Annotated in this window: 52 protein-coding genes and 2 tRNA genes (2 of these 54 cut by a window edge); 28 read left to right on the top strand and 26 right to left on the bottom strand. The window is 44.1% G+C overall.

The window, feature by feature from the left end:
- A protein-coding gene (gene ygfZ, locus RT064_RS04060; protein WP_313061751.1) for a CAF17-like 4Fe-4S cluster assembly/insertion protein YgfZ crosses the window boundary here: on the bottom strand, positions 1-608 show its 5' portion. 121 nt of this gene lie to the left of the window's left edge; only the first 608 of its 729 coding nucleotides appear in the window; its start codon is at positions 606-608; the stop codon falls past the left edge of the window.
- Between the two features lie 226 nt (positions 609-834).
- On the opposite strand from ygfZ, the gene RT064_RS04065 reads away from it, so the two are divergent.
- The 8 genes from RT064_RS04065 to pdxJ all read left to right on the top strand — a co-directional run bounded on the left by RT064_RS04065 (position 835) and on the right by pdxJ (position 8,230).
- Positions 835-1,200, top strand: coding sequence for a zinc ribbon domain-containing protein YjdM (locus RT064_RS04065; protein WP_313061753.1), 366 nt, complete (start codon positions 835-837; stop codon positions 1,198-1,200).
- Positions 1,201-1,389: 189 nt separating this feature from the next.
- Positions 1,390-3,195 carry a translation elongation factor 4 gene (gene lepA / locus RT064_RS04070; RefSeq protein WP_065253830.1) on the top strand — a complete coding sequence of 602 codons (1,806 nt, stop codon included), beginning with the start codon at positions 1,390-1,392 and terminating at the stop codon, positions 3,193-3,195.
- An 8-nt stretch (positions 3,196-3,203) separates the two neighbouring features.
- The gene (gene lepB / locus RT064_RS04075) at positions 3,204-4,109 is read left to right on the top strand and encodes a signal peptidase I (protein WP_313061759.1); all 906 of its coding nucleotides are present in this window, start codon (positions 3,204-3,206) and stop codon (positions 4,107-4,109) included.
- Between the two features lie 107 nt (positions 4,110-4,216).
- The gene (locus RT064_RS04080; RefSeq protein WP_313061761.1) at positions 4,217-4,609 is read left to right on the top strand and encodes a DUF4845 domain-containing protein; all 393 of its coding nucleotides are present in this window, start codon (positions 4,217-4,219) and stop codon (positions 4,607-4,609) included.
- Between the two features lie 112 nt (positions 4,610-4,721).
- Entirely contained in the window at positions 4,722-5,507 is a 786-nt protein-coding gene (gene rnc, locus RT064_RS04085; RefSeq protein ID WP_135887551.1) for a ribonuclease III, read from the top strand.
- 115 nt (positions 5,508-5,622) lie between these two features.
- Positions 5,623-6,672 carry a GTPase Era gene (gene era / locus RT064_RS04090; RefSeq protein WP_313061771.1) on the top strand — a complete coding sequence of 350 codons (1,050 nt, stop codon included), beginning with the start codon at positions 5,623-5,625 and terminating at the stop codon, positions 6,670-6,672.
- 13 nt (positions 6,673-6,685) lie between these two features.
- Positions 6,686-7,441, top strand: a complete 756-nt coding sequence (gene recO / locus RT064_RS04095) for a DNA repair protein RecO (protein WP_313061774.1) — start codon at positions 6,686-6,688, stop codon at positions 7,439-7,441.
- A 39-nt stretch (positions 7,442-7,480) separates the two neighbouring features.
- The gene (gene pdxJ, locus RT064_RS04100) at positions 7,481-8,230 is read left to right on the top strand and encodes a pyridoxine 5'-phosphate synthase (RefSeq protein WP_313061776.1); all 750 of its coding nucleotides are present in this window, start codon (positions 7,481-7,483) and stop codon (positions 8,228-8,230) included.
- Between the two features lie 3 nt (positions 8,231-8,233).
- Here pdxJ and RT064_RS04105 read toward each other — a convergent pair whose 3' ends face one another.
- Positions 8,234-8,797 carry a pilus assembly FimT family protein gene (locus RT064_RS04105; protein ID WP_313061779.1) on the bottom strand — a complete coding sequence of 188 codons (564 nt, stop codon included), beginning with the start codon at positions 8,795-8,797 and terminating at the stop codon, positions 8,234-8,236.
- A 672-nt stretch (positions 8,798-9,469) separates the two neighbouring features.
- Between RT064_RS04105 and RT064_RS04110 the strand changes: the two genes are divergently transcribed.
- From RT064_RS04110 to RT064_RS04125, 4 genes are all read left to right on the top strand, one after another.
- On the top strand, positions 9,470-10,627 hold the full coding sequence (locus RT064_RS04110) for an OmpA family protein (RefSeq protein WP_313061781.1): 1,158 nt from the start codon (positions 9,470-9,472) through the stop codon (positions 10,625-10,627).
- A gap of 166 nt (positions 10,628-10,793) precedes the next feature.
- The gene (gene typA, locus RT064_RS04115) at positions 10,794-12,632 is read left to right on the top strand and encodes a translational GTPase TypA (protein WP_036595294.1); all 1,839 of its coding nucleotides are present in this window, start codon (positions 10,794-10,796) and stop codon (positions 12,630-12,632) included.
- A gap of 194 nt (positions 12,633-12,826) precedes the next feature.
- The gene (gene mscL / locus RT064_RS04120; protein WP_036595296.1) at positions 12,827-13,258 is read left to right on the top strand and encodes a large conductance mechanosensitive channel protein MscL; all 432 of its coding nucleotides are present in this window, start codon (positions 12,827-12,829) and stop codon (positions 13,256-13,258) included.
- Positions 13,259-13,350: 92 nt separating this feature from the next.
- Positions 13,351-14,763 (top strand): D-amino acid dehydrogenase, encoded by a 1,413-nt coding sequence (locus RT064_RS04125; protein WP_409519525.1) that lies wholly within the window; start codon positions 13,351-13,353, stop codon positions 14,761-14,763.
- Here RT064_RS04125 and phoR read toward each other — a convergent pair.
- The 3 genes from phoR to dtd form a co-directional block, all read right to left on the bottom strand.
- The gene (gene phoR / locus RT064_RS04130) at positions 14,738-16,066 is read right to left on the bottom strand and encodes a phosphate regulon sensor histidine kinase PhoR (protein WP_313061787.1); all 1,329 of its coding nucleotides are present in this window, start codon (positions 16,064-16,066) and stop codon (positions 14,738-14,740) included. The genes RT064_RS04125 and phoR overlap by 26 nt on opposite strands.
- A gap of 69 nt (positions 16,067-16,135) precedes the next feature.
- Positions 16,136-16,834, bottom strand: coding sequence for a phosphate regulon transcriptional regulator PhoB (phoB, locus tag RT064_RS04135; RefSeq protein WP_007115106.1), 699 nt, complete (start codon positions 16,832-16,834; stop codon positions 16,136-16,138).
- Between the two features lie 190 nt (positions 16,835-17,024).
- Positions 17,025-17,477, bottom strand: coding sequence for a D-aminoacyl-tRNA deacylase (dtd, locus tag RT064_RS04140; protein ID WP_159375418.1), 453 nt, complete (start codon positions 17,475-17,477; stop codon positions 17,025-17,027).
- 127 nt (positions 17,478-17,604) lie between these two features.
- Between dtd and asd the strand changes: the two genes are divergently transcribed.
- Together asd and RT064_RS04150 are read left to right on the top strand one after the other, a co-directional pair.
- Entirely contained in the window at positions 17,605-18,438 is an 834-nt protein-coding gene (asd, locus tag RT064_RS04145; RefSeq protein ID WP_313061793.1) for an archaetidylserine decarboxylase, read from the top strand.
- Between the two features lie 198 nt (positions 18,439-18,636).
- Positions 18,637-19,878 (top strand): multidrug effflux MFS transporter, encoded by a 1,242-nt coding sequence (locus tag RT064_RS04150; RefSeq protein ID WP_313061795.1) that lies wholly within the window; start codon positions 18,637-18,639, stop codon positions 19,876-19,878.
- 3 nt (positions 19,879-19,881) lie between these two features.
- Here the strand turns inward: RT064_RS04150 and RT064_RS04155 are convergent, their stop codons facing one another.
- Both RT064_RS04155 and rlmH read right to left on the bottom strand, forming a co-directional pair.
- Positions 19,882-20,706, bottom strand: a complete 825-nt coding sequence (locus RT064_RS04155) for a DODA-type extradiol aromatic ring-opening family dioxygenase (RefSeq protein ID WP_313061798.1) — start codon at positions 20,704-20,706, stop codon at positions 19,882-19,884.
- Positions 20,707-20,863: 157 nt separating this feature from the next.
- A complete protein-coding gene (rlmH, locus tag RT064_RS04160; RefSeq protein ID WP_159375414.1) occupies positions 20,864-21,370 on the bottom strand; it encodes a 23S rRNA (pseudouridine(1915)-N(3))-methyltransferase RlmH in 507 nt (168 codons plus the stop codon).
- 387 nt (positions 21,371-21,757) lie between these two features.
- Here rlmH and rnr point away from each other — a divergent pair, with 387 nt between their 5' ends.
- Positions 21,758-24,130, top strand: coding sequence for a ribonuclease R (gene rnr, locus RT064_RS04165; RefSeq protein WP_313061977.1), 2,373 nt, complete (start codon positions 21,758-21,760; stop codon positions 24,128-24,130).
- 177 nt (positions 24,131-24,307) lie between these two features.
- On the opposite strand, the gene RT064_RS04170 is transcribed toward rnr, so the two are convergent.
- Positions 24,308-24,580 (bottom strand): hypothetical protein, encoded by a 273-nt coding sequence (locus RT064_RS04170; protein WP_313061800.1) that lies wholly within the window; start codon positions 24,578-24,580, stop codon positions 24,308-24,310.
- Positions 24,581-24,762: 182 nt separating this feature from the next.
- On the bottom strand, positions 24,763-25,551 hold the full coding sequence (locus tag RT064_RS04175; RefSeq protein ID WP_313061803.1) for an endonuclease/exonuclease/phosphatase family protein: 789 nt from the start codon (positions 25,549-25,551) through the stop codon (positions 24,763-24,765).
- Between the two features lie 297 nt (positions 25,552-25,848).
- Between RT064_RS04175 and RT064_RS04180 the strand changes: the two genes are divergently transcribed.
- From RT064_RS04180 to RT064_RS04195, 4 genes are all read left to right on the top strand, one after another.
- Positions 25,849-28,068: a M3 family metallopeptidase gene (locus RT064_RS04180; protein WP_313061807.1), complete on the top strand. Its 2,220-nt coding sequence runs from the start codon at positions 25,849-25,851 to the stop codon at positions 28,066-28,068.
- Between the two features lie 39 nt (positions 28,069-28,107).
- Positions 28,108-28,359, top strand: a complete 252-nt coding sequence (locus RT064_RS04185; protein ID WP_313061809.1) for a YheV family putative metal-binding protein — start codon at positions 28,108-28,110, stop codon at positions 28,357-28,359.
- 256 nt (positions 28,360-28,615) lie between these two features.
- Entirely contained in the window at positions 28,616-29,866 is a 1,251-nt protein-coding gene (locus RT064_RS04190; protein WP_313061812.1) for a hypothetical protein, read from the top strand.
- 43 nt (positions 29,867-29,909) lie between these two features.
- The gene (locus RT064_RS04195; RefSeq protein ID WP_313061815.1) at positions 29,910-30,410 is read left to right on the top strand and encodes a hypothetical protein; all 501 of its coding nucleotides are present in this window, start codon (positions 29,910-29,912) and stop codon (positions 30,408-30,410) included.
- 245 nt (positions 30,411-30,655) lie between these two features.
- On the opposite strand, the gene pnp is transcribed toward RT064_RS04195, so the two are convergent.
- The 14 genes from pnp to tpiA form a co-directional block, all read right to left on the bottom strand.
- The gene (gene pnp / locus RT064_RS04200) at positions 30,656-32,797 is read right to left on the bottom strand and encodes a polyribonucleotide nucleotidyltransferase (RefSeq protein ID WP_313061816.1); all 2,142 of its coding nucleotides are present in this window, start codon (positions 32,795-32,797) and stop codon (positions 30,656-30,658) included.
- 395 nt (positions 32,798-33,192) lie between these two features.
- Positions 33,193-33,462: a 30S ribosomal protein S15 gene (gene rpsO, locus RT064_RS04205; protein ID WP_159772411.1), complete on the bottom strand. Its 270-nt coding sequence runs from the start codon at positions 33,460-33,462 to the stop codon at positions 33,193-33,195.
- A gap of 208 nt (positions 33,463-33,670) precedes the next feature.
- The gene (locus RT064_RS04210) at positions 33,671-33,856 is read right to left on the bottom strand and encodes a hypothetical protein (RefSeq protein ID WP_159768273.1); all 186 of its coding nucleotides are present in this window, start codon (positions 33,854-33,856) and stop codon (positions 33,671-33,673) included.
- Between the two features lie 31 nt (positions 33,857-33,887).
- Positions 33,888-34,412, bottom strand: coding sequence for a type 1 glutamine amidotransferase domain-containing protein (locus RT064_RS04215; RefSeq protein WP_313061820.1), 525 nt, complete (start codon positions 34,410-34,412; stop codon positions 33,888-33,890).
- Positions 34,413-34,782: 370 nt separating this feature from the next.
- Complete coding sequence (gene truB, locus RT064_RS04220; protein ID WP_472796502.1) at positions 34,783-35,736, bottom strand: tRNA pseudouridine(55) synthase TruB; 954 nt, start codon at positions 35,734-35,736, stop codon at positions 34,783-34,785.
- Between the two features lie 23 nt (positions 35,737-35,759).
- Positions 35,760-36,776: an Lnb N-terminal periplasmic domain-containing protein gene (locus RT064_RS04225; protein WP_313061824.1), complete on the bottom strand. Its 1,017-nt coding sequence runs from the start codon at positions 36,774-36,776 to the stop codon at positions 35,760-35,762.
- A 68-nt stretch (positions 36,777-36,844) separates the two neighbouring features.
- A complete protein-coding gene (locus tag RT064_RS04230; RefSeq protein ID WP_007115084.1) occupies positions 36,845-37,234 on the bottom strand; it encodes a ribosome-binding factor A in 390 nt (129 codons plus the stop codon).
- Between the two features lie 105 nt (positions 37,235-37,339).
- Positions 37,340-40,069 carry a translation initiation factor IF-2 gene (gene infB, locus RT064_RS04235; protein ID WP_313061826.1) on the bottom strand — a complete coding sequence of 910 codons (2,730 nt, stop codon included), beginning with the start codon at positions 40,067-40,069 and terminating at the stop codon, positions 37,340-37,342.
- 13 nt (positions 40,070-40,082) lie between these two features.
- Positions 40,083-41,564, bottom strand: coding sequence for a transcription termination factor NusA (gene nusA / locus RT064_RS04240; RefSeq protein WP_062332403.1), 1,482 nt, complete (start codon positions 41,562-41,564; stop codon positions 40,083-40,085).
- 117 nt (positions 41,565-41,681) lie between these two features.
- Entirely contained in the window at positions 41,682-42,191 is a 510-nt protein-coding gene (rimP, locus tag RT064_RS04245; RefSeq protein ID WP_313061828.1) for a ribosome maturation factor RimP, read from the bottom strand.
- 225 nt (positions 42,192-42,416) lie between these two features.
- Positions 42,417-42,493: transfer RNA gene (locus RT064_RS04250), tRNA-Met, on the bottom strand.
- 68 nt (positions 42,494-42,561) lie between these two features.
- Positions 42,562-42,646 (bottom strand) — tRNA-Leu (locus tag RT064_RS04255).
- A 108-nt stretch (positions 42,647-42,754) separates the two neighbouring features.
- On the bottom strand, positions 42,755-43,075 hold the full coding sequence (gene secG / locus RT064_RS04260; RefSeq protein WP_036594931.1) for a preprotein translocase subunit SecG: 321 nt from the start codon (positions 43,073-43,075) through the stop codon (positions 42,755-42,757).
- Between the two features lie 91 nt (positions 43,076-43,166).
- Complete coding sequence (tpiA, locus tag RT064_RS04265; protein ID WP_313061831.1) at positions 43,167-44,006, bottom strand: triose-phosphate isomerase; 840 nt, start codon at positions 44,004-44,006, stop codon at positions 43,167-43,169.
- Between the two features lie 422 nt (positions 44,007-44,428).
- Between tpiA and pilB the strand changes: the two genes are divergently transcribed.
- From pilB to coaE, 4 genes are read left to right on the top strand one after another with little or no spacing between them, the layout of a single operon-like run.
- Entirely contained in the window at positions 44,429-46,135 is a 1,707-nt protein-coding gene (pilB, locus tag RT064_RS04270) for a type IV-A pilus assembly ATPase PilB (protein WP_313061832.1), read from the top strand.
- A gap of 56 nt (positions 46,136-46,191) precedes the next feature.
- Positions 46,192-47,415, top strand: a complete 1,224-nt coding sequence (locus tag RT064_RS04275; protein ID WP_313061836.1) for a type II secretion system F family protein — start codon at positions 46,192-46,194, stop codon at positions 47,413-47,415.
- A 5-nt stretch (positions 47,416-47,420) separates the two neighbouring features.
- Entirely contained in the window at positions 47,421-48,296 is an 876-nt protein-coding gene (locus RT064_RS04280) for a prepilin peptidase (protein WP_313061840.1), read from the top strand.
- Positions 48,293-48,949 (top strand): dephospho-CoA kinase, encoded by a 657-nt coding sequence (gene coaE, locus RT064_RS04285; protein WP_313061845.1) that lies wholly within the window; start codon positions 48,293-48,295, stop codon positions 48,947-48,949. Before RT064_RS04280 ends, coaE begins: the two co-directional genes overlap by 4 nt.
- A 57-nt stretch (positions 48,950-49,006) precedes the next feature.
- On the opposite strand, the gene RT064_RS04290 is transcribed toward coaE, so the two are convergent.
- Positions 49,007-50,413 (bottom strand): nicotinate phosphoribosyltransferase, encoded by a 1,407-nt coding sequence (locus RT064_RS04290; RefSeq protein ID WP_313061848.1) that lies wholly within the window; start codon positions 50,411-50,413, stop codon positions 49,007-49,009.
- Positions 50,414-50,482: 69 nt separating this feature from the next.
- Entirely contained in the window at positions 50,483-51,586 is a 1,104-nt protein-coding gene (locus RT064_RS04295) for a bifunctional nicotinamide-nucleotide adenylyltransferase/Nudix hydroxylase (RefSeq protein ID WP_313061850.1), read from the bottom strand.
- A gap of 298 nt (positions 51,587-51,884) precedes the next feature.
- On the opposite strand from RT064_RS04295, the gene nfuA reads away from it, so the two are divergent.
- Positions 51,885-52,502, top strand: a complete 618-nt coding sequence (nfuA, locus tag RT064_RS04300; RefSeq protein WP_007115071.1) for a Fe-S biogenesis protein NfuA — start codon at positions 51,885-51,887, stop codon at positions 52,500-52,502.
- A 133-nt stretch (positions 52,503-52,635) separates the two neighbouring features.
- Here nfuA and gltA read toward each other — a convergent pair whose 3' ends face one another.
- Entirely contained in the window at positions 52,636-53,922 is a 1,287-nt protein-coding gene (gltA, locus tag RT064_RS04305; RefSeq protein WP_062332382.1) for a citrate synthase, read from the bottom strand.
- Positions 53,923-54,701: 779 nt separating this feature from the next.
- Between gltA and sdhC the strand changes: the two genes are divergently transcribed.
- The 4 genes from sdhC to RT064_RS04325 all read left to right on the top strand — a co-directional run.
- Positions 54,702-55,091 (top strand): succinate dehydrogenase, cytochrome b556 subunit, encoded by a 390-nt coding sequence (sdhC, locus tag RT064_RS04310; RefSeq protein WP_071586266.1) that lies wholly within the window; start codon positions 54,702-54,704, stop codon positions 55,089-55,091.
- On the top strand, positions 55,091-55,426 hold the full coding sequence (gene sdhD, locus RT064_RS04315; RefSeq protein WP_036594948.1) for a succinate dehydrogenase, hydrophobic membrane anchor protein: 336 nt from the start codon (positions 55,091-55,093) through the stop codon (positions 55,424-55,426). The genes sdhC and sdhD overlap by 1 nt, the downstream gene beginning before the upstream one ends.
- A 98-nt stretch (positions 55,427-55,524) precedes the next feature.
- A complete protein-coding gene (gene sdhA, locus RT064_RS04320) occupies positions 55,525-57,387 on the top strand; it encodes a succinate dehydrogenase flavoprotein subunit (RefSeq protein WP_179286586.1) in 1,863 nt (620 codons plus the stop codon).
- Between the two features lie 76 nt (positions 57,388-57,463).
- Positions 57,464-57,671: the start of a succinate dehydrogenase iron-sulfur subunit gene (locus RT064_RS04325; protein ID WP_007115066.1), read on the top strand. The gene runs 503 nt beyond the window's last position; only the first 208 of its 711 coding nucleotides appear in the window; its start codon is at positions 57,464-57,466; its stop codon lies off the right edge, out of view.

The following is a 57,671-nucleotide window of genomic DNA, read 5'->3' on the forward strand; positions in this document are numbered from 1 at the left end:
ATGCTATTAACCACATCCACGTTGCCAATTTTTTCACCTGCGTTAGGTACATCACCGGTACCTGCTACGCGGTGGAGCCAAGCTTTTGGGCTGGCTTTAAAATATAACCGTGCAATGATTTCTTGACCTAAATAACAGCCTTTATCGTAGTCAACCCCGCCTTGTTGGTGTAGACGTAACTCTTGGGGTTGCCACAAGCCTGCGGTGGCTTTGACAATCCAGTAATTGCCTGTAGCAATACTCGCTTTTTGCCATGCTTTGCGGTGAACGTCGATGTCAGTGCCATTCTCTGATTCGCTAAAACTAGGTACCCCATTGTCAACAACCGTAAAAATATCACGTGGGGCTGATAAGGTGAGTTTTGAGAACGCCGCATATTTTTTGATATGCTTGGCAAACTCATCGGCACAGTCTTGGCTGATGACGATTTGGTAAGCTTCATCCGCTATTTTTCTAATCCAAATACCAAACGCAACGCGCCCTTTGAGGTTACTAATCGCTGTCGCTTGGTATTGGTCGCTGAGTTTGGTGACGTTGCAGGTTACTTGTCCTTGCAAGAATTTTTGGGCATCGGCACCGGTTATATCAAAGACGACGAAATCTGTCATGGTGGCTCTCTTTTTATTGGCTAAAAAAATTATCATCAAAGTTTTGCACAATTGGGCTCAGACTGCAATCATGCTTTATTAGGTTCTGCTTGACTAAGTGCTGTTACTAGGTCATTTGTCAGAGGGTTTTGTATGCTAGCTGATTACTATTATTGGGGCGACTTATCGCGTACAATACACTACCTTAAGACTATTAAAATTTTTCTCAGCTGATTGAGCGTGTGCTATGAGTTTACCTGCCTGTCCCCCATGCCCCAAGTGTAAAGAAAACTATACCTACCAAGATGGCGATTTATTGATTTGCCCGATGTGTGGCTTTGAAGCAGAACAGCAGGCATGGCAAGCGGGCGAAGCCGAAGCAGCCAGCGAACAAGTTATTAAAGATGCCGTCGGCAATGTGTTACAAGATGGGGATAGTGTGACGGTTATTAAAGACTTAAAAGTCAAAGGCGCAAGCACGCCCATTAAAGTTGGCACTAAAGTCAAATCCATTCGTCTGCTCCATGATGCGCCCGATGATCATGATATTGATTGTAAAATTGACGGTTTTGGCGCGATGAAACTCAAATCCAGCGTCGTCAAAAAAGCCTAATTTGGGGAGGGTTTGGCCTTTGTTTGGGGCTTTGTGTTTGCAACAGACATTGGCACCCAAAGCTTATCTTTTTTTATGATCTCCCAAAAGCTGTCACAATAAATTCAGTAGGTGATTGTAGAAAAATACGTTACAATAAGGCTATTTTTCTACAAATTTAATCATATACTTTTTTGTTAGTAGGTAATTGTGACCGCCTTATCTCATATTCGTAATTTTTCTATTATTGCCCATATTGACCACGGTAAATCCACGCTTGCCGACCGCATTATCCAAATGTGTGGGGGGCTACAAGCACGTGAAATGCAGGCGCAAGTACTTGACTCGATGGATATTGAGCGCGAGCGCGGTATTACCATTAAAGCCCAATCTGTCACGCTGTATTATAACCACCCAAACGGTGACAAATACCAATTTAACTTTATTGATACCCCAGGGCACGTCGATTTTTCGTATGAAGTGTCGCGTTCACTGGCGGCTTGTGAAGGCGCTTTGCTGGTGGTTGATGCCGCGCAAGGCGTAGAAGCGCAGTCGGTTGCCAACTGTTATACCGCGATCGAGCAAGGTCTTGAAGTATTACCGGTACTCAACAAAATTGACTTGCCGCAAGTGGATCCCGAGCGCGTGATTCAAGAAATCGAAGATATTATCGGGATTGAAGCGATGGATGCACCGCGCGTGTCTGCCAAGACAGGCGTGGGCGTGGATGATTTGCTACAAGCGATTGTTGAACGTATTCCCGCGCCTGAAGGCGACCGTGATGCGCCTTTGCAAGCGTTAATTATTGACTCATGGTTTGACAATTATCTTGGGGTTGTGTCACTGGTACGTGTGCGCCAAGGCACGCTCAAAAAAGACGATAAAATCCATATCAAATCGACCAAAGGCACGCATATTGTGACATCGATTGGGGTATTTACCCCAAAATCGTTTGAAACCAATATCTTAGAAGCCGGTGAAGTGGGTTTTGTGATTGCCGGTATCAAAGACATTGGCGGCGCGCCTGTGGGCGATACCATTACCCTTGCCAAAACCCCAGATGTAGATAGCATACCAGGGTTTAAAAAGGTCAAGCCGCAAGTTTATGCCGGTATGTTCCCTGTCGACTCGAGTGACTTTGAGGCGTTTCGTGAAGCGCTACAAAAGCTGCAAGTCAATGACGCTGCGTTGTTTTTTGAGCCTGATACCTCTGATGCCCTTGGGTTTGGTTTTCGCTGTGGCTTCTTGGGGATGCTCCATATGGAAATCATCCAAGAACGTCTTGAGCGTGAATACGATTTAGATTTGATTACCACCGCCCCGACCGTTATCTACGAAATCAAAAAACGCAATGGTGAGATTATCCAAATCGATAACCCATCAAAAATGCCTGACCCAGGTCTGATTGATGAGTTTCGTGAGCCGATTGCGCGCTGTCACATTTTGGTGCCACCCGATTATCTGGGTAACGTGATGACATTATGTATCGAGCGTCGTGGTATCCAAGTTGATATGAAGTTTATGGGACAGCAAGTGCAGTTGACCTTTGATATTCCGATGGGCGAAGTGGTCATGGACTTTTTTGACCGTCTAAAATCGGTGTCACGTGGCTTTGCGTCACTTGATTACGGTTTTGAGCGCTTTGAAACAGATAAACTGGTGCGGGTAGATGTACTCATTAATGGCGAAAAAGTTGATGCTTTGGCGATGATTTGTCATGCTGAGCAAGCGCGCTATCGCGGTAATCAGCTGGTTGAAAAAATGAAAGAATTGATTCCGCGTCAAATGTTTGACGTGGCAATTCAAGCGGCGATTGGTAGCCAAATCATTGCCCGTAGTACCGTCAAAGCCATGCGTAAAGACGTACTTGCCAAATGTTATGGCGGTGACGTGTCACGTAAGAAAAAACTACTGTCAAAGCAAAAAGAAGGTAAAAAACGCATGAAGCAAGTGGGACGTGTTGAGATTCCACAAGAAGCATTTTTGGCGGTGTTAAAAGTGGATAACCAGTCGTAGAGGCAAGTATGGATTTTGATTTTAATTTGATTCTTGTCCCTGCGACCTTGATTTTGGGCGCTATTTGGCTACTGGATAAATTGGTACTAAAGCAAAAGCAAAGCAAAGGATTGGAGAAATCGACTGCGCCGGTGCGATGGGCGTATGATTTTTTTCCAATTTTAGCGATTGTGCTTGTAGTGCGCTCGTTTTTGATTGAGCCGTTTAATATTCCCTCATCGTCCATGGTGCCCACCCTGTATACGGGCGACTTTATTGCGGTCAATAAATACGCGTATGGTATCCGCTTGCCACTGGTGAATACCAAGGTGCTTGATTTAGACGCGCCACAGCATGGTGATGTGGTGGTATTTCGCTATCCTGAGAACCCAAAAATTTATTATATCAAGCGGGTGATTGGCGTGGGTGGGGATACGGTGAGCTTTAATAACGGGCAGTTAAGCCTCAATGGCAAAGCGATTGCGACCACGCCTGCCAACTTTACCCCCGACCCTAAGATGACAGCGCAGCTATATCCGCCAGGTAAAACCGAGACCGGTGAGCTTGTGACAGCTGAGCAAGCAGCGCAACTGGGCAATCAAGAAGAATTGTCTGCCAAATACGTGCAAGAATCACCTAGTAGCAATCATCAACATTTGGTGCGCTATTTGGGTGACAAAAATTGGTTTCAATATGCCAGCTTTTTGCAGCAAGCGTCACCTCAATTGATGGCGAGCCAAGGTCAACAATGGCAACTAACAGTGCCTGAAGGACACTATTTTGTGATGGGCGATAACCGTGATCGCAGTGCTGATAGTCGTTTTTGGGGGTTTGTACCTGATGAGAACCTAGCGGGTAAAGCCGTGTATGTGTGGACGCACAAAGCCAGTGGATTAAGTCTACCCACCTTTAATCGCAATGGCGCAATACACTAACCGCTTACTTTAAAAAATTGGATATCAAAGCCTTTGTTGTTGAGAATATTTAATTAACTAAAGCTTACATTAACCTATCTTGAGCGATGGTCAAAGGAGAATACGGCATGAACCTACCAAGTCATCAGCGCGGCGCCAGCGTCACGGGTATCGTGATTATGATTGTACTCATCGTCGTGTGTGCCAAACTCGGTTTAGCCATTATCCCTGCCCAAGTCGGTCACTACCAACTCAAAAAATCGTTGGCTTTTGAACTCAAAAAGTCCAATGACAATAAAGAAAGTGTCAAAGATTTTTTAGGTAACGTCAATTCCCAATGGAATATCAACGGTGTCAGCCAAAAGGCAGAGGACGTCGTGGAAGTGGTGGATAATACGCCAGGTGCGATGTCAGTAAAACTAAAATACGATGAAGCAAACAACTTTTTTGGTAACGTCGATATCGTCAATCGCTTTGAAGATACCATTAGTGCAGAAGATGCCAAAGTCGCCAAGCCCTAGTTAAGCCATAGTTAAATAGTTAGTAGCTATTGAGCTTATAGCCCCAATCTTAAGTAAGTGATAGCCATGTGATGATTTCACTGGCGAATACTTTTCTAACAATTTGAAGCAGATGAATTTACCAATCACAATCCCCACATTTAATCTCAAAAAACTACCGCCACAAGTGCGTCAATTAACCGCGCTGTTTTATCAAATGGGTTATCAGTTTGATAATGTAAATTTACCCATTATGGCACTCATGCATCGCTCATTTGATAGCGAACACAATTATGAGCGACTAGAGTTCTTGGGAGATGCATTGCTCGGTGTGATCATCGCAGAAGCCTTATTTTTGCGTTATCCCGACTATAATGAAGGTCGGCTCAGTCGCTTACGTGCGTCGCTTGTGCGCGAAGAAACCTTGGTGATTATCGCAAAGCAGCTCAATTTATCAGATTATTTGATTTTAGGGGTGGGCGAGCGTAAAGGCGGTGGTCGTCAGCGCGCCTCAATCTTGGCAGATAGCGTTGAAGCCTTGATTGGCGCTATTTATCTTGATAGTCAAAATTTTGATACGGTTAAGGCTTGTGTGCTGGCGTGGTTTGAAGATTTGTTCGAAAAAGTGAAAGAACAAAAAGTGCTAAAAGATGCCAAAAGCCGTTTACAAGAGCTGTTGCAGGCACACCAACTTGCGCTGCCCCGCTATGAGGTGACCGAAACCATTGGCAATGCACCCAATCAAATTTTTGTGGTCAGCTGCCAAGTGGAAATTATTTTTGACAATAAAACCGCCAAACCCATAGCCCCAACCCAAGCTTCAGTCACAGCCCAAGGGGAAAGTCGCCGTATTGCCGAGCAGCGCTGCGCCGAAGCCATGCTGACTAAAATCAGTGATTTGTTACCCCCGCTGCGCTAATTTGCCAACCTGCCATACGGTCAACACCCAAATTTGATGAAATGCTTACTGAAATTTGCTCAAAACTCTTCTACAATAATTTGTACCCTTTAAACCAATGTTGAGATCCTATTTTATGTCTAACCAAGCAGACGCTACCCAACAAACAACCACTGACCCAGCTGTCGACAATCCATCAGCGGACAACAACCATGATGTTATCAGTCAATTCTTCAGTGGGCAAAGTGATTCAGCGCCCGCGCGTGCGGTGGATTTTCGCACGGGGTATGTGGCCATTGTCGGACGTCCAAACGTGGGTAAATCAACATTGATGAATCATGTGTTGGGTCAAAAATTGTCGATTACCTCACGAAAACCCCAAACCACCCGCCATCGTATTATGGGGATTTTGACCAACGAGCAACTACAAGCGATTTTTGTTGACACCCCAGGTATCCATAGCCGCGAAGTGCGCGCTATCAATGAGCGTATGAATAAAGCCGCAACCTCGGCTTTGGCAGATGTTGACGCGGTATTGTTTGTGATTGATAGCCTAAAATGGGTGGAAGATGATGAGCTGGTGTTTGCCAAAGTGCAAAATTTGGGTGTCCCTGTGATTGCAGTGGTTAATAAAAGCGACACCATTAAGGACGAAGCTCAGCTGTTCGCGCTACTACAAAAACTGCATGATACCCAAGTATTTAGCGATATCGTGCCCGTATCTGCATTACGTGCGCACAACTTAGATGAGCTAGTACGAGTCATTGGTAAGCATTTACCGATTGCAGCGCCCATCTATGATGCACAGCAAGTCACTGACCGTTCAGAACGGTTTTTAGCCAGTGAAATCATTCGTGAAAAAGTGATGCGGGCATCGGGCGATGAGATTCCTTACGATTTAACGGTACAAATCGATACCTTTAAGGATGAGCCTGCGCATCAAGACCCAAAAACAGGCAAATGGCGTAAAGCCGTGACCTTCATCGATGCCACGATTTTTGTCGAGCGTCAAGGTCAAAAGGTAATTGTCATCGGTGATAAAGGCGAAAAAATCAAACAAATTGGCATCGAAGCGCGCCAAGACATGGAAAAAATGTTTGATAAAAAAGTGATGCTAACGCTGTGGGTCAAAGTCAAAAAAGGCTGGTCAGATGATGAGCGTGCGCTAACGAGTTTGGGCTACTAGGCTAAAGGCTACTATGCGCAATCAACTGCTAACAGGTTATATTCTGCACCAAAAACCGTATGGTGAAAGCCGGAGTTTGGTTTATCTGTTTAGTGAAGAATGGGGCGTAGTACATGGTATTGGTAAAAAAAACTTACCGCTATTTGTCCCCATACAATTTTTTGGCAATGGTAAAAACAGCCTAAAAACTTTTAGTCAAAGCCAGATTTTGCAAAATCACATTACCCTCACCGGACAAAGCCTCTATGCAGGCATGTATCTTAATGAGATTTTGCAAAAACTATTGCCTATTGAAGAGCCGTTTGCTGAGATATGGCAAGCATATCAGCAGTGCCTTGCAAACATGGCAACGCTGTTTGTCGAGCCAGCGCAAACGCCACATGACATGACCCGTTTAAAGTGGCATTTAAGACGTTTTGAAAATGTATTGTTTGAACAACTAGGCTATGGGTTCGATTTTGCTAAAGATGCGTTGGGGGATTTAATAGTCCCATCGCAGTGTTATCAATACCAGCTACAGCAGGGATTTATGCCAGTTTTACCTTTGGATAAACCCGACATAGCATTAACAGGTGAGCAGCTGCTAATTTGGTATCAATGTTTGCAAGATGAAACGAGCTTTAACCAAATGATGCAACAAGATTTTGATTTAGCCAAACAATTGGTCAATAGCATCAGTGCCATGCACCGCCATTTGATGGATAATTTACTCAATTATCAAACCTTACAAAGCCGAGAACTTTGGCAGCAGCTTACCCAATATCAATAAGCTTACTCAGTATCACTAATAGACAAAATAGGGCATATCATGACCAGCAATCAACCCTTACTCGGCGTCAATATCGACCACATTGCAACCCTGCGTCAAGCGCGCGGCGTGGCGTATCCCGACCCTGTGGCAGGTGCGTTAATTTGTGAGCAGGCAGGGGCGGATGGTATCACGCTGCATTTGCGTGAAGATCGTCGTCACATTCAAGATGATGATGTTTATCGGCTTGCCAAAGTCATAACCACTCGTATGAACCTTGAAATGGCGGTCACTGACGAGATGGTTGCGATAGCTTGTGAGGTTAAGCCAGCTTGGGTGTGCTTTGTCCCTGAAAAACGCCAAGAACTCACCACTGAAGGCGGGCTTGATGTGATTGGCAATCAAGAAAAAATAGCCAGTGCGATTCAACAGTTACATCATGTCGGCACTCAAGTGTCACTATTTATTGATCCGGAGTTGGCACAAATTGATCAAAGCATTGCGCTCGGGGCAGATGCCATTGAACTACACACCGGCGCCTATGCTGACTATTGTTTGCAACATGACCAAGTTAAAATTAGCCATGAAATCACCCGTATCAAAACAGCAGTGACCCATGCCCACGAGGCAAAAGCAAGTTTACTGGTCAATGCAGGGCACGGGCTAACCCGTGACAACGTTGCACCCATTGCTGATATAGATGGCATCCATGAACTAAACATCGGTCATGCCATTATTGCAGATAGTGTGTTTATGGGGCTTAGCCAAGCGGTTGGCGCAATGAGAAAAGCATTTACGGCAAAAGCCTAGCTGTTAGGGGCAGTTAAATTGTTCGACTGAGTAGGGCTTATATTTAATAATGCCCGTTTTACTAAAACTTACCTTTAGTCGATTATCGACCTTACCATCTAAAGGGCAGTATTGAATATTGCCCATATAACCAATGGGTCTAGCGTTTTCTGGCTTAAAAATAATATAGTTATTATTCAGCGAGATATTTGCCGTAAGCACACCCCAAGACAAGTCTAACGTAAGCTGATGATTGAGTTTGTCTACCGTTGCCTCATAGCTGTTATTGTTGTTTTTATCGATAAAGCTAATCAGCTGATGACCGCCAGTTGTCACGCAAGCCAAGCTATCACTAGCCACACAGGCAACGACAGGATTTTGATAAATTAACGCCTCTTGTTTTGCGCTGGTTAAAAAATTCATTAAACTTAAAGCAATGTTTTTTGCTTCCATTTGCTTTAAGCTGTTGGTAATAGTAATCGAAGCCATCGCCACAATGATGGATAAAACAGCCACAACGACGACTGTTTCAATCAAAGTAAATCCCTGTCTTTTTATTGAGAATACGTTGGATTTCGAATCATTCATGCTATTAGAGCTACCGGCTAGATCATCATGGAATAACACAATAAACGATTTTAGTTCATCATTATAGAGAGTTTTGATAAATTAACAAACAAATATTGATATAAAAGATAGGATGAGCGGGTTATAAAGGTAATAAAAGAGACCAAAAGGCGGGTACTGTCTGATATACTGAAGTTTTCAAAACCGATTGATGGGTTTAAACGTTACATTCTTTATCTTATGTTATTAACGCTAAGCCATTATCTAGACGAAACTGTTTTAGTGGTATGATAAATGTATCACTCACACATTAAGTAAATGAATGTCACTAGAATGTATCATTTAGTGACAGTATGAATTTAGGATATGGTAAATTTAAATAGACTGTATTAAAATCCTTCTCAAGATGAGTGTATAGTTTTGATGTGTAATTTCGAATCACTATGATGGTTGTTGAATTCTTAGTATCGAGCGTAATTAATAAGCTTAGCTACTAAAAAATAAAAATATAACATATTGTGATGTTCGTGTAATATTGTGTAGCAATGTAAAAAAAAGAGTTGTAAACACAATTTTTAGGCGTTAAGCTATATTTAACAAGTTCATAAATTGCATGTGTTTTGATGTGTTATTTTGTGAATTAACTGTCAGGTTATTTTAATTTAAAATGAGCCAATCCTTTGGAGGACTTCTATGAAGCTAAATAAAATCGCTCTAGCAGTTGTTGCTGCAGCTGTTATGCCAGTAGCCGCTAACGCAGGCGTTACTGTTACACCTTTACTATTAGGTTATCATTATGTAGACGGTATCAGCAAAACTGAAGACAAACAAGGCGAACAATTCGCAGGTACTCACCAAGATAACGACTTGTACACTGGTGCAGGTATTGGTATCGAATTGACACCTACTATCGCACTTGAATTAGAGTACGGTGAAACTGATTCTGATGCATTAAATGGCAACGGCGATAAAGTTAACGGACATGATTTTGAACAAAAATCATACTCAGGTAACTTTACTATCGGTACTGAAACCTTTAGTGGCTATACTAACAGCCCATTTAAGCCATATGTGTTAATCGGTGCAGGTCAATCAAAAACCTCAATGGCATTTGATGATGGCAGCAAAGCAACTTCTAAAGACACAATTGGTAACTTAGGTCTTGGTGCTTACTACCGCATCAATGACGCATTAAGCTTACGTGGTGAAGGTCGTGCGATTTATAACTTCGATAACGATTGGTGGGAAGGTCTAGCATTAGCAGGTCTTAACGTGGTTCTAGGTGGTCACTTGGCCCCAGCAGCGCCAGTAGTTGAGCCTATCCCTGTTGAACCAATCGTTGTGACTGATGGTGATGACGACCAAGATGGCGTATTAAATAGCGTTGACAAATGCCCAGGCACTCCATTAAATGTTGTTGTAGATGCTGATGGTTGCCCACGTGAAATCCCAGTTGATGACGCATTACGTATGGAATTACGTGTATTCTTTGACAATGACAAAACTGTCATCAAAGATCAGTACAAACCAGAAATCCAAAAAGTTGCTGAAAAAATGAATGAATATCCAAATTCAACAGCTTCAATTGAAGGTCACGCTTCAAAAACTGGTCCATCTGCGCGTTACAACCAACGTTTGTCTGAAGCACGTGCAAATGCGGTTAAATCAATGTTAGTTAACCAATTTGGTGTTGCTCCACAACGTATTAGCACAGTGGGTTACGGCTATGACCGCCCAATCGCAGACAACAACACTGCTGAAGGCCGTGCAATGAACCGTCGTGTATATGCTATCATCACTGGTAACAAATCTAGCACAACCGTTCAAACTAAAGACATGAATGCACAATAATTAGTTATTAAATAAAAAAAGCTACCCTCGTTGGTAGCTTTTTTTATTTTTATTATCCCCTATAAACTCAACTTAGATAAATTTAATCTATTTTTAACGATAAGATGTTATACTACCGCGTGTTTTAATTTCCCTTCCTAGCCGAATTTTCAAGAGCTATTTTTTTATGTCAGATTCAATCAAAAATCTTCGCAATATTGCGATTATTGCCCACGTTGACCATGGTAAAACTACTCTAGTCGATAAACTGTTACAACAATCAGGTACTTTTGGTGAGCGTGCCGCAGAAGTTGAACGCGTCATGGACTCTAACGCATTAGAGCAAGAGCGTGGTATTACCATTTTAGCCAAAAATACGGCGATCAAATGGACAAATCCTAAAGACGGCGTTGAATACCGTATTAACATCGTCGACACCCCCGGTCACGCCGACTTCGGTGGTGAAGTTGAACGCGTGATGTCGATGGTTGACTGTGTATTGTTATTAGTTGATGCCGTTGATGGTCCTATGCCACAAACCCGTTTTGTGACCTCAAAAGCATTTGCCCGTGGCTTAAAGCCAATCGTGGTGATTAATAAAATTGACAAACCAAGTGCACGTCCAGACTGGGTCATGGATCAGGTGTTTGATTTGTTTGATAATTTGGGTGCGACAGATGAGCAGCTAGATTTTCCCATCGTTTATACTTCTGCCATGAATGGTATTGCAGGGTTATCGCCTGACGAGCTTGCAGAAGATATGCAGCCATTGTTTGAAACCATCGTTAATGTTGTTGAGCCACCACAGGTGGATACGGACGGTCCATTCCGTATGCAGATTTCAAGCCTTGATTATGATAACTTCAAAGGTTTGATTGGCATTGGTCGTATTCAGCGTGGGTCGGTTAAAACCAATACGCCTGTAACGATTGTGGATAAAGAAGGTAATAAACGTAACGGCCGTATCCTACAAATCATGGGTTACCATGGTCTTGACCGTATCGAAGTACCTATGGCGCAGGCAGGTGATATCGTTTGTATCACGGGTATCGATGCGTTAAATATTTCTGATACTATCTGTGACCCACAAAATGTAGAAGCCTTACCACCGCTAAGTGTCGATGAGCCAACCGTATCGATGACTTTCCAAGTCAACAACTCACCATTTGCGGGTAAAGAAGGTAAATTCGTAACGTCGCGCAATATTCGTGAGCGTCTAGAACGTGAGTTAATTCATAACGTGGCACTTCGCGTAGAAGATACCGACAGTCCTGATAAATTTAAAGTATCAGGTCGTGGGGAACTTCACTTATCTGTATTGATTGAGAATATGCGCCGTGAAGGTTTTGAGCTGGGTGTGTCACGTCCAGAAGTGATTGTTCGTGAAATCGAGGGCGAGAAACAAGAGCCATTTGAAAATGTGATTTTTGACGTCGAAGAACAGCACCAAGGCGCGGTAATGGAGCAAATGGGCTACCGTAAAGGCGAATTAACCAATATGGAAGTTGACGGCAAAGGTCGTATCCGTATTGAAGCGGTAGTACCATCACGTGGTTTAATCGGTTTTCGCTCTGAGTTCTTAACCATTACCTCAGGTACCGGTATCATGACCTCTAGTTTCTCACATTATGGTCCTGTCAAAACAGGCGATGTGGCAAAACGCCAAAATGGTGTGTTGATTTCTATGGTGAATGGTACTGTATTGGGCTATGCGCTATTTAACCTTCAAGAACGCGGTCGTATGTTTGTATCACCGCAAACTGAAGTCTATGAAGGTATGATTGTCGGTCAAAACTCACGTAGCGATGACATGGTAGTCAATCCAACCAAAGCAAAACAGTTGACGAACGTGCGCGCCAGTGGTACCGATGATGCGATTATTTTAACGCCGCCAATCATTTTTACCCTTGAACAAGCGCTTGAATTTATTGAAGATGATGAGTTGGTTGAGGTAACACCAAAATCAATTCGTCTACGCAAAAAATACTTGACTGAAAATGAGCGTAAACGTAACGGTCGTAAATAATAGCGAGTGTACGCTATAAGACTTGCGAAAAAGCCTAACACTTATTTACAAAAAGCTTGTACCTGTTACAAGCTTTTTTAATTTAATCTACACACTGGCAAAGCAAAGGTTTAAAATTTTATACACTTCCTTATGATGATAAGGGCTTTTTGGTCAACGATTGTAGCAATTATTTTGAAGGTAGGAGAAGTAATATGAGTATGATGTCAGAATTTAAAGAGTTTGCCCTCAAAGGCAACGTGATGGATTTGGCAGTGGGTGTCATCATCGGCGGCGCATTTGGTAAAATCACCACGTCATTGGTAGAAGATATTATTATGCCGATTATCTCTGCGATTATGGGCGGCAGAATCGACTTTACCAATATGTTTGTGGTATTAGGTGATGTACCTGCAGGCACCGCCATGACGTATGATGCACTCAAAAAAGCGGGTGTGCCTGTGTTTGCTTATGGTAATTTTGTCACCATATTAATCAACTTTATTATTTTGGCATTTATTATCTTTATGTTGGTGAAAGCCATGAACCGCCTACGCCGTCAAAGCGAAGCGCAAGAAGCGGCTGCACCAGAACCTTCAGAAGAAGTACTATTGCTACGTGAAATCAGCAGTAAATTAAGCAAATAACGGTTTATAAAAAAGCTGACAGATTAAAATTTCAGCCCATGTTATTTATAAATGAAAAAAAGCCTCCATGATAACTGGGGGCTTTTTATTGATTGCTAATCAATCTACATTTTTTATTTATACATATTCATCAGTTAACGACAGTAAGGCAAGTTATGACAAAGCAGGTAATCGTGCTTGGTGCAGGAGTGGTGGGTGTCACCACTGCTTGGCAGCTTCGACAAGCAGGGTTTGAGGTAACGGTAATCGAGCGTGAAAGTAGCGCGGCATTGTCAACATCGTTTGCCAATGGTGGGCAAATATCTGTGTCACATGCCACGCCTTGGGCAAATCCTGATACACCCTATAAAGCGCTAAAATGGTTATTGCGAGAAGATGCGCCATTGTTGTTTCGCTGGCGTCGGTTGTTGGGTTTGCCGGGCAACGCGGGACAAGATGCAGCCCCTGATATGGCGCTGTGGCGATGGGGTTGGCAGTTTTTGCAGCAGTGCAATGCCAAAAGTGCCGATGCTAATTTGGTGCAAATGGTCAATTTAGGATTATACTCTCGGCAAGTACTGGGGGAGGTTAGGGCGCAAACAGGCATTGATTATGACTGTCTGACACGCGGTATTATGCATTTTTATACCGATCATGCGGAGTTTCAGGCAGCGGTAGCACCCACTAAACGGATGCAGCAATTGGGTTGTGATCGGCAAGTGATTAGTGTGGATAAAGCGATAGAACTAGAGCCTGCGTTAACTGGTATTGGCAAAGAATTGGTTGGGGCGACTTATACCGCACTTGATGAATCAGGGGATGCGCAAAAATTCACCCATCGCTTGGCAGCACTTTGTCAACAGCAAGGGGTAACATTTTTATTTAATACTGCCATCAAACGACTTGTTTATCATAACCAGCACATTGACGGTGTGGAAGTTATGTCCATTGATAGCAAAGATAATGCTGCTTTGCCAGCGCAGTCACAGATACTGTCCGCCGATGCTTATGTACTGGCGTTAGGCAGTTATAGTCCTGCCTCAGTCAAAGATTTGGGTATCAATCTACCCATCTATCCTGCCAAAGGCTATTCAGCTACGTACCCTGTGCTGCGACCCCATGAGACACCTTATGTGAGCTTGATTGATGATGAGTTTAAACTGGTATACTCGCGCTTAGGCGATCGCTTGCGAGTAGCAGGAACGGCTGAATTTAACGGCTTTAACCTTGAGCTTAATCCCGTTCGTTGCCAAGCGATTACGCGACGGGTGAGAGAGGTGTTTGGGGATGCGCTAGATTTGACCCAGCCAAATTATTGGACAGGGCTGCGACCGATGACACCGTCAAATGTGCCGATTATCGGTCGCGCGGTCAATCGTCAAGGACTTATTGATAATTTGTATCTCAACACGGGACATGGCACTTTGGGCTGGACGCACTCGAACGGCTCGGCAAAAGCGATTGCTGATATCATGCAAGGGCGCCAGCCACAAGTAAACTTTAACTTTGTGGGCTTGCAGGATTAAGGGATTGGGTTGGAATACTGGCAGATTTTGGAAAGGTCACAGTGAAGGTTGAGCCTGTGCCAACTGTAGAGGTGATATCCAAGGTGGCATGATGCTGATACAAGACATGCTTGACAATCGCTAGCCCCAAACCGGTACCCCCTGTGTCACGGCTTCGACCCGTGTCCACGCGATAAAAACGCTCGGTTAAGCGCTGAATATGGCGCTGCTCGATACCAATGCCATTGTCGGTCACGCTAAAACATACCCCCGCGTCACACTCATGCCAGCTAATACTAATCTCACCACCTTTTGGGGTGTATTTCATGGCATTGGTAATCAGGTTACTGAGCGCACTTCGCAGATAATCTTCATAACCCAAAATATGTAACGTGCTGTCGATGTGCAAATGAATCATATGGTCGTATGACTTGTTGTACATTTGCGCATCGTCAAACAATTGCATTAGCATTTTGGGAATGTCAATATCTTTGGGCTCAGTGGGCTTTTCATCGTTTTCTAGTCGAGATAATAATAGTAAGTCATTGATGATGTTATTCATGCGCTGACTTTGCTGCATCATCTGAGTAAACGCGCGAGCAATACGCGGATCTAAATCAGGCTGTTCACTCAAAGTCTCCACATACCCCATGATGACGGTAAGCGGCGTACGCAGTTCATGCGAAACATTTGCCACAAAGTCTTTTCGCATCTGTTCTAAGTGCTGAAAACGGGTGACATCATAAATCAGCAGTAATTTTTCTTGCCCAAATTTGGTAATCTTGCACTGCACATAGCGCTCGATATTAGATGGGCTATGGATACGTACACCATCGGGATAGTCTTCAATGTGGTGATAATATTGATGAAAAAGCGGATGACGAATAATGGTCAACACATTGCGACCTTGGTCGGGCGCTTTAAAATGAAAAAGCCGTTCGGCAGAGTTGTTCCACCATTCGATACAGTCGTTTTTGTCAATCAGAATAATCGAGTCTTGCAATGCACTCAGCGAGTCGCGCACTTTTTGCACCAGCGAAACGGTTTGCTGATGCGCCAATTTCTCTTGGCGATTGACTTGGTAGATATTACTGGCAATGACATTAAGGTTGGGCTCAAATGCAGGCGGCGGCTCATCGGGGTTTTTGTTATACCACGCTTTAAAGCGTTGTATCGACCATAAAAAATATAGCTGATACAAGCAAAGCCCTATCGCCAGTCCCCAACCCCAAAACCCTAATAGCCCGCCAATCAACAGCCCGGCAACCCCAGCTGTGACGACGGGTGAAATGCTCGCCCACATATTAATTTTTCTAGCATCCATTGAGACAGCTTACTATAGCGAAGTTGGGATAAGTTGGCAAAAATTTCAATGCGATTAATCAGGCTATTGTTAGTCGATTTTATTAGAAAAGCGATAGCCTGTGCCACGTACAGTTTGGATGTAGTCTGCAAACCCAAATGGCTCAAGCACTTTACGCAGGCGGCGGATATGCACGTCAATGGTACGATCTTCGACATACACATTGCCACCCCACACTTGATCGAGTAGCTGGGTGCGGGTATAAGCGCGCTCGGGATGACTCATAAAAAAAGCAAGTAGCCGATACTCTGTCGGTCCGATATCCACCGCTTTGTTATTGGCACTCACGCGCTGACTGGCAGGGTCTAGCGACAAGCCACCTACGTCAATGGGTTTTTCGCCTGACAATGCGCTACTACGGCGCAATACCGCTTTGATACGGGAAACCAATTCACGGGTGGAAAACGGCTTGGTGATATAGTCATCTGCCCCAGCGTCAAGTCCTTGAACTTTGTTGTCTTCTTCGCCTTTGGCAGTGAGCATGATGATAGGAATTTCAGAGAGCATTTCATCTTTCTTCAGGCGGCGGCATAAATCAATGCCTGATAGCCCATTGGGTAGCATCCAATCTAATAAGATGAGGTTGGGGCGATGATCGACCACCAAATGATGGGCTTGAGAGACTTCTGAGGCTTGCAAACAATCAAATCCTGCCATCTCTAGTGTGGTCACGATCATTTCTCGAATGGCAGGCTCATCTTCCACTACCAAAATAGTTTCATTTTTCATAAATTTCTCAAGCGATAAAAATAGGCAACTGTTTGTCAAAATAATTTTATGACAACAATATTACAATGCCCATATTACAACTTCAGAATATGACAAAAAAATGACAACGATAAGTTTTTAGGACTTTTATTTGTGGTGTTGTAAAAAATTCGGTGTTTGACTCAATTTTTGGTACTTAACACAGGTCGCATCACAGTTCAAAAATAAAATTTATCGGACCATCATTGCAACTGCTGACTTGCATGTTTGCGCCAAATTCGCCTGTCTGCACGGCCGCATATTGCGTCTTGGCATATGCGACTATCTGAGCAAACAAAGCTTTGGCAGTGTCGGGCGCCATCGCGGGCTTAAAATCAGGACGTCTACCCGATTGGGTATTGGCAAGCAGGGTAAACTGCGACACTAACAGTAAGCCGCCATTAACCTGTTGCACGTTTTTATCCATTTTGCCTAGCTCATTTTCAAATACGCGATAGGTGAGGATTTTATCAATCATTTTTTGCCCCATCGCAAGCGTATCATCATGCCCAAGTCCAAGGTAGACAAGTACGCCATGGGCAATCTCGCCGACGATTTGTTGTGGGTGAGGCGCTTGGTTGACTGCTACTTTGGCAAATTTCACCCGTTGTAATACTGCTTTCATAATTTTTCCTATCCGTCAGTTTGAGCGTAAGCGGCTTGACTCATAGCCTAAAGTTGAATATACCGTGATTCTAAGGGGGATTTTGATTATAATAAGCCAACTTTAAAATGCCAATCTCGAGTAACTTATGACCTTGTTTACGACGTTACAATCGCTTGTCCCACAACAAAAAATCAGTGAAATCGCAGGTCGTCTTGCCCAAAGCCGTCATCCGATGGTGAAAAAAACCTTTATTCGTACCTTTGCTTCGGTGTATGGCATCAAGCTAGAGGAATATGCGCGCGGTAGTTTTTCTCAGTATGACAGTTTTAATGATTTTTTTACCCGTGAGCTCAAAGACGGCGCGCGCAAGATTGATGATGACCCAAATGCGCTGATCTGTCCTGCAGATGGCATGATATCGCAATTGGGGCAAATCGATAAAGACCAAATCCTACAGGCCAAAGGCAAATCGTATGAAGTTGGGCAATTGCTCGCGGATTATGAACTTGGCAAAGCCATGCAAGAGGGGAGTTTTGTCACCGTGTATTTGGCACCGACCAATTATCACCGCGTGCATATGCCATTTGACGGTACTTTGGTAGAAACCATCTATGTGCCAGGACAGCTATTCTCGGTCAATAACGAGACCGCTGAAAACATTACCGATTTGTTCGCCCGTAATGAGCGCTGCGTGTGTGTGTTTGATACCGAATTTGGTAAAGCTTGCGTTGTGCTAGTCGGGGCGATGATTGTAGCAGGGATTGAAACAGTGGCCACAGGCAAAATCAAACGTAGCGATCGCGTGCAGCGTCAAACCCATCACATGACGTTGAAAAAAGGCGATGAGCTTGGGCGGTTTTATTTGGGCTCAACGGCGATTGTGGTATTACCAAAATCAGCGCGCATGGCTTGGGAGGCAGGTCTTTATAATTCAGTGCCGGTGACAATGGGGCAACGTCTCGGTACTTTTTTGCAGTAAGCTGTCAAGGTATTTGCTAAAAAAGGTAGCAAAGGCTGCCTTTTTTATGGGGTGTTTTAGCCAATTTGCATGGGTTGATTGCTCACATAAACTAAACGATAACGAAAAATATTTTAGGAAAATTTGTTTATAATAGCCGACTTATGATTTTTATCTGCTCTTTTATTTAGACGCGCTTTTTTATTTAAATTGATCACTATGAACCTACCACCAACACCGCACCCTAAGCCATCGCACGAGTTAGACTATCCAACCGTTTGGATTATGATTTTGGGGTTGATTATTGCTATCGGTCCGCTGTCGATTGATATGTATTTGCCGGCTTTGCCCAGTATGGCACAAGATTTTGGCGTGGCAACAGCTTTTATGTCCAATTCGGTGCCTGCCTATTTTGTGGGATTGGTGGTCGGGCAGTTGTTTTATGGTCCGATTTCGGATCGGATTGGGCGCATCAAGCCCTTGTATGTGGGCATGGTACTGTATGTGATTGCTTCGGTGATGTGCGCCACCACCACCAATGAATACGTGCTGTTTGTCTCACGAACGCTGCAGGCATTAGGCGCGTGTGTGGGAACGGTGGTGTCGCGAGCGATGATTCGTGACCGCTTGCATCCCAAGCAAATGGCAAAGGCATTTTCGCTGATGGTCCTAGTGATGGGGATTGCGCCGATTTTGGCACCAAGCTTGGGGTCGTTGCTGTTAAAAGTCGCCAGTTGGCGGATGATTTTTTGGTTTTTGGCAGGGTTTGGTGTTTTAAATATCGTGCTGACCCGGCTGTTTTTGCATGAAACCTTGACCGATGAGTTTCGCAACAACCGTCCGATGAATGACGTGCTCAGTCAATACTGGGATTTGCTTAAAGATACCCAGTTTAATTATCCTGCGATTGGCGCAGGGCTGCTGATGGGTTCGATGTTTGTGTATATCAGCGCCGCACCTGAGCTAATTATGGAAGGGTATGGGGTCACGCCGCAGCATTTTAGCTGGATTTTTGGCATGAATGCGGCAGGTTTTATTGGGTTGACACAGGTCAACCAATGGCTGGTGAACCGTTATCGTCTAGTCAGTTTGCTGCGATTTGGGGCGGTAATACAAGTAATTGCAGCAGGGTGTTTGATGCTGCTAGGCTTAGTCTTTGGCACGCAAGCTTGGCTACCGTTGGTGCTCGCCAGTATTTTTTGTTGTATTGCAGGGTTAGGACTCACTCAGCCCAATTCAGGTGCCATTGCTTTGGCATTTCAAAAACGCCGCGCTGGCATGGCGAGTGCCTTGCAAGGCTCACTCAACTTTGTCGTCGGTATTTTTGGCGGATTAGTATTAAATATCCTGCCCTTTAATCCGGTCGCCAAGCTAGGTATTACCATGTTTATGCTGATGACTATCGGCGCATTTTTGGTATTTCAAATCGACAAAAATCTCGATGTGGCGGATGTGGACTAAGGATTAATCAAACCGATACACATCCATACCCAAACTAAAATGGGCAAAACTTTCATGCACGATGCTCATCTTTGAGCCTGCGCCCGCCGCAAAAAATAACGGCAATAAATGCTCAGGGGTGGGGTGATTGTGACGAGCAAATGGATGTGACCGCCAATCTAAAGCCGTTGGCATATGTTGTTTGAGTTGATGAATCAACCAATATTTAAATTCACGTGCCTCAGCATCCACCTCAGCACTATCAAACTGTACCTGCGCCAAATTATGGGTGACACTGCCAGAGCCGATGATTAATACTTGCTCTGCCCGCAGCGGCGCCAATAAAGCCCCCAGCTGAAAACACGCATAACTATCAAAATGCTGCGGCAGCGAAAGCTGCACAATCGGCACATCTGCCTGCGGATACAAATGCACCAGTGGCGACCATACCCCATGATCAAATGGACGCAGTCGATTGACGGAGGTGCTAACGCCCAAACTCTGCAACTGCTGTGCCAGCTGCTCGGCAATCAGGCTATCGCCTTTGACAGGATAATCAATTGTATACAGTTTCTTTTGAAAGCCGCTAAAATCATGCCAAGTAGCGGGGGCCGCATTGCCATTGATTTCTAGATGCTGGCTTTGCCAATGCGCAGAGATGATGATAATCAAGCGTGGTTTTGGCAGATTTTGCCCAAATTTATTCAGCGCTTGGGTAGTACGGTTGTTTTCGATGGCAATCGTCGGCGCCCCATGTGAGATAAACAAACTGGGCAAGGTATAAAGCGGGTACGGTGTTTTGGGTAAAAATGGCTGCAGGCTGATTGGTTGTTTTTCGGTTTTTTCCATCAATTTTCTTAAAGTTGCAGTGATAAATAGAAATGATAACGAATTAATAAGGATTAACTAAAAAGGATTAATAGGTTAAATAAGGGAAAAATTCGCAAAAACAAGCCATGTCAGCGATTGCATACATAATCAAACATAACAGGTTAACTGGAAAAAATTAAAAATAATCACCACGGTGATACGGATGATGATGGATAATGGTCATAGCGCGGTACAGCTGCTCCATCAGTAGCACACGCACGAGCGGATGCGGCAGGGTAAGATTGGACAGCGACCATTTGAATGTCGCATGGGCTAATACCTCTTTTGAAATGCCATCAGCACCGCCAATCACAAACGCCATATCATCACCCAGCTGCATGGCTTCGCCAACTTTAGCGGCTAACGCTTCGGTTGATAGATTCTTACCGCGGACGTCTAGGCAAATCAGTTGTTCGCGTTTGCCTGCTGAATTTTTGGCTTGGTGCGCTTGCAGAATTAGCCCGCCTTCGGTGATGGCATATTTTTCAAGCTCGGCAGGCGAGGGGTTTTTGGCACGTTTGCAGGCGGGGATTTCAACGATTTCGGTGCTAAGCATAGGCTGAATACGTTTATAATAGTCGTCAAATCCCGTCTGCACCCAAGCTGGCATTTTTTGTCCAACGGCTAAAATTCTTGCTTTCATGGGTTCCCCTTTGTTATCTTTTGACCAATCTATGTCTATGTCACTGTGGCGATTCACCGTTAGCCATTGAACACTCATTATCTAAGCCAACTATATTTTCGCTATCGAAGCCAGCTATATTAAGGCTTAATTAAAACTTAAAACGAACCATTTAAAAACCCACCATTTAAAAACGCTTGCAACGCACCCATATACAATGCGATAAAGCCTAAAAACCCAAGCTGAGCTAAAGCCTGAACTAAAGCTAAGCTGAGCAACAAAATTTTAACATGATTTTATCGCTATGATGGATAATACTTCCCCTAGCATTTAACGAAAATGATAAAATAATTTGACTGACAAAGTTTAAATGACAAATTTTAAATGATAAGAAAAGACGACAACAATATGAAAAATTGGCAAGACCCCAATGCCGCTGTTGAAGCAGCCAACTATGACAACCCGATTCCAAGCCGTGTACTGATTTTACAAACCCTACTTGAGCGCGGACAAGCTACCCAACACGAGCTTGCGACGATTTTTGATTTAGATGACGACGAGTACGACGCACTGGGCAACCGCTTAAAAGCCATGCTGCGTGATGGACAATTAAGCCGTGATGCCGACGGGGGCAATCCTTATATTTATCGCCCACTGACTGACAATGATGCCGTGACTGGCGTGGTCGCTGCCCATGCCAAGGGCTTTGGCTTTGTCGTGCTTGACGATATGCCGGATTTATTTTTGAATGAAACTGAAATGCGCTGGGTATTTCATGGCGATAAAGTAAAAGCCATCGCCACTAGCACCGACAACCGTGGTCGTATGATGGGTCGTGTGTTGTCGGTGGTGTCCCATGCCCAGCTACAATATATCGGTAAACTTGCAAAAGATGACGATGGTTACTTTGTAGAACTCATTAGCCCAAACAATCATCAACCGATTACGGTGACGGAAGAAAACGTCGAAGCGCTACAACTCAAAATGGGTGACCCCGTCAAAGTCGATATCATCGACTATCCTACCCAACATGAATACGCGACGGGGAAAATTACTGAAAGCTTGGTCGATGATAACGAGCGTGAATTGATTATCAAAACCACGCTGCTAAATTACGATATTCCCCATGAGTTTAGCCCAAACGTCATGCAGCAAGTCGATGCGTATAAAGAGCCGACACAAAAAGACTATCAAGACCGTATCGACTTACGTTCCTTGCCACTAGTCACTATTGATGGCGAAGATTCGCGTGACTTTGATGATGCTGTCTATGCCGAAAAACGTCGCGGCGGTGGCTATCGCTTGGTCGTCGCGATTGCCGATGTCAGTCATTATGTGACTGCCAACTCAGTACTTGACCAAGAAGCCTATGAGCGTGGTACATCGGTGTATTTCCCGCATTTTGTGGTGCCGATGCTCCCTGAAAAACTCTCCAACGGTCTTTGCTCTTTAAACCCAGGTGTTGACCGCTTGTGTATGGTAGCCGACATCATACTATCGCGTAGCGGCAACGTGACCAGCTATCAGTTTTATCCAAGCGTGATGCACTCTCAAGCACGATTGACTTATAACCAAGTCAATGATTATTTTGCCCAAGCACAAGGGGAAACGCCCAAAGCCGAAGTGCCTGTCACTATCACCGGTAATAAAGCGGTCAAAAAATCAATCGATGTGCTGTATGATTTGTACAAAGTGCTATTGGTCAAACGCGAACAGCGCCATGCGATGGAATTTGAAACCCAAGAGACTTATATCAAGTTTGATGAAGCAGGCAAAATTAGCGCCATTGTGCCGCGGACGCGTGGTGAATCGCATAAGCTCATCGAAGAGATGATGCTACTTGCCAATACCTGCGCGGCTGAATTTTCGCTCAAGCATGAATTGCCGGTTTTGTATCGCAATCATGATACCCCAGAGGCAGAAAAAGCCGCTCGCGTCAGTGACTTTGTGAAGCATTTTGGTTTGTCATTTCCTGAAGAAAACCCGACACAGGCAGATTATCAGCGTATCATTGAAGCGACACGCGAACACCCTGATGCGATTAGTATCCATAGCGTGCTACTGCGCTCGATGCAGCAAGCCAACTATGCACCGACTAATATCGGACACTTTGGGCTTGCGTATGAGGCATACAGCCACTTTACCTCACCAATTCGCCGTTACCCCGACTTGATGCTACACCGTGCCATCAAAGCGAAAGTGACTGGCAAAAAAGCGCCGCTGCCAGATTGGTCGCTAGAAGATGCCGCTGAACACACCTCAATGACAGAGCGCCGTGCCGATGAAGCCAGCCGTTTTGTTGAGCAGTGGCTCAAAGCCCATTATATGAAAGACCATATCGGTGAAGAATTTGATGCGGTGGTTACCACAGTGACCAATTTTGGCCTGTTTGTGACGCTTACCGATTTATTCATTGATGGCTTGATTCATATCTCGCATTTGGGCGAAGATTACTTTGTATATGATGACAAGGCGCAGCAGTTATTCGGTGAAAAATCAGGACTGGTGTTTGGAATCGGTGATAAAATCCGTGTCAAAGTCGCTGCCGTCAATATGGAGACCCAGCAGATTGATTTTGATTTGGTGGCACAGCTGGAAAAATCGTCATTTAATAATCGCGGTAAGGGCAAAAGTCGCGGTCAATCGCAAGCGGCCTCTAATTCTGTTCAATCCAATCCCAATGCGCCATCTAATCCTAACGCTCAATCTAAGCCAAATGAGAACGTCAGGAAAGCAAAAAGCGCTAAAAATAAAAGTAACGCGCGCAACAAATCTCGTTAATGGAAAAAGGGCAATACAATTTGCCCTTTTTTTATCGTTCAGACAAATACCTGCTAGAACAAAAAACGTCTTTGCCTACTTAATCTTAGCTATTTAATAATAGCGACTTAATATTAGCCACTTGATGCGCTTTAACCAGTCTTGCTTGGCGGTACTAGCAGCTAATACGCCAAGTTATTATTGCGTGGTTTTTTCTGCGCTTGCCAAATTATTGGATGACGTTTGGGCGGCTTGATTCAAATCTGTTGTTGCCTTATCAATCGCTTGTTTAGGCTGCTCGCCAATCGATGACGTATCGTTTGATGCTATGGCTAAGGGCGCCGAGGCGGCACTACTATTGGCTTGGTTTGACGCAATGACTTGCTGGGTACGATGTGATGATATGAGGTTAAAAATAGTGAGTGCGGTGATGCCTAATATCGCAAAAATAATGAGTAATTTTGGTTGCATGGGGGTTTCCAGTGTAGCGTCAATTTGGCTAACCGACGTGTAAAGCCTGACGTCTAAAGCCTGTGGCCTAAAACGTCAAATCGGGTTTCGCTGGGACAAAAATTGACAGTCATGTCTATAAAAATTGCTATGCTACCTTTCTGCAAAAATCATGCAAATTTAATCTGTTAATCTTTTAATGCTTAATCTGTCCGTAAACTAACTTCGGCACTAACCGGCAAATGGTCAGAGAGATTTGACCAAGGTTGTCCCTTATGCACCCAAGCACGGTGTACTTGTAGATTGCGCACATAGATACGGTCAAGGCTTAATACCGGGAGCTTGGCAGGGAAGGTGGGTAGTAATTTGCCATGGTGGGTCAGCACGGCTTCTTGTAAATTAAGGTCACAGCCAAGCTTTTGACAGGATAATTTTTTCCAGTCATTGAAGTCGCCTGCCAATATCAGCGGCGTGGATTGGTCGATTTCGTTATTGATATACTGGCTTATCACCTCATATTGTTTTTCACGGTCATTTTCCCTTAAGTTTAGATGCGCGCAAAGCACGATAATGGGCGTATGCCAGCCTTTGGGCTGGATTTCGCAGTGCAATACACCACGCTGCTCAAGGCGGCTTACTGTGATATTGACATTGTGTTTGGGGTCGAGCGGATGGCGACTTAGCACCGCATTGCCATGATGACCGTGGTTATATTCGACGTTTTTGCCATAGCTGTTTTCAAGCTTTAGATACTCGCCAAACCATTCATGCTGGGACTGGTCGGGAAATTCATTATATTTCACCACGCGTTTGAGATTTTGACCTTGGACTTCCTGCAAACAAATAATATCAGATTGCACTTGGTCAAGTGCAGCAGCGATGCCTTCCATTTTGACAAAACGATTGAGGGGTGACATGCCTTTATGGATGTTATAACTGGTGATGATTAGGCTGTTTTTTGGTGGTTGGGCGCCTGCTACTTGTTTAGACACTACTTCGTTTGATGCTACTGGGTTAGGTGTTATTTTTTTAGGTGTTAGTGAGCGCATAATAAAATCACAGTGATAAACATGGCATTATTTTAACGTGAAATTGTACCGCTGGCTTGTTTTGACAAAAAATTGTCACAATATAATGGTTGTCGACATTTATGTCGCAAATGTATTTTGCAAAGCTGTGTAGCAAAATGGGGTTGCTTTGCCAAGCGTTGCGGTTTTTATGCTAAAATTTTGGGCAATGACGACTTTTACTCTCAATCATCAACGAGCGATAAAAAATTGGAAAACAGTATGACCAACGATGTAGAAAATCCGACAGAAAATTTGCACCTTGTTGAATTTAATCAATTAGCGCTTGAGCGACTCAAGACGGCAATCGATGAGGCGTTGGCGAATGGACATGCGTTTTTAACTATGCTCGATGATGAAGCTGGGCTTTATAACCTCGATAACAAAGCTGGGCAAGCTAATAGCCAAGTTAACGATGCATACCTCAGCAGCCAGCAAGCGCTCAATGATATCATCGCCTTTGACCATGTGAATTTAGCATTGGACCGCAGTTGGGGCTTGCTATCGCACTTAAATAGCGTGGTCAGTGATGAGCCAATCCGTGCGCTGCATCATGCATTATTGCCCGCGCTTTCTGCCTACGGCACGGCGGTTGGTCAACATCTCCCGCTGTATCAACGCTATCAGCGTGTGGTGAGCGATCAGTCATTTTTTGAGCGCTTAGAGCCGGCGAGACAACGCTCATTGACCTTGGCGCTACAAAGTTTTGAGTTATCCGGTGTGGGTTTAGCGGAGGCGCAAAAACAGCAATTTGCCACGCTTGCCAGCGATTTATCCACGCTATCGGCTAAATTCTCCGATAATGTGCTCGATGCCACCCAAAGCTACTTTTTACCGTTAAGCGAATCGCAACTGGCAGGACTGCCTGAGTCTGCGCTTGCCATGCTTGCAGATGCGGGCAGGCGATACACAGAAAAATTCCCGGAGCAAGTATTGGCAACGCCTTATGTCGCGACACTTGATATCCCAGTTTATCTTGCGGTGATGACCTATGCCGATGACCGCGAGTTACGCGAAACCTTGTATCGTGCGTATGTCACCCGTGCCTCTGAATTATCAGCGCAGCCAGAATTTAACAATGCCGATATCATGGCGGATATCTTGGCAAAACGCGCGCAAAAAGCCCAGTTATTAGGCTATGACAATTTTGCTGAGTTATCGCTTGCCACCAAAATGGCGGACAATGTCGACACTGTAGAGCAATTTTTACGGGATTTGGCAGACAAGGCGCGACCCTTTGCCATGCAGGATTTAAAACAACTGCAAGTTGAAGGTTTGGCGTTTGGCATCGGTGATGAGGGCGATGAGGTGCGACCTTGGGATACGGCGTATCTGGCAGAAAAAGTCAAACAACGTCAATTTAATCTATCGCAAGAACAAGTGCGTCCGTACTTCCCAGTGCCGACAGTCATCGCAGGCTTATTTGAGATTGTGCAAAAACTGTATGGCATTCAGATTGAAGATAAAACTGCAAGCACGCAGCGCTGGCATGATGACGTGCGTTTTTATCAAGTTTTTAATGAAAACCAGCAGCTTATCGGTGGTTTTTATTTTGATTTATATGCCCGTCCTGGTAAACGCGGTGGCGCATGGATGAGTGGCTTTCAAGCGCGTTATCAACACGATGATAGCGGTTATCAGCAGTTACCCGTTTGTTTTATGGTGGCAAACTTTACCCCTGCGCCAACGGGTGCACAGCGCGGCAAACCCAGCTTATTAACCCATGATGAAGTGTTAACGCTCTTTCATGAGTTTGGACATGGGCTGCACCATCTGCTCACTGAAGTGAATGTTGGCGATGTGGCAGGCGTGAATGGCGTCGAATGGGATGCAGTTGAGCTACCCAGTCAGTTTATGGAAAACTGGGCATGGCACCCTGAAGGGATAGCATTAATCAGCCGTCATGTCGATACGGGTGAAACGTTGCCAGAGAGCATGCTACAAAGTATGCTCGCTGCCAAAAATTTCCAAAGCGGCATGCAAACCCTACGCCAACTGGAGTTTGCGCTATTTGATTTGTTATTGCATGCCAAAACCCCAGCACCCGATTATCCCCAGTTATTGGCGTTACTCGACAGCGTGCGTGCTGATGTGTCGATTATGCCGACCGCCAGTTATAACCGTTTTGCCAACGGCTTTAGCCACATTTTCGCAGGGGGCTATGCGGCAGGGTACTATTCTTACAAATGGGCAGAACTGTTGTCAGCCGATGCGTTTAGCAAGTTTGAAGAAACCAGTATTTTTGATAAAAACGCTGGCAAATCCTTCCGCGATAACATTTTAGCCAAAGGCGGTAGCCAATCTGCAAAAGCCAACTTTGAGGCATTTCGCGGTCGTGAAGCCCGTATTGATGCGCTGTTACGCCACTCGGGATTTTTAACCAGCAGCTATGATGAACTGCTGAGCGATGACACCGATAACGCCAACACCCAAGCTTGGTAACACGGTTGCCAAAATACAGGCTAGTAAAAAGAAGAAGCTATGAGATATCAATCCAATCGCCCCAAACGTCAATTTTTGGCGGGGGTGGCTTGTCCAAGCTGTAAAGCACTGGATAAAGTTGTTCAGATTCAGCTATATCAGCCCGAGTATGATGAGTATATCGAGTGTACGGCATGTGGTTATACCGAGCGTCGCCCAACACCCGATGAGATCATTGACATTCAGCAATCCAATCATCAGGAAACCGTTCATTATGGCGACGATGGCGCGGTTATTGTTAGGTTTAAATAAGCCAAGTTTAAGCGGTTTGGGTAAATTTTGACAAGGTTAACGAGTTTAAATGCCCTTGATACAATTAGGGTGGTCAAAGTATGGCGGTCAAAGTAGGTTTTTGTCTCAAACGTTGTTATTTTTGATTGCGGTTTGTTATAGTAACAAGCAAACGAATGTACACCATCATTTTCATGCCAGCTTGGCATATACATCGCTAGCATTAAATCGTACAGACATCTGACCCGCCCGACATGGATAGGGATATTGACCCAACATGAAATTATTTAGCCTAAAAAAAGACAATAACTCTATAGCCTCTACAGCCCCGACTAGCAAAGATGCCCATCCATCATCACAGCTGGCTGAAAATCCAATGATAGGCGTGTCAGATAATCCGTTGCCGCTTGGTACGACTAATCAGCCGCCGATGCAAGCGACTAACTACCCAGACATACCTCCAGACACATCCCTAGAAAAGACAGCAATCAAAAATGCGTTTTCGCTAGATACCATTGATTTAAACCAGTTGGAAGACGAATTACTTCATGGCAAAACGGACTATACGGCAGATAACACAAAAGCGGCTGATACCCTCGCACCCAAAAAGCTCAGTTTTGATGATTTTGATTTGGATGAGCTACCCAGTGATGTTGAACCCTACATCACTGTGACTATCGAAGACACTGCCAATACATCAACAGTGTCACAGCCGGTACCGTCACAGACAACCGATAACGCGCTGATATTTGATATTGATAACCTACCGCTAGAAGTTAAGCCAGACCCAGACCTAGAACTAAGTCTAGAATCAGACCCCCATAACGCGCAACCACAGCCCATCGCATCACAAAGTAATGATGAAAATAGTGATGAAAGTAATGATAAAAAAATTATCGAGACTATCGAGGCTATCGAAACGATGCCACCCGTCGTGTTAACCAAAACAGAACCCGAAAGTAAAGCGGTTATCGCCCAGACGCCAAACCCATTTTTAAGACCGCCAAGTCAACCACTAGCGAAACGGACGGTAAAAAAAAGCAATCAACTTGGGTTACTAGTGGGTGCAGGGTTGGCAATGGCTGCCTTAGCATGGTTTTTTATGGGGCAGTCAAGCGAGCCCAACAAATCCACCGCGCAGTCACAGATGCAGACACAGACGCAGACCCAAGCACATGCAACAGCCGAAACTACAGCGCCTATAGTAAAACCCCAAGCTAGCGCTAGCTTGCCTGCCGCGTCAACCGTCGTAGTGGATGCTAACTCTAGCTCAGCCCATGCGACCCCAGCACTACCGGCAATCACGCCAGAAGAAATTCTTAAGCCGACACTTCCTGAAGATCCGGCGCTTGCCAAAGAAGAGCTGAGTCGATTGTCAGAGCAGAGCGCGCAGCTAAAAGAGCAAGAAACCATGATGCAAGACCAGCTGCGTATGATGAATGAGCTGAGTAGTAAAAAAGAAGAGCGTATCCAGCTGCTAGAACAGCAAGTTGCAAAGCTTGAGCAGCAAAAAGCCGCCAACAAATAAGCACCCACAAATAACCACCAATAAACAACTGGAAAGCTAAGTAGTGCTGACCCAAGTCGATAAAAAAACCTTGTTTCAAGACCGCTATCAAGCGCTCATTATGCCCGTCCCGGTATCAGGTGTTTTTCGTCATCGCACCTTACTTAAATACCAATCGCTGTATCCTGAGCATTACACCGTTTACAAGCAAGCCTGTGAGCGTTCGCAGCTGTTACTTGGTGATGTGTTACAGTTTACGCCGCAGCGTGATTTGGCGGGTATGGCAGTCGGTGGGGCGTTATCAAAGCCACAGTTCATCGTGGATATGGCAATCACAGAATTTGCCGAAAATCCGCCGCATGTTGAGTATATCGTGTCAGCGTTACAAAGGTTAGAGAAAATTATGTTCGATTGGGGACGGTATCAAGGTATTCGCCGTGTGGCGATATTGGCAAGTGATGAGCTTATTGTGCCAAAGGATAAAAGTTTTGATGACGATATATTGCCACTGTTTGAAAAATACCTTCAGCCTGTGAGTAGTTTGAATGTGGTGGTTTATCGCTAACGCTATTAGTTTAAATAGTTTTTAAGGGTTAGGATTTTATCGAGGGCTACTCAGTGATTCATTGTCGCCATCGGTATATTGCAAGTAGTAAAATGTTAACGCGGTCAAAACCTTCTCATCATCGGGCATTTTTTCTAATTACTGTAATGATGGTTTCATAGCGTTTGCCAAAATTTGTCCCAAAAAAACCGCTTTACCTTACGATAAAGCGGTTTTTAATTTTTGATAGCTACATTTTAATAAAACTATTCAGCCGCTGGCGTTTCAGTATCAGCAGGTGCAGCTGGCGCGATGGTTTGATCCACGCCTTTCATGGTGAGCTTAATGCGACCACGGTTGTCGATATCTTGTACCAGTACATTCACCATTTGACCTTCTTTTAGCACATCATTCACATTCTCGATACGCGCATCAGAGATTTGTGAGATATGCACCAAACCGTCAGTGTTAGGTAATACATTGACAAACGCACCAAACTCAACAATACGAGCCACTTTACCTGTATAAGTCTTGCCGACTTCTACTTCTGCCGTAATCGCCTCGATTTTAGCAATCGCGGCTTTGGTCGCGGCTTTGTTTTCACCAAAGATACGAATGGTACCGTTGTCATCAATATCAATCACTGCGCCTGTTTCTTCAGTCAGTTGGCGAATGGTTGCACCACCTTTACCAATCACGTCACGGATTTTTTCAGGGTCGATATCAATTACCGCAAAGTTTGGTGCATGGGCGTTGATTTCTTTACGGCTGGTTGCAATCACTTCATTCATCGCATTTAAAATATGGATACGACCCGCATGCGCTTGGTGCAGGGCTTTTTCCATAATCTCTGGGGTGATACCTTCGATTTTGATATCCATCTGTAGGGCAGTCACGCCATTGGCAGAACCCGCGACTTTAAAGTCCATATCGCCTAGGTGGTCTTCATCACCCAAGATGTCAGACAGCACAGCAAAACGCTCGCCTTCTTTAACCAGACCCATTGCGATACCAGCAACAGGCGCTTTTAGTGGTACGCCGGCATCCATTAACGCCAGTGATGCGCCACAGACAGATGCCATTGATGATGAACCATTGGATTCGGTGATGTCAGATACGATACGAATCACGTATGGGAAACGGTCACTATCTGGCAGCATAGCCTGTACACCGCGGCGTGCTAGACGACCATGACCGATTTCACGGCGTTTTGGACCGCTGTCACGACCCGTTTCGCCCACTGAATAACTTGGGAAGTTATAATGCAGCATGAAGTGGTCTTGTTTGGTGCCCGCAAGGGTGTCAATCATGTTCACATCACGGCTGTTGCCAAGCGTGGTGGTAACGAGTGCTTGCGTTTCACCGCGCGTAAATAGCGCTGAACCATGCGTGTAAGGCAGTACGCCAACTTGGATGTCTAGGGCACGGACAGTTTGTAAGTCACGACCATCGATACGGGGTTTGCCAGACAAAATATTGTCACGTACCGTACGGTATTTTAGGGTCTCAAATAGTTCTTTGATTTGTGCCACGTTGTCGGCGTAGCCTTCGGCTTCTGCGTCACCGGCTAAGGCTTCAATGGCTTGGTTTTTGATTTCATCAAGGCGAGTATAACGGCTGGCTTTTTCGCTGATGGTATACGCTTCTGAAATCGCTGCAGCAAATTGATTTTGTAGGGCAGTTTCTAAGGCTTCGTTGACGGCAGGGGCAACGAATTGGTTTTTTTGTACGCCAACTTCTTTGGCAAATTCATTAATGGCATCAATCACGACTTGTTGCTGCGCGTGACCGTATAGTACCGCGCCAAGCATTTGGTCTTCTGATAGTTCTTTGGCTTCAGATTCGACCATCAATACCGCAGACGACGTACCCGCAACCACCAAATCAAGCGAGCTTTGTTTTAGCGCTTCATGGTTTGGGTTTAGTACATATTCATCGTTGATAAAACCGACACGTGCTGCACCAATCGGACCATTAAATGGCGCTGATGAAATCGCCAATGCCGCTGAAGTACCAATCATCGCTGCGATATCAGCATCTTGTGTTTTGTCTGACGAAATCACCGTGGCGGTCACTTGGATTTCGTTGAAGTAGCCTTCTGGGAACAATGGACGAATCGGGCGGTCAATGAGGCGTGAAGTCAAGGTTTCCATCTCAGATGGGCGCCCTTCGCGTTTGCCATAGCCACCTGGGATTTTACCAGCAGCGTACATTTTTTCTTGGTAGTTGACGGTCAATGGAAAAAAGTTTTGACCCGCTTGCGCCTCGTCTTTTACCACAACAGCGACTAGCACAGAGACGCCGCCCATGTGCACGACCACTGAATTAGCTTGGCGTGCGATACGACCCGTTTCTAACGTAACTTGTTGATTACCATATTGGAATTCTTTAGTAATGATATTAAACATAATGCGGTTTTATCCTTTGTGTGATGAAATAGGGCGATTTAAGTTTTAGTAATAGCCCCTAACGTTTGTGTTCTTTTCAAAAAATACAAACGTTAGAAGCAATCTACCAATTCGCCTGATAGCAGCCTTAAATCAGCCTAAATTAAAAAATACTTTGAAAAAAGTAAGTGTAAACTGCAATTGTGAAGGCACAATGCGTTGTCTATTTTACCTAGTTTTGTGGCGAATCACCACCTTTTAACTGCGCTTTAACCACTAATAGCAAGCGATGGGTAATGACTAAGCTAACAGGTAGGGTAAAAGTGAAAAAAATTCGCTAAAAATATTGAACCCATAAAAAAGCGGCTACCCAAAAGCAGCCGCTGATTGAATAAAGCTCATAATGCGCTGATAAATTAGCGACGTAAGCCTAATTCATTGATGAGTGCAGTATAACGGTTTGCATCTTTACGTTTTAAGTAGTCAAGTAACGTACGGCGTGAGTTAACCATACGAATCAAACCACGACGGCTGTGATGGTCAGCTTTGTGTGCTTTAAAGTGTGGTTGTAAGTCATTGATACGCGCCGTTAATAATGCCACTTGAACTTCAGGTGAACCTGTGTCGTTTTCAGCGCGTTGGAATTTTGCGATTACGTCTGCGCGGTCTTGGTTAGTCAACATAATATTTTCCTAGCTTTTTTAGCATAAAATGAGAAGCCTAATCGGCTAACTATCGAGTCGATTAGTGTAAAAAAATCAGGATAACCACGCTTCTCAGTAGTTAACCGTCAAAAAGGAGCATTATTTTACCAAATATTACCCAATAAAAAAACCCTAATTTGCATTAGGGTGTTGAATTTATTAAGGCTTTCAATAGATTCAAGCTTTCAATTTACTGATTGCCCGTGGGCTGTTTGGGGGTTTCGCTATGCAGACGGTCAAGCTGCTCTTGTGGCGCGGTGGTGAGTTTATCAGAAGTCACTTCGTCCGCATCATTAGGCGTAGTATCGGCAACAAACGTCGCGTCAGGCGCTTTCTTGTCCATTTTATCAATATCTGTCATAGTAGTGGGTTGCATGGCAATCTCCTTTTCTTATGCTTATTCAAGCTTATTTAGTCAGTGCTTGGTCAATGGCTTCAGTAAAATCTGGAATATCTTCAGGTTGACGACTGGTAATCAAATTACCATCTATCACCACTGATTTGTCTTCAAACTGCGCACCTGCATTTTTTAGGTCAACAGCGATGGTTTTATAAGCGGTTAATTTTTTACCACGAGCAATTTCAGTATCCGCAAAAATCCACGGGGCATGACAAATCGCTGCGACAGGTTTACCGGCATTCATGAACGCTTTTACCATCGCTTGTGCATCGGTATTTGCCCGCAACACATCGGCATTGGCACCGCCACCTGGTAATACAATCGCATCATAATCGGCTGCATTGGCTTCACCAATTAATAAATCAGCGGTAAAGGTGTCAGCAGGGTCAGTATGATTAAGCCCGCGCACTTGTTTTTGGGGTTGTGTGGTGATTAAAGTGGTTTGGTGTCCTTTAGCTTTAAGCAGGTCATTGGTTTGGGTATATTCAACTTGTTCAAAGTCGGTATCAAGTAAAATAGCAATCTTAGCCATGGTAATTATCCTATTATTTCATTATTTGAGTTAAAGAAAAAAATTGTTGTTGTTATCGATTCATCTGTAAGGTACGCGCTTTATTTTGAGATTATTATTTGATTTTTATTTTATTAATCATATTTTTATTAATTATATAAAGGTATCTAAATAAACCGCTGTTTGTTCTTTATTAGCAAAGCTTGCTAAGCAAAGAACCAAATGAATCAACACCACTAAGAATAAAAAAATCGCGGGATAAAAACTGCTAGCAAAGCGTCACGTTTTGTATCAATGCATAAAAAACGTACTCGCTTTGTGACATCACACCGCTCATTGAGCAAATTATGTGAATACAGCAAAAAATTAGCAAGATGATAAGTTTACTGACTTACTGTGGCTGGTTTAAATTAACTAGCTTCAGCGGTTGTAAACGACCATTGGGTTCAAGTAGCCCTGTACCCAAAAATTGCTGATGGTCGTCAAACAAGCGAAAAGTTTGATTGGCGGTTAAGATAAGCTGCTGAGTTAACATCGTCGTTTTGACATTTAAGCGTTGACCTTGCCGGATGCGCTTTGATTGGCTATCGTCTAATAGCAGACTTGGCAATGAGCGAACGCAGGCATCCACCGCTAATAGCTTATCAAGCCGCGCTGCAATATCGAGCGCGGCAAAATCGGCTAATGTGATGGCATTAGCAATCTCAAAATCGCCCGTCTGTATACGTCTAAGCGCTGTCAGATGTCCTAGCGTCCCCAGCGCTTTGGCTATATCTTCAGCTAGCACGCGCACATAAGTGCCTTTGGAGCAAGTGACGGTTAATTGCAATTGTTGAGCGGATAGGGGAGTAAGTGACAGCTTATAAATGGTGAGAGGACGTGCTGCACGCTCCACTTCAATACCTTCACGCGCTAGTTCATACAGTTTTTTGCCGTCTTTTTTGAGCGCGGAGTACATGGGCGGAACCTGCATTATCTCACCCAAAAATTGTTCAGTGACGCTTTGTAACATTGCTTGTGTCACATTTGGTACAGGGATAGTGGCAATTATCTGACCTTCAGCATCCCCTGTATCGGTTTGCTCGCCGAGTTTGATAATGGCTTGGTAAGATTTGATCGCATCAAGTTGATAATGGCTAAACTTGGTCGCCTCTCCCAGACAAATCGGCAGCAAGCCTGTTGCCATTGGGTCAAGGGTACCGGTATGACCCGCTTTTTTACTGTCGTGCACATCAGATTTGAGCAAGTATTTGACTTTTGATACCACTTGCTGGGAGCTCATCCCTTGCGGTTTATCAATCAGTAGGACGCCAGAGACGATGGATTTTGTTTTTGGTTGGGTCATCATGTTATGGATTTATCAATTCATTAAAAGTCGGTTCGAATCAGCCGCGAGTAATCTGCTGTGCTAATAGGGTGGTTGACAGAATACGGCTTTGACTTAGGGTTAATGTGTGCCCGTTGTTGCCACTGCTGCAAGCTATAGCGGTTATCAATCAATTGCTGGTCATACAGATAACTGGGAATATAGCCAGATAACAGGATACGATAATCAAATGGCAAAGGTTGGATATCGTCAATCAGCTCATAAATTGCCGTGGTACAGTTATTTACCAATGAATTATACCATGTCGGCTGCGTTTTTAAGGACTTGGCTTTCGCTAGATACGCAAGCAGCAGCGCTTGAATATGGTGTTTTGGCATATTGATGGGATAAATATAAACATCTTCATGACGGATATTACTACGGGTATAAATAATATCTTTTTCATCGGCAGCGATAATCACCAATTCAAACTTGCGAAAAAATCCACCCAGCGTACTAAATTGTTCATTGACTTCTTTGCGAATCTCGATGGATAACGCAAGCTGCTTGCCATCACTAAACCCAAAACTCACTAGCGTATGGGCAATGGCATCGCCCATCCAATAGGAGGCGATAAAATCAACCGTTTGCAGTTTTGCCAACTCGTATTGCCTAGTTTCCCAGCGCGGCTCAAAATGGGTTTTATCTTGCCAATCAAAATTTCTAACATTGCTAATGGTGAGTGTATTGCCATCACTGTCAAGCCGATAGTCTAACATTTGGGCAACCTCGGGGTTCCAATCCCGCGCATTGCTAGCTGACATCGAAAAAAAGCATGCAATGGCAATCGCCACCACCGCAAAAAAAATCAATAATAAAGACTGATGAGAAAGTAGGGATGAAAATAGGGTCGGTTTGATGATACTGACCAAAACAGCAAGGGTGAAAAATACCCATACACTAATCAGTGCCAGACTGACATATCTGCCTAAGGGCTGATGTGTCCACACGAACACCCCGACCCACAGACTTGAAAGAATAATGACGATAAACTTAATGATACCCCAAAGTAACTGCATTCAACATCCCTGTTAATGACTCAAAGTGACAAATAAGCTCGTCTAGGCTCGTCATGGCCTACAACGCATCAGTCGTCTGATGGTTGACCTTCGCTACTTTGTACGGCTTTAGAAATGAGGTTCATCATATAGTTAGCGTTAGCGGTCACTTCATCATAGTGAAAGCGCAGACGTGGCGTAGTACGAGTTTTTAGCAAATGACTGAGCTCAGTACGCAGAAAACCTGAGGCTTTGTTCAGCACTTCTAAGCTTTCGGTATGATAATCTTTTGCCATGGCATCATCCATCGACTTTTCCATGATGGTGACATAGATATCAGCATAACCCAAGTCCGGGCTGATTTTGACACTAGAAATGGTCACAAACCCCGTCAACCGTGGGTCGTTAATCTCGTCACGAATCAAAACCGCTAGGTCGCGCTGAATTTGATCGGCAAGACGTTGTAAACGTTGATTCATTGGTAATCCTTTTTATAGTAAAAAAAGGTCTAATTAACCTAGATTAATTAGACCTGTGGGAAGGTTGCTAATAGCAAGCTGGCAGTATTAGGTTGTCAGCTTAGCTTATAAGGTACGTTTGACTTCATGAATTTCGAAGACTTCAATCTTATCGCCTTCTTTGACTTCATAACCTTTTACCGCAAGACCACACTCCATACCAGCACGCACCTCATTAACATCCTCTTTAAAACGACGTAATGATTGTAATTGACCGGTGAAAATAACTTGGTCATCACGCAATACCCGAATTGGCTTGTTGCGGATAATATTACCTTCCGTCACCATACAACCCGCTGCATAACCAAAGCGACTAGAGTGGAAGACTTCACGTACTTCTGCGATACCCAAGATTTGCTCACGATGTTCTGGCGCAAGTAAACCGCTCATTGCTGCTTTGACGTCATCAATTAAGCCATAGATAACACTATAGTAGCGAATATCTAAGCCTGCTTCATCCGCTTTGCGTTTGGCGGCGGTATCAGCACGAACGTTGAAGCCTAATAACACTGCTTCACTTGATTCAGCGAGTACCACATCCGATTCGGTGATTGGACCGACACCCGATGAGATGACTTTGACTTTAACTTCATCCGTAGATAATTCATCAAGCGCGGTTAACAAGGCTTCTAGTGAACCTCGAACGTCAGTTTTAAGAATCAAATTAACGGAAGGCAGTTTGGCATCGCTCATCTGGTCAAATAAGTTTTCTAAGCGTGATTTGGCTTGACGTTCAAGCACTTTTTCACGCTCACGAACCGTGCGATATTCTGCAACTTCGCGCGCACGTTTCTCATCTGAAACCACCATAAACTCGCTACCAGCTGCTGGTGTATCAGGCAGGCCTAAGATTTCAACAGGAATCGAAGGACCCGCTGAGGTGATTTTTTGACCGTTTTCATCAGTCATAGCACGGACGCGACCATAATATTCGCCAGCAAGTACCAAGTCACCTTGATTTAAAGTACCTTGTTTAACCAGCAAGCTAACCACAGCACCGCGACCTTTTTCAAGACGTGATTCAATTACCACACCTTGCGCTGCACCGTCAGTAGCGACTTCAAGTTCCATCACTTCTGCTTGTAGGTTAATCACTTCAAGCAATTCATCGATACCTTGACCTGTTAACGCAGAGACTTTGACTACCGGTGTGTCACCGCCCCATTCTTCAGGAACGACTTCTTTGGTGGTCAATTCGTTAAGAACGCGGTCTGGATCGGCGCTGTCTTTATCCATCTTGTTGATAGCTACAATAATCGGGGTACCTGCGGCACGCGCATGGTCAATCGCTTCAGCCGTCTGCGGCATCATACCGTCATCGGCTGCAACCACTAACACCACGATGTCTGTCGCTTTGGCACCACGAGAACGCATCGCGGTAAATGCGGCGTGACCTGGGGTGTCTAAGAAAGTAATAACACCTTGGTCAGTCTGCACATGATAAGCACCGATATGCTGAGTAATACCACCTGCCTCGCCCGATGCCACTTTACTAGAACGGATCTTATCGAGCAGTGACGTTTTACCGTGGTCAACGTGACCCATGATGGTAACCACAGGCGGACGCGCTTGGACGTTGCTACTTTTCTCGCCAACCGCTTCACGTAGTGAATCTTCAACTTGTGTTGAACTCACAAGCACTGGGTTATGACCCATTTCTTCAACAAGTAGGGCAGCGGTTTCTTGGTCGATAGATTCGTTTTCACGGACCAACTCGCCCATTTTCATCAACATTTTGACGACTTCGCGTACTTTGATTGCCATTTTTTGGGCAAGTTCAGATACCACGATGGTCTCACCGATTTCAACGTTATGCACGATTTTCTCAACCGGTTTTTCAAATTTATGTCTATTGGCTTGCGAGGATTTTAAGCCGCGACCACGGTTCTTAATCTCTTGCTCACCTTCATCGTCACGGCGACGACGACGGTTTTTGTTGGCAGTGCTTGCGGTTCCACGTTTGATTTCACGGCGTTCTTGTTCAAATGAATCTTCAAGCGCTGCGCCCACCAAACCTTCGGCCAATGGTTCATCTTTTTTGACAACCATCGTAGTTTCAGTATCGGTTTCGCTGTATTTACTCGCCATTTGACGCATTTGCTCAAGGGTACGCTGCTGAGCTTCTTCAGCGGCTTTACGGCGATTTTCTGATTCGATTTGACGTAAGCGTTCTTCTTCTGCTTCACGCGCTTTGCGTTCACTGTCCGATTCTTTTTTCGGCGCAGGTTTTTTCTCAGCTTTTTTGACTTCAATTGCAGCGGTTTTGTTGCCTTTTTTCACTACCACACTGGTGGTTGTGTGTTCTTTGGCAGCTTGACTACCACCACCTAAGTTAGCACGCATTGCTGCAAGCGTAGCTTGTTGTCGCGCTTCAGCCGCTTGTCTGGCTTTGTCTTTTTCAGCTTGTTCTTGGGCGGCTTTTTCTTTTGCCAAACGCGCTTTTTCTTCAGCGTCTTTCATCGCTGCTTCACGAGATGCTAGCTCTTCAGCAATTTTATTGGGATTTGGCTTATCAAATACCATTTTTTTGCGCACTTCAACATTGACACTTTTGGCTTTACCAGAAGTGCCTGTCACACGCGCAGTAGAAGTAGTTTTGCTTTTTAAGCTAATGCGAGGTTTGTCATTTTGACCATGACTTTGTTGTAAAAAGTTGACCAGTTTTTGTTGTTCGCTATCGGTGACGATGTCATTGTCACCGCGCGCAGACAGCCCTGCCTTGACCAGTTGATTATTAATTGCTTCAACGGTCTTTGTGGTCATTGCTGCAAGTTCTTTTACGGTTTTATCTGCCATTCATACACCTTTTTTAATTAAACCATGATTCACGGGCTTTCATAATAAGCTCACCTGCGGTCTTTTCATCAAGACCTTCGATATCTTGGATATCAAAGATGGCTTGTTCGGCAAGGTCGTCGACGGTGATGACATCACGTTCGGCAAGCTTGTAGGCCCATGCTTGAGTCATGCCTTCAAGGTTTAGAAGCTCTTGGCTTGGCTCTTTAATATTTTGTTGTTTGACCAATTCATCGGCAATCACCGCTTCTTTGGCACGTTCTTGGATTGCGTCGATGGCGTCATCATCTAGCCCATCGATGTCGTAGAAAGTCTCAGCAGGGACATACGCAACTTCTTCAAGTGAGGTAAATCCAATATCCACCAAGGCTTGTGCCAAATCTTCATCGACTTCAAGACGTGTGTAGAATAGATCGCGATACACTTTGGTTTCTGATTCTTGTTGAGCATTGTACTCGTCTTCGAGCATCATGTTAAGACGATAGCCTGTTAATTCTGATGCAAGGCGCACGTTTTGACCTTGTGAGCCAATCGCACGGGCCAACTGATCGTTAGTGGCAAAGATGATATCCGCCGTTTTGGTATCTTCATCAAGAATAATACGATCAACATCCGCAGGTTCCAAAGCGCTGATAATGTACTGCACCGGATCATCCGACCATACCACTACGTCAATACGCTCGCCGTCAAGCTCTTGTTGCACGGCTTGGATACGGGTGCCACGCATACCAATACAAGCACCGACAGGGTCGATACGATGGTCATTGGTTTTGACTGAAATCTTAGCACGTAAGCCAGGTTGACGGGCAACATCACGAATTTCAATGATTTGCTCAGCAATCTCTGGTACTTCTTTTTGCATCAGTGCTGTCAGCATTTGTGGTGAGGTACGAGACAATACAAGCTGGGCACCACGGTTATCACGATTGACTTGTTCTAAAATCGCATTGATACGACCTTTGATGCGTAGCTGCTCACGCGGCAACATTTTATCGCGCGGTAGATAGGCTTCGACATTATCGCCCAAATCAATGATGTAACCATCGCGCGCCGGTTTTTTGACTTCACCGGTAATCATCTCGCCGATACGATGTTCAAACGCATCTGCCACCAGTGAGCGTTCAGCTTCACGGATTTTTTGAATGATGACTTGTTTGGCTTGGGTAGCGGCAATACGACCAAATTCAATGGACTCGATTTGTTCTTCTTTAATGTCGCCGATTTTCCATTCGTTTTCATCCAAATCGCTAATCGCTAGCTGACAGGCAGGCATCTCATGATCTTCATCTGCCACTACTGTCCAATAACGGTAAGTGTCATAGTCACCTGTTTTGCGATTGATATGGACGCGAATGGCAACTTCAGGTTGCTCACTATAAAGTTTCTTTTTGGTCGATACCACCAATGCTTGCTCAATCGCTTCAAAAATATCTTCAGGATTTAAGCCTTTTTCATTACTGACGGTTTCAACGACCGTTAAAATTTCTCGATTCATGTAATCACCTATAATTTAAGTCATTCTAGACTTTATTCTTTAAAATCTTGCTTTTAGCTAGAAAAAAGTTAGCTAGAAGACATAGCGTAAAAAAGGCATTAACCCCAAATTTAAAAGCTAAAATTGGTAGACCAAATTGGCTTTATCAATATTATCAAGCTCGATGGCTAAAGGTTGGTCATTGCCTTGATCATTTTCGGTTTTGACTGTCAACTGGTGCTCGTCAATATTGACCAATTCGCCTGTTACTTTACGGCGCTTATCACTACCTTGTCCAATTGCATGAATCAATCGTAAGCTGAGGGTTTGCCCCACATAGTCATGCAGCTGCTCAGCAGAAAAAAACGCGCGATCCAAACCGGGTGAAGACACCTCAAGTAGATACTCGCCTGCAATCGGGTCGTGCAAGTCCAACACACCACCGACTTGGTGGGTGACCGCAGCACAGTCTTCAATAGTGACTTGTTTGCCTTCGGCACGGTCTTCAGGTAGGGCTTCAATATAAATACGAAGAAGAGAGCGTCGACCTTGTGGTACAAATTCAATACCCCACAAGCTCACATCACAGGCAGTTACTGCTGGCTCAATGATTTGGGTCAGTTCAGCAACTTTCGTTGATAGTTTCATGATATCCTTTACAGTTGATTATTAACATCTTTGTTGATTTTAAAAGCTAATTTTAAAAATTGGCACATTACTAAAACGCAACCGCTAATTTAGCAAAACTTAAGTTTTTTCGAAACCAACAGATACAAAAAAACCCACAAACTAATTGGTGGGCTTTTAAATCAATAAAAGTGTGTCTAAATTGATTTTTCTAGTAATGATACCAAAGCAATGCTACTAGAAAAGTGGTAGCGGGGGCTGGATTTGAACCAACGACCTTCGGGTTATGAGCCCGACGAGCTACCAGACTGCTCCACCCCGCAACAATTTAGAGAGCGTATTATAGAGTGAGATATTAACCTTGTCAACAGTTATTTAAAATTAATTTAGTTGGTGCGAATGGAGGGACTCGAACCCTCACACCTTGCGGCACTACCACCTCAAGGTAGCGTGTCTACCAATTCCACCACAATCGCAAAAAACCAAACTACTTTAACCAAGCTATTTTTTAAATAACAACACTCTAAAATAGACGCTGTATTCTAGGTCAAAACTACCAATAACGCAACATTTTTTTTAATAACTTATTTGGCAGGTGTAGGCGTCGTTGGTGTAGGGCTTGCAGGCGCAGTATTGGTCGCTAGGCTGGTATCAAGGGTACGGCTAGATAGCGATTGCTGTTTAGCAAATACTGCCAGTGTCATACTGGTAATAAAGAAAATTGCTGTTAAAACCGCCGTCAAGCGCGTCAAAAAGTTGGCAGAGCCAGACGCACCAAATACGGTTGCCGAACCACCTGCACCAAATGAAGCGCCGGCATCGGCACCTTTACCATGTTGAACTAAAATCAGACCAATCATTGAAATGGCGACAATGATGTGAACCACTAAAATTGCATTATACATACTTATCTCTACAAAAATTGATAGCACTAATCCCCAACAAGAACGCTGTCAGTGGCAAAAGTAAGAAATTTTAAATGGGTGATATTTTACCTTAAATCTGGGCAAATGCTTGAATAATTTGTGTAAAGCCAGTCGCGTCTAGTGACGCCCCGCCTACCAACACCCCACTTACATTTGGGCATTGGGCGATTTCTGCAGCATTATCCGCTTTCACACTGCCACCATACAATATCGGTGTGGTCGCTAAAGAGGCATCCATGTCCATTAATGTGATGTTGATAAAAGCATGAATATTTTGTACTTCTTGTATGGTTGGGATTTTACCTGTACCAATTGCCCAAACCGGTTCATAAGCAATAATCAATCGTGATGCTAAGTTACTCAATTGGGCGTTTTCAGATTGGGTATTAGCAAATTCAGCGGCTAGTTGTTTAACTACCATTAATTGTGCTGCTAGCACATCTTGGGTCTGATTTTGCTCATACTGGGCTTGTGTTTCACCGATACAAAAAACAACGGTTAAATCGTGTGCAAAGGCATTGCGAATTTTTTGGATTAAACAAGCGTCATCTTCATTAAAATATTGACGGCGTTCTGAATGTCCGACTAAAACGTAATTTACCTGAGCGTCCTTGAGCTGAGCACCCGAAACCTCCCCAGTAAACGCGCCTTTATCGGCGTGTTGTGCACATAAGTTTTGCGCAGCTAGCCCGATGTTACATGATCCATGTTGGATGGCTTGTTGCGTGGTCGATAAATGCATAAAACTCGGGGCGACAACCACGTTACAGCTTTGCAGTGCATCTGCCGGTAGCTGCTGCTGCAAATCGGTCATGAGGGCTGTGACAGTCAGCTGTGTGCTAGGATTCATTTTCCAATTAGCAATCACCCAAGAATTCTGCCAATTTGCTACATAATCAGATGCTTTCATAATGTCCCTGTCAATTGAGGTAAGTGGTTATCTATGAATTTGCAAAGTATAAATGTCAAGATAACATTAAAATATAAGTAACGCTATTTAACATATCATGAGGTAAAACATTACCATTTAAAAATATCACGATATGAAAATAGGAGTATTTAGAATACTAGGCGTAAAATGGTAGGTATTATATAAGCAATTGCAGCGATTTGCCGAATAAATTATTGGGTTACGCAAGTGAGGTGTTTAAAGAAGGGATAAAGTATAAAACAGTTTTATGAAAGTTGATTGATGGAGATAAAATGCGATAAAAAATTATTTATCGTTGAATTCACGGATTTGTCGAGAATGATTTGTTAATATATAAATGAATAGTTTACACTAACAAACATTAGCCCATTTGAATAAATATTGAGTAAACGAGAAAAACGATGGCGGCATCCCTTCCTGGTTTTGGTGGCATTGCATCGCGATTAGTGCATGAAGGACTAATTAGCGAAGCAGCAATGCAAAAAGTATTGGCAGAATCGCAGCAGCAAAAAACAAATTTAATCGCCTATGTGGTTGATAATAAGCTTGCGCAACCTGACGCAGTAGCGTGGGTAATTTCGCGAGAATTTGGCGATCCACTCATTGATTTGGATGCCATCAATGTCAACTATATTCCAAAAGAAGCGGTTGATGAAAAAATTATTCGCGAATTTAATATTCTGCCGATTTTCCAACGAGGTAGCCGCTTATTTGTTGCCATGAGTGACCCAACTCGGGTAGATGCTTTAGACGCGCTGCGGTTTGGTACAAGGTTTACTGTAGAAACAGTGGTTGCCGAACACCACAAAATCAAATCACTCATCGAAAAAATCTTTGCTACCAGCGATTTAGCTGATTTTGATGATATGGAAGCGGTGGAGTTTGATGAAACCCGTGCCGATGACGACAATAGTGCCACCAGTCATTTAGATATCAATGATGAAGCGCCTGTCGTCAAGTTTATAAATGGGATGCTCATCAAAGCCATTACCATGGGCGCCTCAGACTTACACTTTGAACCCTATGAAAAATCTTATCGCGTGCGTTTTCGTATTGATGGGGTGTTGGAAAAAATGGCAAATCCACCGACACAGCTAGCGGGTAAAATTGCTGCCCGCCTAAAAGTCATGTCACAAATGGACATCTCTGAACGCCGCGTGCCGCAAGATGGTCGTATCAAATTAAAAATCTCCAAGGATAAGGCGATTGATTTTCGTGTCAACTCACTGCCAACCTTATTTGGTGAAAAAATCGTACTGCGTATTTTAGACCCATCATCAGCGATGCTAGGCATTGATGCACTCGGCTATGAGCCGGACCAAAAGCAGCTATTTATGGATGCGCTGGCAAAACCGCAAGGGATGTTATTGATTACCGGCCCTACTGGTTCGGGTAAAACCGTCTCCTTGTACACCGGTCTTAATATCTTAAACACAGTTGAGACCAATATTTCCACCGCAGAAGATCCCGTTGAAATTAACCTTGAAGGCATCAATCAGGTCAACGTAAATAATAAAGTTGGCTTGACCTTTGCCAGTGCGCTCAAATCATTCTTGCGTCAAGACCCTGATATTGTGATGGTCGGTGAGATTCGTGACTTGGAAACGGCGGAAATTGCTGTCAAAGCTGCACAAACAGGGCATATGGTGCTGTCAACCTTGCATACCAACTCAGCGCCAGAAACCTTAACGCGTCTGCGTAATATGGGTGTGGCATCCTTTAACATTGCCACCTCAGTCAATTTGGTAATCGCACAGCGCTTAGCCCGTCGCCTGTGTAAATCCTGCAAAAAACCGACAGATGTACCAAAACATAGCTTGCTTGAAATGGGCTTTACGGAAGAAGATTTGGCAGATCCCAGCAATGTCATTTATGAGCCTGTTGGCTGCTCTGAATGCCGCGATGGCTATAAAGGACGCGTTGGTATTTATGAAGTGATGAAAGTAACACCAGAGATTGCCCGAATTATTATGGAAGACGGCAACGCTATTGAGATTAAAGACGCTGCCTTAAAGCAAGGGTTTAGGGATTTAAGGCGCTCTGGCATTTTAAAGGTTCTAAAAGGCACGACCAGTATCCAAGAGATGTATCGAGTTACTAGCGAATAGTGCGTTTTTCGTCCGTCTTTATTGAAGATTAGTTCAGATAGTAAGGGGTTAAGGGTATGGCAAAAGTCCAAACAGAAATGTTATTAGACTTTGTCTATGATGGGGTCAATCGCCGTGGCGAAAAAGTTAAAGGCGAAACCACCAGCCGCAATATTGAGCTGGCAAAAGCGCAACTACGCAAGCAAGGCATCAAAGTCAAGACGATTAAGAAAAAACCTAAGCCTATTTTTCAAATGAAAAAAAGCATCAAGGCAATTGATATTGCTATCTTTGTGCGGCAGTTGGCTACGATGATGAAAGCGGGCGTTCCCCTTACTCAGTCGTTTGAAATCGTTGCAGATGCGCTCGATAACCCCTCAATGAAAGAGTTGGTGCTTAGTGTCAAGTCAGAAGTGGAATCAGGGAGCACCTTTGCTGCTGCGCTGCGCAAACATCCCAGATATTTTGATGACCTGTTTTGTTCATTAGTAGAGGCAGGTGAGCAGTCGGGTGCGCTTGAAACCATGCTTGAGCGTGTCGCGACGTACAAAGAAAAAAGTGAGCTACTAAAAGCAAAAATTAAAAAAGCCTTGAAATACCCGATTGCGGTTATCGTGGTTGCGATTATCGTTACCATTATTTTGCTGGTTAAAGTAGTACCGGTGTTTGCTGATTTATTCAATTCATTTGGCGCAGAGTTACCCGCGTTTACCCGGATGGTCGTCAGTATGTCGGAGTGGATGCAAAAATGGTGGTGGTTATTGCTATTTGGCATTGCAGGGGCTGTCGTTGGCTTTTCTGAAGCTAAAAAACGTAGCAAGCCCTTTAATGATTTTTTAGACCGACTTACCTTAAAATTGCCAATCTTTGGCAATATTGCTTATCAAGCGGTGGTTGCCCGTTTTTCCCGTACTTTATCTACCACTTTTGCAGCAGGTGTGCCGCTGATTGATGCGTTAGATTCAACCGCTGGGGCAACCAACAATGTGGTGTTTTATAATGCGACGCAAAAAATTAAAGGCGATGTTGCGACGGGTCAACAACTACAGTTTTCGATGCGTTCTACCAATCTTTTTCCGAGTATGGCTATCCAAATGGTTGGTATTGGTGAAGAGTCAGGTAGTCTAGAGGAGATGCTTGATAAAGTGGCGACTTATTATGAAAACGAAGTGGATAACGCCGTAGACGGGTTAACAAGTCTGATGGAACCGATGATTATGGCTATTTTGGGGGTGCTGGTAGGGGGTCTGGTGATTGCCATGTATCTACCAATTTTCCAAATGGGCTCGGTGGTGGGCTAAATACGATGGGGATTTTTTCAGATTTTATTTTGTTACTACAACAGTCGCAATGGCTGACGTTGATTATCGTAGCTTTATTGGGATTATGCGTGGGTAGTTTTTTAAATGTGGTGATTTATCGCACGCCTTTGATGATGGAGCAGCAGTGGAAGAACGAATGCCAGTTATTGCTCCATCCAGAAACCGTTATTGACCATCATGAATCCATGACCTTAAGCCGTCCTGCTTCTCGTTGCCCGCATTGTGGGCATTCAATACGTTGGTTTGAAAATATGCCTGTTATTAGCTGGCTACTGCTAAAAGGGAAATGTAGTCAGTGTCATAACGCCATTAGTTATCGTTATCCGCTTGTAGAAATCATCACCGCTATTTTGTCTGTGTTGGTTGTTATGAAATTTGGTGTTACTTGGCAAGCGCTGGCAGGATTAGCACTCACATGGACATTAGTGGCTTTGACAGGCATTGATTTTGATACCCAATTGTTGCCTGACCGATTTACATTGCCGTTAGCGGGATTAGGATTATTCGTCAATGCCTTTGGCTTGTTTGTCAGTCCCACAGCGGCTATTTTTGGCTATGTGTTTGGGTTTTTATGCCTGTGGATTGTGTATCAACTGTTTTTGCTGATTACGGGCAAGCACGGTATGGGGCATGGCGATTTTAAATTATTAGCGGCTTTGGGGGCTTGGCTAGGGCCTTTGATGCTACCCTTAATTGTGCTTTTATCTGCGTTTGTCGGCTCGGTTGTGGGTGTGATATTGATGAAGCGCTCAGGTGAAAGCAAACCTTTTGCTTTTGGACCTTATATCGCAATTGCTGGCATGATAGCACTTTTATATGGGCAATCAATAATGTCGTGGTATCTAGGCAAGATGTCATGACGTCATTTATGGGTCAATTTTGCGTGAATCAAGGAGGGGTTGCGATGTTGGTAGTGGGGCTTACAGGTGGTATCGGTAGTGGTAAATCACAAGTGAGCCGTTGGTTTGCTGAGCATGGAATTGTCATTATTGACGCAGATGTATTGGCACGTGACGTCGTTGCCAAAGGTTCGCCAACGCTAAAAAAAATTGTCGCCAAATTTGGTGACTGGGTGATTGATGAGGCAGGTGAGCTTAATCGCCGTGCCATGCGAGAACATGTATTTGGCAGTGCGCAAGCGCTAATGGATTTGGAACAAATCACCCATCCTGCCATTCGTAGCCGTGCCAAAGAATTACTAGCAACTGCCCAGTCACCCTATGTAATTTTGGTGGCACCCTTACTGTTAGAAGCCTCTGAAGCGGGGCTGGCCAATCTGTGTGAGCGAGTATTGGTGATCGATAGTCATGAATCCTTGCAGATTGAGCGTGCCAGTCAGCGTGATGGTCAAACGCCTGAGCGTATTCAAAATATTATGGCAAATCAACTCTCCCGTCATGACAGGCTCAGACAAGCCGATGACATTGTCGATAACAACGGTAGCTTAGAGGATTTGTATTTAAAACTTGAACAGTTGCACCAAAAATATTTGGCAATGGCAGGGGTTAATTAGCGCCAAAGATAACAAGCCGTCTGATTAAGACGGCTGTTGAGATTGCGACAAGTTAAATTATGATTTTACCGATGAGCGTTGACGAATCGCAGTCAGCGTATCATCAACTAATAAGTCACCGTTCAAAAATACATCTTGCAACAAATTATTTTGCTCAGCAAGCTCATCTTCACGCAGCGTCATATAACTACCCTGATGTTTGACCAAGGCTAAACGCCCGCGTTTGCTGCGTTTGCTCACACTGGTAATTGGGTCTTTATAGACGTCTCGCCAAAAACCGTCCACCCGTGCGCTGCTGGTTTTCATGGCAAAATTCAAAGTATCGCGGTTGACTTGTTGCAGTAGCCCGCCACCCATCCCAAAGGTGATATTGTCACTACTAAATCCTGCTTTAATCACCGCATCAATTATTTTACCCATGCTAGTGGGATTAATACCATCCCCTTGGATAAGTCGCACATAGCTTGGCAGTAATTTGTAGCCTTTTGAGTTGGTGGTGGTGCCAAATTTCGCTGCAAGGCGCTGTAAGGCTTCACGCACCACTTTAATCGGATCGCCACTATCAGGGCGAATGACCAACGTGCCGCCTGTTTGCGCCACTTTTTCTTTTAGCTCACCACCCCAGATATTATCAATGGCATTCCATAAGTCGTAGCTATCACTCACCACCGCAAAGGTTTTACCTTCACCGCCAAATTTGGCAATCATATTGGCATAGGCGTTCGCTTCATGCTCACGACCCCAAGTGGTCATGGTGCTATGTTCTGCTGCGGGAATGGAAAAAGCCGTCATGTCATTTTGCATACCATACCAACGATTGGCAGCCACAATCGCGCTTAAAGTATCCGTACCGGAAAAATTTACCAAGTGGGCAAGAGCGCCGAGTGCAGCCGATTCAAGGCTAGACACACCACGGGCGCCAAAATCATGCAATTTAAACGGTAGATTATTTAAGTTATCCGCCGATTTTTCCAAGCCTGCTTTGATGATTTGCTTACAATAATAAGAAAGGCTTGCCACAGTGCTAGGATACCAAATAGCGCGCAATAGCGTGGTTTCGATATAGCTCGTCAACCAGTAAAACTCAGGGTCGGTATTCACCACCTGACACAATACTTGACCCGTTGGTACTACCATGCCTTCTGGTATCGCTTGAATGCGAAGTGGTAAAAGACCGCCATGTTTGGCGACTAATTGTCGCCAGCCTGCTTCATTAAACGGTACGCCATGAGCAGCAAGTAGCACTTTGGCTTCATCTATATCGGCGTCGGTAATGGGCTTGGTAAGATACTGTTTTAAAAAAGCTTGTAGACCAAAAAATAGCACATTTTCAAAGTTGCTATTACCGCCACGCGCTTCAATATAGCTAGATACGTACTCGGTATTTGGTGGGTACTGCAGCCAATGCGACGTCTTATAGCTGTCAGTATTTAAAATAAAATTGTCAAAATTTTGACTAAACATCACAGAACTCCTCTGGTGATTGCTTGCGCAGGTTAAAACCAAACCGTCTATCAGTTTGGCAGGAAAAAATCAGAGACCCACCATTTTACAAATAATGGCATAATGGTCTTCAAACAGTTTATCGGCTCTTAATTCAGCCAAGGGTAGCCAAAACGCTTTTTTGGCATCATCGCCACCTTTCACCGACGGTAAGCCTTTGGGGTCGTTTTTGAGTACAAAGTAAAACGCTTGGGTGATGGTACGCCCACGAGCCGAGCGATACGGGTCATCAAAGGTGTGTTGACTATGGCGTGAGCCGCGCAGAACCGCTTCAGGGACTTTTAACCGTGTCTCCTCACGTAGCTCACGAATACAGGCGTCAAATAGTGTCTCTTTAGGGTCAATAAAGCCACCAGGCAATGCCCATAGCCCTTGACCTGGCATACCACGACGCTCGACTAATAAGATGTGTCCTGATTGAATGACCACGGCATCAACCGTCATAAAGGTGGGCGGATAGGGGCTTGCTTCCCATTGTTTTTTATATTTATCAATGAAGCCAGCCTCTTCGTGTAGACGCTTAAATGCTTCGGTCTTTTTAAATGCCTTCATGACATCGGTTGTCGATTGCGGTACCGTATCGGTTAGGGGATCGGCACCCAGCAAAAAGCCTTCGCGAATTGGCGTGGCAGATAACTCATGGAAATTCGGCACTGCCACCGACTGCCAATTTGGAAAAAGTGACAAGTAATATGATGAGCTGTCTTTTGAATGCCCAATCAGACCAATATTGGCGTTTAAGTCGCCGGTAACCGACTTCACGCACTGCTGCACGTATTGAAGCCATTTTGTATCATTGTATAAGGCATCATCCAAACCGACACAATGAATACGTTTGGCATCTTTTTTGTCAAAGGCGCCTAAAATCATCTGGCTACGTGCTTCGACACTAAAGCTATTGCGGATACTACTTGGCAAATTGGCAGAGCCAATCAGCATAATCACATTTTCAGCAAGCTTTAATGCTTCATCGACAACCGATTTATGACCTAAATGAAACGGCTGAAAACGTCCGATAAACACCAAATAATCATATGGATAGCCTTTTTTATTTTTGGGTGTGCTAAAACGCCCTTTATCTTCGGTAACGTCGTTTTTAGCAACCATGATAGTGTCATTAGTGTTATTTGGCATGACGCAAACTCCTTGCGAATGATAACGCCCTCGGTCTATCCAATAGCGTTTTGGGGATAAAGTTCGGTGACAAAGCATGTTTTTTTAACTATCTTGCCTAAACTTTCAACCAATGCCAAGTTATTTTTGGTTAAAGATTTTTAGTTAAAGATAATGGCTAGATTCAAGTTTTGTCTTAGCTAAAAAATATTGTGACGACCCTTGATAAGCCAAAAAACCACCCCCAATAAAATCCGAGTAAATTACTCAAGTTTATGCTAAAATATGGGTAAAAATTGATGACAAGCTAGGGTGACATATGAGCGATACAGAAAAAACCACAAATATCAAAATTACCGATTCAGCGCAAGGTTATCTGACTGAGTTATTGGCAAAACAAAATACTGACGGCATCGGTGTACGTATTTTTGTTGAACATCCAGGCACGCCGCGAGCAGAATGCTGTATGTCATATAGCCAGCCAAATGAACACAATCCTGACGATTTAAAATTGGATTATGAGACATTCACCGCTTATATAGACACCCCGTCTATTCCTTATCTTGAAGATGCAGTGATTGATTACAATAAAGACCGTTTTGGCGGTCAATTGACATTCCGTGCACCCAACTCAAAAGTGCCAAAACTGGGTGAAAATGCCAGCCTAGAGGAGCGTATCAATTACGTGTTGTCTTCAGAAATCAATCCAAATCTAGCGTCGCATGGGGGTAACGTGCAATTGGTGGATTTGGTACATGAAGAAGGGGTTGGTATCACCGCCGTGCTTAAATTTGGCGGCGGCTGTCAGGGCTGCTCTGCAGTTGATATGACGCTAAAACAAGGGGTTGAAGTCTCGCTAAAACAGCAAATACCAGAATTAACCCAAGTGATTGATGAGACCGACCATACCTATACTGCCAATGCGTTTTATAAGTAAGGTGAAGTGATTAGCAAGTTATAGTTAAATGAAAAGGGCGTTGCAAAACGTCCTTTTTTATTGATTAACATTTAACAATAAAAAACCCAGTGTGAAACTGGGTTTTGGTTCGAAGCATTTTTGAAGCATTGGCTTAGTCGCGGTCTTCAACAGCCACAAAATCACGCTGGGTGTAGCCAGTATATAACTGACGTGGACGACCGATTTTGTAAGGTGCAGAGTGCATTTCTAACCAGTGACTAATCCAACCAGAAGTACGTGCTAAAGCAAAGATTACGGTAAACATAGAAGTTGGAATACCGATGGCTTTTAGGATGATACCTGAGTAAAAGTCAACATTTGGATATAGGTTACGCTCTTTAAAGTACGGGTCATTCAAGGCGATTTGTTCAAGCTTCATCGCAAGTTCAAGTTGTGGATCTTTGATGCCAAGCTCGCCCAATACTTCGTCACAAGTTTCTTTCATCACTTTGGCGCGTGGGTCAAAGTTTTTATAAACACGGTGACCAAAGCCCATCAATTTCACTTCTTTACGTTTTACTTTTTCCATGAATTCATCAACGTTGTCTACGCTGCCGATTTCATCCAACATTTTAAGTACAGCTTCGTTAGCACCACCGTGCGCAGGTCCCCAAAGAGCCGCGATACCCGCTGCAATACAAGCGTATGGGTTAGCACCCGTAGAGCCTGCTAGACGTACAGTTGATGTAGAGGCATTTTGTTCGTGGTCAGCATGTAAAGTAAAGATTTTGTCCATCGCTTTTGCAAGGATTGGATTGACTTTATAGTTGACATCCGCTGGGGTTGCAAACATCATGTGTAAGAAGTTTTCAGCGTAGTTTAAATCATTACGCGGATACATGAATGGTTGACCATTGCTGTATTTGTAGCACATGGCGGCGATGGTAGGGACTTTAGCAATCAAACGAATCGCGGTGATTTCACGATGGTCTTGTTTGCTCACATCAAGATTGTTGTGGTAGAACGCAGATAATGCACCCATCACACCGACCATAATTGCCATCGGATGAGCGTCACGGCGGAAACCTTCAAAGAAACGACGTAATTGGTCATTCACCATTGAATGTTTACGAACTTTTTCGTAGAAGTCAGCTTTTTGCTCAGCATTGGGTAATTCACCATGAATGAGTGCATACGCAACTTCTAAGTATTCGGCTTTATCAGCTAATTGGTCAATTGGGTAACCACGGTGTAATAAGATACCTTTGTCACCATCAATGAAGGTGATTTTTGATTCAGTGGAAGCGGTTGACATGAAACCTGGATCGTATGTCCAAAAACCAGCTTGGGGTACTGCCTTAATATCGAGTACAGGATCGCCTAATGTTCCTTCAATGATAGGAAGCTCATAGTCCTGGCCATTGACGTGCAAGGTTGCAATATTGTCTTTCTCTGACATAAAATCCTCTCAGACGTGTAAAAAAAAGAAGACCTATACTTGCTCAAATGCATTGGCGCAATGACAAGGATAGGTGACTGCCCAGCCACACAGAGACGTGCAGGGCGACTTTATTAATAGCGAAAAATAGCGAAAACCCAAAACTAAAACATATCTATATTAACAGCATTTTTGCCAAAAATGAAAGTAAATTTACGCCTTACCCGTCCAAACAGTTAGTTATGATTAACAGGGGTTAACTAAAACTATGCGCTATGCTATCGACATTCTATCAAACCTTGATGCGGTTAAATATCTAGATAGGTGAGTCTCAAAACGCGCAATCTTATCTAATTATTTCTGAATTTTAAGGGTGTGCTACAGTGGTTTGATAAAAGATGGTTTTTTTTCTGTTTTTGTTTGTATTTGTAATCAAAGACTCTTATAATTATAAAAATTTTACTGGTGGCTAGCTTTGTATTATTAATCTTTGCTAAACATAATTTACTTTTTAGCTTTGTGATTTAACAAAATTAAAAAGTAAATTGTGGGTGGCTTTTTGTCGATTATTAGTTTGTAATTTATTAGTTTTTAATTGTCAGATACGATTAGGTTTGCGACTAATAACTATCTATTCTGTGAATAATCCAAAGTACGCTAGCTATTCCTTATCTTCGATTTACCTGTTTTTTGACAGGCTATGTGATTCATCAAACCCTGCAAGTGATTTGAAGTTCGTGCTTGATATTTTGGATATTGGCATAGCGATAACACAGGTAAGTTATAACTGCGAATAAAGGATGCCCGCTGTGAAAAGCAACCGACCGATTGACCTTCCTTTAAGCCAAGTAATTAATGTTAATTCAAAAAACCCAATTGCTTTGGCTTCAATTACCCACCGTGTTTCTGGTGTGGTGCTATTTCTCCTAATTCCTGTGATGTTATGGATTTTTCAAACGTCGCTTGCCAGTGCTGAAGGCTTTGCAGATATTTTCACCAACCCATTGGTGAAGTTTTTGGCTTGGATTTTTGTGGCTGCATTAGGCTACCATTTTGTGATGGGCTTCAAACATTTATTTGCCGACATGGGCATGAATGAAGAATTAAACAGTGGTCGCACCGCGACATTCATTGGCTTTGTACTTGCAGCGCTTTGGGTTGTGGGTTCATTTGTATGGGTGATGTTCTAATGAAAAGTGCAACAGGTTTAACAGGCTCAGGCTCTCGCGATTGGGTGGTACAACGTATTAGTGCGGTTGTATTGGCAGTTTATTCATTGGTGATGTTGGGCTGGTTCTTAACCCACCAACCAACGTTTGAATTATGGCAAGGCTTTATGCTAAGCCTACCGATGCGCTTATTTACGCTATTGATGATACTAGCATTAGTGGGTCATGCGTGGGTAGGGATGTGGACTGTATTAACAGACTACGTTAAGTCAAATGGTTTACGTTTTGTGCTGCAATCTGCCATGATTCTTGCAGTCTTGGTTTATTTATTTTGGGGCGTGATGATTTTCTTCTAAACATCCTGTTAGATAAATTTTGTTAACGTATTTATCGATTTTGACATCCATGGTTTTTTAAGTATGTATACGGATAGAATCGAACCATCATTTAGGAAATTAAAGCAATGGCAACAAAACAAGACAACACCATTAGCAATATTCAAACCTTAACCTTCGATGCGGTTATCGTTGGCGGCGGTGGCTCTGGTATGCGTGCGTCGCTACAATTGGCGCGTGGCGGTATGAATGTTGCGGTATTAACCAAAGTGTTCCCAACGCGTTCTCACACGGTTGCTGCGCAAGGTGGTATTGGCGCAAGTTTGGGTAACATGAGTGATGATAACTGGCACTTTCACTTTTATGACACCATCAAAGGTTCTGACTGGTTAGGTGACCAAGACGCCATCGAGTATATGTGCCGTGAAGCACCAAAAGTGGTATATGAACTTGAGCATATGGGCATGCCATTTGACCGTAACGCGGACGGTACGATTTATCAGCGTCCATTTGGCGGACATACTGCCAATTACGGTGAAAAAGCGGTGCAACGTGCGTGCGCGGCAGCTGACCGTACAGGTCATGCATTGTTGCATACCTTATATCAAAAAAATCTTGAGCAAGGCACAGAGTTTTTTATCGAGTGGATTGCGCTTGATTTGGTCAAAGATAGCAAAGGCGACATTAACGGGGTTATCGCGCTAGAGCAAGAAACAGGTCGTGTCGCGGTATTCCAAGCAAAAACAACTGTGCTAGCAACTGGGGGTGCAGGTCGTATTTTCGCTGCGTCTACTAATGCCTTTATTAATACCGGTGACGGTCTAGGTATGGCAGTGCGTGCGGGTATTCCACTACAAGATATGGAGTTTTGGCAATTTCACCCAACAGGCGTCGCAGGTGCGGGTGTATTATTGACCGAAGGTTGTCGTGGTGAAGGCGCGTTACTTCGCAATAAAGATGGCGAAGCCTTTATGGAGCGTTATGCGCCAACCCTAAAAGACTTGGCACCGCGTGACTTTGTATCACGTTCAATGGACCAAGAGATCAAAGAAGGTCGTGGTTGTGGTCCACAGGGCGATTATGTGGTACTTGATATGACGCACTTAGGTGTGGATACCATCATGAAGCGTTTACCATCGGTTTATGAAATTGGTAAAAACTTCGCGAACGTTGATATTACCAAAGAGCCAATCCCAGTTGTACCGACTATCCATTACCAAATGGGCGGTATCCCAACCAATATTCATGGTCAAGTTGTTATGCCAGATCTTGAAGCAGGTACGGATGCGGAAGGCTTATACGCCCAGCAAAAAATCGTGAAAGGGCTATATGCAATCGGCGAATGTTCATGTGTATCCGTTCACGGTGCCAACCGTCTAGGTACAAACTCACTACTTGACTTGGTGGTATTTGGTCGTGCAGCGGGTCAACATATCATTGATGAGTTCCATGCCGCTGACCGTCATGACTATGAGCCATTATCACCGCGTGTTCTTGACAAAACTTTGGCGCGTTTGAATGTGTTACAGCAATCTACGCAAGGCCTCAATGCGCAAGATGTGGCTGATGAAATCCGCCGTACCATGCAGCAACATGCAGGTGTATTCCGTACCCAAGCGTCCATGAATGAAGGTGTACAAAAAATCTTGGCACTTGAAAGCAAGGTCAATAGTCTTCACCTAGCTGATAAATCGCAAGTGTTTAATACCGCACGTATTGAAGCGCTTGAAGTGGCGAACCTCTATGAAGTTGCCAAAGCGACGATGATTTCAGCTTCACTGCGTCAAGAATGTCGTGGCGCACACACCGTCGTTGACTACGAACGTGCGGCAGATGATGCGTATGCCCCGCTTGGTCGTAATGACCATGAATGGATGAAACATACCCTTTGGTTCTCTGAAGGTAACCGTGTTATCTATAAACCTGTTCGTAAGAGCCCACTGACTGTAGACTATGTTGAACCAAAAGTACGTACATTCTAATTAATATTTTTTGGTCTTTGCAAACTGTTGTAAAGACCCTATAAACCAATACCATAAACGTGTGGAGTTTAGCATTATGAGCAGAGGTACTCGCACCATCGAGATTTTCCGCTACGATCCAGATAAAGACGCAGCACCCCGTATGCAGACATACCAAATTGAGCTTTTAGACTCTGATCGTATGTTATTAGACGTACTTGTCCGTTTGAAAAAAATGGACGAAACCATCAGTTTCCGCCGTTCGTGCCGTGAAGGTATTTGTGGCTCTGACGGTATGAACATCA

The organism is Moraxella sp. CTOTU49097 (assembly GCF_032064105.1).
GTDB lineage: Bacteria > Pseudomonadota > Gammaproteobacteria > Pseudomonadales > Moraxellaceae > Faucicola > Faucicola osloensis_B.

Excerpts from the sequence above, each read along its gene's own strand:
- RT064_RS04065 (WP_313061753.1), top strand. The coding sequence starts at position 835 with ATGAGTTTACCTGCCTGTCCCCCATGCCCCAAGTGTAAAGAAAACTAT.
- lepB (WP_313061759.1), top strand. The coding sequence starts at position 3,204 with ATGGATTTTGATTTTAATTTGATTCTTGTCCCTGCGACCTTGATTTTG.
- RT064_RS04080 (WP_313061761.1), top strand. The coding sequence starts at position 4,217 with ATGAACCTACCAAGTCATCAGCGCGGCGCCAGCGTCACGGGTATCGTG.
- rnc (WP_135887551.1), top strand. The coding sequence starts at position 4,722 with ATGAATTTACCAATCACAATCCCCACATTTAATCTCAAAAAACTACCG.
- era (WP_313061771.1), top strand. The coding sequence starts at position 5,623 with ATGTCTAACCAAGCAGACGCTACCCAACAAACAACCACTGACCCAGCT.
- recO (WP_313061774.1), top strand. The coding sequence starts at position 6,686 with ATGCGCAATCAACTGCTAACAGGTTATATTCTGCACCAAAAACCGTAT.
- pdxJ (WP_313061776.1), top strand. The coding sequence starts at position 7,481 with ATGACCAGCAATCAACCCTTACTCGGCGTCAATATCGACCACATTGCA.
- RT064_RS04105 (WP_313061779.1), bottom strand. The coding sequence starts at position 8,797 with ATGAATGATTCGAAATCCAACGTATTCTCAATAAAAAGACAGGGATTT.
- RT064_RS04110 (WP_313061781.1), top strand. The coding sequence starts at position 9,470 with ATGAAGCTAAATAAAATCGCTCTAGCAGTTGTTGCTGCAGCTGTTATG.
- typA (WP_036595294.1), top strand. The coding sequence starts at position 10,794 with ATGTCAGATTCAATCAAAAATCTTCGCAATATTGCGATTATTGCCCAC.
- mscL (WP_036595296.1), top strand. The coding sequence starts at position 12,827 with ATGAGTATGATGTCAGAATTTAAAGAGTTTGCCCTCAAAGGCAACGTG.
- phoR (WP_313061787.1), bottom strand. The coding sequence starts at position 16,066 with ATGGATGCTAGAAAAATTAATATGTGGGCGAGCATTTCACCCGTCGTC.
- phoB (WP_007115106.1), bottom strand. The coding sequence starts at position 16,834 with ATGAAAAATGAAACTATTTTGGTAGTGGAAGATGAGCCTGCCATTCGA.
- dtd (WP_159375418.1), bottom strand. The coding sequence starts at position 17,477 with ATGAAAGCAGTATTACAACGGGTGAAATTTGCCAAAGTAGCAGTCAAC.
- asd (WP_313061793.1), top strand. The coding sequence starts at position 17,605 with ATGACCTTGTTTACGACGTTACAATCGCTTGTCCCACAACAAAAAATC.
- RT064_RS04150 (WP_313061795.1), top strand. The coding sequence starts at position 18,637 with ATGAACCTACCACCAACACCGCACCCTAAGCCATCGCACGAGTTAGAC.
- RT064_RS04155 (WP_313061798.1), bottom strand. The coding sequence starts at position 20,706 with ATGGAAAAAACCGAAAAACAACCAATCAGCCTGCAGCCATTTTTACCC.
- rlmH (WP_159375414.1), bottom strand. The coding sequence starts at position 21,370 with ATGAAAGCAAGAATTTTAGCCGTTGGACAAAAAATGCCAGCTTGGGTG.
- rnr (WP_313061977.1), top strand. The coding sequence starts at position 21,758 with ATGAAAAATTGGCAAGACCCCAATGCCGCTGTTGAAGCAGCCAACTAT.
- RT064_RS04170 (WP_313061800.1), bottom strand. The coding sequence starts at position 24,580 with ATGCAACCAAAATTACTCATTATTTTTGCGATATTAGGCATCACCGCA.
- RT064_RS04180 (WP_313061807.1), top strand. The coding sequence starts at position 25,849 with ATGACCAACGATGTAGAAAATCCGACAGAAAATTTGCACCTTGTTGAA.
- RT064_RS04185 (WP_313061809.1), top strand. The coding sequence starts at position 28,108 with ATGAGATATCAATCCAATCGCCCCAAACGTCAATTTTTGGCGGGGGTG.
- RT064_RS04190 (WP_313061812.1), top strand. The coding sequence starts at position 28,616 with ATGAAATTATTTAGCCTAAAAAAAGACAATAACTCTATAGCCTCTACA.
- pnp (WP_313061816.1), bottom strand. The coding sequence starts at position 32,797 with ATGTTTAATATCATTACTAAAGAATTCCAATATGGTAATCAACAAGTT.
- RT064_RS04210 (WP_159768273.1), bottom strand. The coding sequence starts at position 33,856 with ATGCAACCCACTACTATGACAGATATTGATAAAATGGACAAGAAAGCG.
- RT064_RS04215 (WP_313061820.1), bottom strand. The coding sequence starts at position 34,412 with ATGGCTAAGATTGCTATTTTACTTGATACCGACTTTGAACAAGTTGAA.
- truB (WP_472796502.1), bottom strand. The coding sequence starts at position 35,736 with ATGACCCAACCAAAAACAAAATCCATCGTCTCTGGCGTCCTACTGATT.
- RT064_RS04225 (WP_313061824.1), bottom strand. The coding sequence starts at position 36,776 with ATGCAGTTACTTTGGGGTATCATTAAGTTTATCGTCATTATTCTTTCA.
- RT064_RS04230 (WP_007115084.1), bottom strand. The coding sequence starts at position 37,234 with ATGAATCAACGTTTACAACGTCTTGCCGATCAAATTCAGCGCGACCTA.
- infB (WP_313061826.1), bottom strand. The coding sequence starts at position 40,069 with ATGGCAGATAAAACCGTAAAAGAACTTGCAGCAATGACCACAAAGACC.
- nusA (WP_062332403.1), bottom strand. The coding sequence starts at position 41,564 with ATGAATCGAGAAATTTTAACGGTCGTTGAAACCGTCAGTAATGAAAAA.
- rimP (WP_313061828.1), bottom strand. The coding sequence starts at position 42,191 with ATGAAACTATCAACGAAAGTTGCTGAACTGACCCAAATCATTGAGCCA.
- secG (WP_036594931.1), bottom strand. The coding sequence starts at position 43,075 with ATGTATAATGCAATTTTAGTGGTTCACATCATTGTCGCCATTTCAATG.
- tpiA (WP_313061831.1), bottom strand. The coding sequence starts at position 44,006 with ATGAAAGCATCTGATTATGTAGCAAATTGGCAGAATTCTTGGGTGATT.
- pilB (WP_313061832.1), top strand. The coding sequence starts at position 44,429 with ATGGCGGCATCCCTTCCTGGTTTTGGTGGCATTGCATCGCGATTAGTG.
- RT064_RS04275 (WP_313061836.1), top strand. The coding sequence starts at position 46,192 with ATGGCAAAAGTCCAAACAGAAATGTTATTAGACTTTGTCTATGATGGG.
- RT064_RS04280 (WP_313061840.1), top strand. The coding sequence starts at position 47,421 with ATGGGGATTTTTTCAGATTTTATTTTGTTACTACAACAGTCGCAATGG.
- coaE (WP_313061845.1), top strand. The coding sequence starts at position 48,293 with ATGACGTCATTTATGGGTCAATTTTGCGTGAATCAAGGAGGGGTTGCG.
- RT064_RS04290 (WP_313061848.1), bottom strand. The coding sequence starts at position 50,413 with ATGTTTAGTCAAAATTTTGACAATTTTATTTTAAATACTGACAGCTAT.
- RT064_RS04295 (WP_313061850.1), bottom strand. The coding sequence starts at position 51,586 with ATGCCAAATAACACTAATGACACTATCATGGTTGCTAAAAACGACGTT.
- nfuA (WP_007115071.1), top strand. The coding sequence starts at position 51,885 with ATGAGCGATACAGAAAAAACCACAAATATCAAAATTACCGATTCAGCG.
- gltA (WP_062332382.1), bottom strand. The coding sequence starts at position 53,922 with ATGTCAGAGAAAGACAATATTGCAACCTTGCACGTCAATGGCCAGGAC.
- sdhC (WP_071586266.1), top strand. The coding sequence starts at position 54,702 with ATGCCCGCTGTGAAAAGCAACCGACCGATTGACCTTCCTTTAAGCCAA.
- sdhD (WP_036594948.1), top strand. The coding sequence starts at position 55,091 with ATGAAAAGTGCAACAGGTTTAACAGGCTCAGGCTCTCGCGATTGGGTG.